The sequence below is a fragment of the Oricola indica genome, from assembly GCF_019966595.1.
Taxonomy (GTDB): domain Bacteria; phylum Pseudomonadota; class Alphaproteobacteria; order Rhizobiales; family Rhizobiaceae; genus Oricola; species Oricola indica.
This window is the reverse complement of record NZ_JAINFJ010000016.1, coordinates 1-55,273: the sequence shown is the minus strand read 5'-3', so window position 1 is coordinate 55,273 and position 55,273 is coordinate 1. Positions and strand designations below refer to the sequence as shown.

The following is a 55,273-nucleotide window of genomic DNA, read 5'->3' as shown; positions in this document are numbered from 1 at the left end:
CCCTAATCCCCCCACAATGGCTGCCTGGGCCGTATTGATCGCAAGCACCCATGCGAGCGCCCATTGTTCGCTCTTCTCGGATGAAGTGGCACTGCCCTTGGACTGATTACTCATAAATTACACCTCGGCTTTCTTGGCGAGAAGTGGAAGCCGCGACCTGCCTTCGCGCACTGCTTGGGCTCATTTGTCGCGGGTGCCGCGCCAGGTCAGCAGGCGCAGCGCATTGGCTGTAACGAGGACCGTAGCGCCCGTATCGGCGAGAATCGCCATCCAGAGCGTGGTAATGCCGAATAGAGTCGTCACGAGGAAGACGGCCTTCAGACCAAGCGCTATGGCGATATTTTGCCAAATATTGCCGAGTGTCGCCTGTGACAACCCGATGAGATCGGCAACACCCGTCACCCGGTTTCTGAGCAGCGCGGCATCTGCGGTCTCCAGAGCAACGTCGGTGCCTGCACCCATGGCAACGCCAACGGAAGCGGCTGCGAGCGCCGGCGCGTCATTGATACCGTCTCCCACCATGGCGATCGGGCCATTAGCTTTGAGGCGACCGATCTCGGCGAGCTTGGCGTCGGGCAACAATTCGGCGCTTGCCTCAAGGCCAAGATGGGCCGCAATGGCGTCGGCCGTGCGCTTGTTGTCGCCGGTCAGCATCAGTGGCCGCACACCTCGATCTGTCAGCCGCTTCACACCTTCGATAGCGTCGTCGCGCGGTTCGTCGCGCAACGCGATCAATCCCTCGATGGTCTTGCCCTTTATAAGCACGACGACCGTCTTGCCCTGGCTCTCCAGTGTGGTGATCGTCTCGGCAATGTTCTCTTCGAGGGCAGCCTGTTCGGCGGCATGACGGGGAGACCCGACCGAAGCGAAGCCGTCCTTCAACCGCGCTGTGACCGCTTTGCCGGGTGTGGCAACGCCGCCCCCGAAGGTGACGGGCAGTTCGAGCCCCCGCACTTTTGCCGCCTCCACGATTGCAACCCCGAGAGGATGGCTGGTGCTGCGCTCGACGGCCGCTGCAATGGCAAGGACGGCGTTCTCGTCCCCATTGATCGGCACAATGTCCGTCACCTGGGGATGGCCACGCGTCAGCGTTCCTGTCTTGTCGAAGGCAACAGTTACGACCTTACCGAGTATTTCCAGTGCCGCGCCCCCCTTAATCAGCAATCCCTGACGCGCGCCGGCGGCAAGACCCGAGGCAATAGCCGCCGGCGTGGAAATCACGAGCGCGCAGGGGCAAGCAATCAGCAACGTCGCAAGACCCCGATATACCCATGTCATCCAGTCACCGCCGAAGGCGAGCGGCGGCACCACGACGATCAGAGCCGCGACGACCATAGCGCCAGGCGTATACCAGCGGCTGAAACGGTCGATCATACGCGCCGTCGGGGCCTTTGATTCCTGAGCTTCCTCGACCATGTGGATGATGCGGGCAATGGTATTGTCGGCCGCGACATGACTGATCGACACTCGCAACTCGCCATTTGCATTGATGCTGCCGGCATAGACGTTTGCGCCGGCTTCTTTAAGCACGGGCATGGATTCGCCTGTCACGGGCGCCTCATCGACCTCAGATGCACCATCAATCACCGTGCCGTCAGACGGCACACGGTCCCCAGGCCGAACAACGACGACATCACCAATAGCCAACTCTTCGGCAGCGACCTGCTCAATGACACCATCACGCTCGCGGAACGCGACCCGGGGCACGAGATCGATCAGCGCTTCAATGCCTGCCCGCGCACGGCCTGCCGCCACGGTTTCAAGCAGCTCGCCCACTGCGAACAGGAAGATCACGACAGCAGCTTCTTCGGCCTCGCCGATGGCGACCGCGCCGAGTGCCGCGACCGTCATCAACGTCTCGATGGTGAAGGGTGAGCCGGACATCGCACCGGCGACCGCCCGCCGCGCGAACGGGATAACGCTGATCAGGGCCGCACCTGAATAGAGCCATTGCTCCCAATCCGGCAGGATACGCGCAATGGCGAAGGCAAGCATGAACAGTGCGCCGGTCAGCAGTACAAGCCGACCCTTGCTGCCTTTCCACCACGCCTCTGTGATGCGCTTCCGAGGCGGCCCCCCCTTCGTCTCAGCCTGCTCGATCACTGGCGTGTACCCGAGCGCTCGGATCTTTTGCTCAATAGTGCCGAGGGCCGTCCGGTCTTCATCGAGTTGCAATGCTAGCGTCTCGTTGGCGTAGCTGACATTGATGTCGCTAACGCCCGGCAGGCGTTGCATCGCCGTCTCGATTTTCAATGCGCACGAGGCGCAGTCCATGCCTTCTATACGCAGTCTGTAAGGGCTCGCTGCCGCCATGGTGTCACCTCGATGGTTTAATGTGACACCGCAGATAGACCCTGTAGCAACTATAGGGTCAAGAGTGGACTTCGTTTATTTGATTTCGCGCTGCGATCCACGTGCAAATTCGCGGTACAACTTCATTAAGGAGCCTTGACCCTGTAGTGGGTACAGGGTGCAGAAATAGTTGAATGCAAAGGTAAATGGAGCGAAGCGAAACGATGGCGAAAGGGAGTGCTATGACCACCGGGGCGGGCACGACTGCAAATACCTGGGCGTTCGTCTTCTCGGCATGGCTCATTGCGCTTGCCGCCTCGCTCAGCGCTCTCTTCATTGGTGAGGTCATGGGACAGACGCCGTGCAATCTGTGCTGGCATCAGCGCGCTTTCATGTTTCCGCTGGCGGTCATTCTGGCTGTCGCTAGCTTTCGAGGTGATGCCAGCGTTTCCCGGTACGGACTTCCACTGGCTGCCCTAGGTGCCGCCATCGCTGCATTCCACTCCCTCCTTTATGCGAGGATCCTTCCAGCAGCCATCGAGCCTTGTACACAAGACGGCCCGTCATGTTCTGGCGTCGAGATGACGGTCCTTGGCATTTTGCCGCTCCCTTACCTATCGCTCGCCGCCTTTGGGAGCATCGCTCTTCTTCTCGTTCTCGCGCACCGGAGACGTTCAACATGACCAGACGGTCCATCGTACTTCTCACTGGCCTTGTCGCACTGATTGTCTTTGCAGGCGGTGCCTTTATCTACGACCGGTACGGCGGCCTCTCGGCACAGCCCGTTGCACCGGCGCAAGGTGATGCGTTGGTCAGGGCGCATTCACCCGTAATCGGCCCAGCGGATGCGCCGGTGACGATCGTGGAATTCTTTGATCCGTCCTGCGAGGCGTGCCGAGCTTTCTATCCAGCCGTTAAGCAGATCATGGCGAATTTCCCTGCCGAGACGCGCCTGGTCATCCGATACGCGCCCTTCCATGACGGATCTGACGAAGCCGTCAGGATTCTGGAAACAGCCCGTCTTCAGGACAGATACGAACCGATACTGGAAGCCCTGCTGGCGCGACAGCCGGAATGGGCCGTGCATGGTGCACCCGATCTCGAGAAAGCCTGGGAAATCGTGGCGGCGGCTGGGTTGGATGTTGAGCAGGCACGGCGTGAGATGTCCTCGGCCGAGATTGACGCCGTTCTTGAGCAGGATATGGCCGATGTTCAGAGCAATAATGTGCGCCAGACACCGACCTTTTTCGTGAATGGCAGGCCGCTGGAATCCTTCGGACCGCAGCAACTCCACGACCTGGTGCGTGAAGAGGTGGAGAGCGCCAGAGCGGCGCACTAGGCGAGCCATCGAGATCGACAAACGTCCAAATAGAACCTACATGACCCTGTATACGCTATAGGGTCATAAAATGAACTCTTCAATTCTGACGATCGGTCATCTTGCAAGGCAAACCGGTACCAAGGTCGAAACGATCCGCTTTTACGAGAAGAACGGTCTACTGCCCGAGCCCTCGCGTACCGAAGGCAATTATCGGGCGTACGAGCCAGACCATCTGAACCGGCTGAGCTTTATCCGCCGGGCACGTGACCTGGGCTTCTCGCTCGACCAGATCAGAGCGCTTCTCACGCTATCCGACAATCGCGGACAATCCTGCGCAGCAGTTGATGCCATCGCTAGCGAACATCGTGCAGAGGTCGAAAAGAAGATCACTGATCTCATGGCGCTCAAGGCCGAACTCGACAGAATGATCGACCAGTGCGAGTGCGGCATCGTCGACGATTGCCGGATCATTGAAACCCTGTCGCCGAAATGATCGGAGGTCCATGCAGCTTTGCCGACGATCCATGTCTTGATCGACTGCAATTGGTAGGTCGTTCGACATCTTCCGCTTGGAAGGGTTGGCTGCTGAAAGCGGCCTTTCCGCTTTCCACCCCATGGAGGTCATCGGATCCAAGTCATGCCAAGGCCTCATGGGCTTCCCGCTGACGATATTCGGCAACGATTCTTGAGACGGTTGGCTCGCTCACGTCATAGAGCCGCGCCATCTCGGCGCCGGACTTGCGCCCCGCAACAACGGATTCGGCGATCTCACGCCGTTTCTTATCGTCAAGTTTGCGCCGCCGACCACCGAGCCGCCCTTCCAACCGCGCCTGCGCTAGCCCTGCGCTAGTCCGCTCGCGGATCATGGCGCGCTCGAACTCGGCGAATGAGCCGACCATCTGCATCATCATGCGGCCTGCCGGTGTCGTCGTGTCGATCGCTTCGGTCAGCGACCGGAAGCCGGCCCCCGCCGCTTCGATCTTTTCCATCAAGTGCAGCAGGTCTTTCAGGCTTCGCGAAAGCCGGTCGAGCTTCCAGACAACAACGACATCGCCATCCCGTAGCTGGCCGATCATCTCCTGGAGCCTCGGCCGGTCCCATCGCCCGCCGCTGGCGGATTCTTCGAAGACGCGTTTACAACCCGCTGCCGTCAGCGCGCGCAACTGTGCTGCGTTCGACTGGTCGTCCCCCTTCGACACGCGAGCATAGCCGATCAAATAAGGTGCGGTGCTCAATTCGATCCTTTCACAAACGGCCGTCTACGGAAGCAGGATGACCATGACCGCAAATCAAGGCTCAATGCCTTTCACAATCCTCTTGCAAAACTGTATCAAAAGGCAAGTGATTTTTGAAAGGGATAACCGATGCCAGCACGCATTTACATGACCGGCCCTCAGCGCGACGCTTTGTTGGCGCTGCCCGAAGACGAGACGACGGTCGTCCGCCATCACAGTCTGGACGTAAACGACCTAGCTGCCATCAACAGCGCCCGCACGCCTGAGACCCGGCTTGGCTATGCTTTGCAGCTTTGCTGTCTGCGTTATCCGGGGAGGCATCTCCGACGCGGCGAATTGCTGCCCGCTGTCATGCTCGACCATATCGCTGAGCAGATCGGGATCGATGCAGAAGTGATCGGCGGTTTCGCACGACGGACGCCCACACGCTACGATCAGCTTCTCGCGATCAAGGCGCGTTTCGGGTTCACCGACCTCACCAAGCCGATGCGCGCAACGCTTCGAGCGTGGCTGGAAGCCGAAGCTGTCGGCCTGACCAACGGACGCGTCTTGTTGGGCAACTTCCTCGACGAACTGCGCTTCCGTAAGATAGTCATTTCCGGAATCACCGTGGTCGAGCGCATGGCCGCCGAAGCGATGCACGCGGCCGAAAACCGGATCATCGCCGACATCGACAATCGTCTCGATCCGGCCACCCATAGCCGACTTGACGCGCTTATCGCCGAGAAAACGCACGATAGGCAAAGCCGATTTTCCTGGCTACGGGAACCCACCCCGCGCGTCGCCTCTGCCTCGCTCGTCGGTATTCTTGACAAGATCGCACTGGTTCGCGGCATCAGGACGCCCGCCATCGATAGACGATACGAACCCCGAATGGAGCAATTTGCGCGCGAAGGGGTCCGCTACACCGCGCAGGCATTCCAGCAGATGGGGTCGGCGCGGCGGCATGTTATTCTTGTGGCGACGCTGCGCGAGTTTGAGGCCACGCTGACTGACACAGCTATCGGTATGTTCGACTCGCTCATCGGGCGAGCGCATCTGCGTGCCCGCAAACGCCTTGAACAGACGGTTGCCGCTTCTGCCGACCAGGGCCGCGACCGATTAATCCGTGTCGCCGACGTGCTTGAGGCGGTCAGCAAAGCCGCACGCGCCGGCGGCGATATTGCAGCAGCGGTCGCAGCGGTCGCCTCGCTCGATACGATCGATGCCGACGCTGCTCTTCTCCGGCGAACCACGAGGCCGGGACGAGATAATGCCATCAGTGAAATCGGGCCAGAATATCGGACGTTCAAGCGGGCGGGGCCGCGCTTCCTGAAAGCGTTCACGTTCGAGGGTCGCAAGGGTACCGCGCCGCTCCGTGCAGCGATGGCGATCCTGGCCGAACTCGATGGCGACTGGCGCACGGCGCTCCCTGATGGCTTGCCGCTCGGGCATATCGAGCGGCGATGGCAGCGCTATGTCGTCACGGACGACAAGATCGACCGAACCCATTGGGAGCTGGCGACCTATTCCGCGTTGGCTGGAGCACTGGCGGCGGGCGACATCTGGGTGCCAACCTCCCGACTGCACCGCTCTCTGGAAACGCTGCTTTCACCGAGTACGGATCCGGTCCCGGCACAGGTCTCCGATATTCCTGATCCTCATGTGTGGCTCGATGCCCGCGCGGCCGAACTGGATACTGCGCTGCTCAAGGTATCAGGGGGGCTGACCAGCGGCGATCCCGCGCTGTTTTCCGGTGACCGACTGCGGTTTCCGAAAGAGCCGAAAACCGATCTTGCCGAACGCGACGATGGCAGACAGTTCGTCCGGACCTGCTACAATCTCGTGCCGACGACGCGCATCACCGATGTTTTGTCTCAGGTCGAACGTTGGACCGGTTTCACCAGCCATTTCGGTCATGTCTCGACCGGGTTGCCGCCCAGCGATGAACGATCCTTTCTCGCAGCTATGATTGCGGAAGCGACGAACCTCGGCCTGTCACGGATGGCTGAGGTCTGCGGCGTGGCATCGCGGCGCACGCTCCTGCGCATGCAGACGTGGCACATGCGTGAAGAGACGTTTCGCGCCGCGCTCGGCTGTCTGACCGACGCCATACAGGCCGAACCAATGGCGGCCTGGTTCGGTGAGGGCTGGCGCGCCTCTGCCGATGGGCAGGCTTATTATCTTGGTGGCGCCGGGGAGGCTGGCGGTCAGGTCAACGCGCATTACGGCCGCGACCCGATCGTCAAAATCTACACCACCATCACCGACCGCTACGCACCGCTCCATCAAACCGTGATCGCGGGCACTGCCGGCGAAGCGATCCATGCCCTCGACGGCATTCTCGGCCACGAAAGCAACGCCAACCTTTCCGCGCTGCACGTCGATGGCGGCGGCGTCTCCGATATCGTGTTTGCGGTCATGGACCTGCTCGGGCTTGATTTTGAGCCACGTATTCCGCGCCTCTCCGATCGCCGCCTCTATTCCTTCGAGCCGCCCAAGCGTTACGGACGCCTCGCGCCGCTGTTCGGGAACAGGCTCAACCGCGATCTGATCGTCAATCACTGGCCCGACATTCATCGCGTCATTAGGGCGATGCGCGACCGAACCATCACCCCATCGCTGATCCTGAAAAAGCTCTCAGCCTACCGGCAACAAAACAGCCTTGCCGCTGCCCTTCGCGAGGTCGGCCGTATCGAGCGCACACTCTTCACATTGCGATGGTTCAAGGATCCGGCGCTTCGCCAGCTTGTCACGGGTGAACTCAATAAGGGGCGAAGCGCGAAACAGTCTGGCGCGCGCGGTTGCGTTCCACCGGCTCGGCCGCTTCCGGGATCGCGGTATCGAAAATCAGCAAATGCGAGCGGCAGCACTCAATCTCGTCACCGCCGCAATCATCCTGTTCAACTGCCGCTATCTCGACCGCGCCGTGAGTGAACTTGGAAGTCGCGGAGTGAAAATTGATCCCGCTCTACTCTCGCAGCTTTCACCTTTGGGCTGGGACCGGATCAACCTCACCGGCGATTATGTCTGGTCAGACGGCATTGAACTCGATGCCGACGGACTCATGCCCCTTCGAATCCCCGATAGCTACCGTGAATCTATGTCCCGATAATGCACAGAGGCCATATAACGCTGATGCCGTCCGCGACGGCGCGGAGACGATCCGCCGCCACGCCGGCGAGGCGCTGACCGGCCTGTTCCCGGAAGGAAGCGGCGGCGAACCCTCCGAGGCCAAGGCGGAAGTCTGGTCAAACTGGGACGAGTTCTCCGCGCTGGCGGCGCAACTCGAAACCCTATCGGAAGGCCTAGGCCTGGCCGCGGATAACGGTTTAATGTCCGGAAGCGGAGGACAAGCGCAGGGCGGCATGATGGGTGGCGGAACCGGCATGATGGGTTCGGCCAACACCATGATGGGTGGCACAGCGCCGATGATGGGCCGGGGCGGCAGTTTCGACGCCGCCGCGCTCGCCGCAATGCCTGCGGACGGAGTGTTCAATATGATCGCGCAGTCCTGTTCGGCCTGCCACACCAAGTTCCGGCTCGAAAAGAACTGAGCCATGCGACGGATAGCCAAACTTGGAGCGCTCGCCGCCGTCCTTGCGGCGGCGGGCGCGGCCTCGCTTCACGCCTGGCCGATCGGCCGACCGGTCGCGCTAGAATCGATCGCGGGCGACGCGGCGCGCGGCGCGTATCTTGCGCGGATGTCGGGATGCATCGCCTGCCACACCAACGCGGAAAACGGAGGCGCGCCGCTGGCCGGCGGCGTGAAACTGCCGACGGATTTCGGCACGTTCCACTCGCCCAACCTCACCACCGACACCGTAAACGGGATAGGCGGCTGGTCGATCCAGGAATTCTCCAAGGCCGTCCGGCAGGGCGTCTCGCCGGACGGCGAACCCTACTACCCGGCTTTCCCCTACCCGTTCTATTCGCGGTTCTCCGACCAGGACATCGCCGATTTGTGGGCGGCGTTCCAAACGGTGCCTGCGGTCTCGGAATCCGCGCCTGGACAGGATCTCCGATTTCCGTTCAACTTCCGCCCGGCTCTGAAAGCCTGGCGGGCGATGTTCCTCGATACCGGGCCGCTCGAACCGCGCGAAGACAAGAGCGAGGCATGGAACCGGGGCCGCTTCATCGTACGCGGACCGGCGCATTGCGGAGCCTGTCACACGCCGCGCAATCTGCTGGGCGCTAGGCAGGCCGAGTTCGCCTTGCACGGGGCTGAGGGCTTGCCCGACGGCGGAAAGTCGCCGCCGATCACCAAGGCAAAGCTCGAAGAACGGGGTTGGACTGTCAGCAGTCTTGCCTACGCATTGCGCAGCGGCATCACCCCGGGCGGTGATGTCTTCGGCGGCTCGATGGGCGAGGTGGTGCGCGACGGAACGGCCTTCCTCTCCGATGACGACCTGCGTGCCATCGCGATCTATCTTCTCGACAAGGACGGGCCCAATGATCCCTAACCGACGCGAATTACTGCAGCAGGCGTTCGGCACAGCCGCGTATTTCGGTCTCGCTCGTCGCCGACAATCCCGGCAAGTGGCTCTATCATTGCCACATGCTGGAACATGCGGCCGCGGGCATGAACACCTGGTTTGAGGTCGGCCAGGGGGAAGAACCGCCGGCCCTCTGAACGGCGGTTCCTGCCGCGGGCTTCACTGCCGCGTGAAGCCCGCGGTCTGGTTTTCCAGGAAGGTTTTTGCTACCGAAATTCCATGCGTAAGATGCTCGCCGCACTCGCCGTTTTCGCCTATTCTCTGGCTCTTCTGCCAGGAGGATCTGTAGTGAAAATCCACGACATCGAAGACCTGTCAGCGATCAAGAAACAGGCGGGCGTGAGCGCCGAACTCGAGGCGTGCCACACCGCAGTGCTGGATGCCGGGCGGAAATACGTCGTCGAAGGGCACGTGCCACTAGAGGCCTTGGCCAAACTGGTCAGCACAGCCCCGGACATTCGCGGCATCGCAACGCCCGGAATGCCGGCTGGTTCACTCGGCATGGGAGACGATCCGAATGCGCGCTACGATGTTCTTGCCTTTTTCGGTACTGCAGCGGAAAGCCCGGCTGTTTTCTATGAAGCGGGAAAACCATGAGCAGCACGGCATAGACCATTCTGGTGCCCCAGCGTTTCAACGCCGGTGTAGGCAAGCCTCACAAGGCTTGCCTACACCGGCGCCCGTTCTCCCATTTTCCTTGGAAAGGTGTGCACACAAGGAGATTACTGACTCAGGGGCGCGCTGCGATTCGGCAACTGCCTTGCCGTGAACCAGAGCACGAGCGGCGGTATCACCAACCATTGGAGGAGCGGGCTCAGGCCGGTTCCAAAGGGCGGAACGAGCGGCATCAGGTCCGAATAGGTCCAGCGCATGCTGATCTGCGTGTAGTGGAATTCGAAACCAACCGTTAGAGTGATGCCAACGACCATGTAAACCAGCATATGCAGGGGCCTCGGCGCGACGAGCCAGTATCGCGACCGCGCCAGAGCGCTGGTGGCCCAGAAGGCCGTTAGCGCGAAGCCAACATCGCCGAAGGTCGCGGAGGTGCAGAGCTTAACGCCCTCCCAATGCGGCAAATCCGCCATGCCTGCATAGGTGGGCGCCTGCAAATATTCCCAGACGAAATGTAGGAGGAAGGAAAAGACCGCCACTCCGAATTCAGGCTGGTTCGCAATGCTGCGCATTTACAGTCTCCCTTGTCGATCGAGGAGCAGCACATAAACGTTCCAGTGCCGGAAAGGTCAATGAAAGCGAGTCCCTTGTTTGGCTAGACGCGGTTTCCGTCGCTCTGGTCTCGATTGAGCTCTTCACGGCTGACCCCAGCTCGCTTGTCAAACCTTGGCACGCTGAAGGGTGCCTAACTGATCGCGCAGCACTCTGCGCGCCTGTGAACCGCTAGTTTCTGAATGAAAACGGTTTATTCACGATTGGATACGAGGATTGACGCGGCGTCAGCCCTCGTAGCTCAATTTGGTAGAGCACCCGAATTGTAATCGGGAAGATGGAGGTTCGAATCCGACCGAGGGCCCCAAAAGCTTTGACCAACCGCAATTATCGAAACCGCGGGATCATCCGCCGGAGCACTCCGTCGCCGCGTATCAGATGATAGACGGCCGCGGCGATGTGGACAGACGCAAGTATCAGAATGACATCCCAGAGATACGCATGGAAAACCCTCGCGGGGCCCCAGAGATATGTCGTTACAAAGCCTGTAGCGGCTTGGAAAAACACTGCAAAATAGAGCCCACCGTGAACGATCGATGCCAGGCGTTCCGTCAACCGCGGCCGAATTTGCGGCCGCCGACGGTAGCTCGCATATGCCAACATGCGCCGAAGCGCCATGACTATGCCAATAACAATGCCGGCATAGATGTGAAGCGCGTGCTGCAAGAGATCGGCATCTGACGGCGGAAGAAGAGGATTGTGGGTTCGAGGGATTGCGCGCGACGTGTACCATTGCTCAAAAATCAGGATTACCACCAGCCAGTGCAGCAGGATCTGCAAGAGCGAATAAGGGCGCTTGGGCCTTTTCTCATTACAAGGGTCGGACAAGAGCTTACTCGGCATTCTAACCTGGCTCACTCGATCGGCCCTCGATCACGCGCGAGAGAAGCTGTCCAAGAACCGCGCCAAGAAACAGCCAGAACAGAGCCGAGGTGACGACGGTCGCGATGGCAAACTCTGCCGCGAGTTCTGCCGGAACGGCTGATTCACCTGCTGGGTTCTGCGGCGCACCGTATACGTGAGGTGCCACAATAAGCATTACGCCCGCTCCCATCCAGGAAACCGAATCCTTGAACGCGAAAATCAGTAGGCCTCCTCCAGTGAGCAAGACCGTGGCGATCCACCAGGCCTGTCTTGCGGTCAGATCGCCAGACGCCATACCGGGCAATTCAGGCGGAAGACCGAAGTTTGGGGCGAGAACGAAAACCGCGAACCCGCCCGCCCCCCAAAGCGCGCCATGCCGGAGCGACACCGGTTGGTCTAATATCAGAATGATAGCCGTCAAAATCAGTGCGAATGCAACACCGGTCACGAGATTCGAGAGCAACGTAAAAAACGTCCGCTGCAACCCTTCTTCGGGCGCCCAGACTTCGTCCTCGGTCTCAGCGTGTGACACCCCCTCTTCATAAGCTTCGGCTTGGAGGATCAACGGGATAACCCGCACTGATTGCGCCGCAGTCGCGAACACACCAGCGAGCAATCCCGCGACAAGCGCGGCCAGAATTACCCGGGTCAACATCTACGTCGTGGCGCCTTAGTGGCAGGGCGCGACGATTGCGTGGCGCGTGTCGTGGGCGCCGTTGTGCAGTGCGTCCGAATGAGCAAACGCAGCGAGATAAAGCAACGCCATGCCAAATATTGCAGCGAACAGCGCAGTCGTCAGACGTGCTGATGCCGAAACCGGCAGCGAAACAGATTGTGTTGCGAGCATGACAACCTCCGTGTTGCTCATTCAGTAACTTGAACGTCTCTCCGTCCGTTCACATGGCAGGTCTCCTGGCTCATGGCGGTTTTCCGGCGCTATCGCCTTCCCGGATGTCTCCAGTGGCGCTCCCGTTTTCGGGAGTTATGGCGCCGCGCCATTCTACAGTCGCGGGGTCGGCTGTGATTTGGATGCCCGGTCTGGGTCCACCCGTCACATTCCCTTTTCATCCCGCTTCGCGCTCGGCATCGCGGGAACCGTGTGAACAATTACCCTGACGTCACGCCGAAACCGAGTCAATAACGACAAGCTTGGCCGCGACCGATTTCCGACAAGACCAGGACAACGACTCCGTCAGGATCTCAAATCCAGTTGCCGCAGTCTGAGCGAATTGACGACAACAGAGATCGAAGAAGCGCTCATCGCGAAGGCGGCGAACATCGGACTAATCAGGATGCCGAAGAACGGGAAGAGAACGCCTGCAGCTACCGGAACGCCCAACGTATTGTAGATCAGGGCGAAAAACAGGTTCTGCCGTATGTTGCGCATGGTCCCGTGGGCCAGACGGCGGGCCCTGACGATCCCGTCGAGATTTCCTTTGACCAAGGTAAATCCAGCGCTTTCGATCGCGACATCGGCGCCGGTTCCCATCGCAATTCCCACGTCGGCCTGAGCCAGAGCCGGAGCGTCGTTCACGCCGTCGCCGGCCATCGCGACCTTGCGACCCTGCTGCTGCAATTCCTGGATGATGCGCGCCTTGTCTTCGGGAAGCACGTCGGCGCGGATCTCGTCAATGCCCAGGCGCGCAGCAACGGCTTTCGCCGTTCGTTCGTTATCTCCGGTCGCCATGATGATGCGGAATCCAAGTTCATGCAGAGCCTTCAGCGCGTCGGGGGTTGTTTCTTTTACCGGATCGGCGACGCATACGAGTCCGGCGACGCCATTGTCGACGACGACGAACATGACCGTCTCGCCTTCATCGCGGCGGCCATTGGCTTTTTCGGTCAAGTCCCCCGCCTCCAGGCCAAGCTCGCGGATCATCGCGAGATTGCCGAGCGCCACGGCTCTGCCATCCACTGTACCCTTGACGCCTTTGCCGGTAACGGCCTCGAAGTCGCCGGCCGCGGCCATCTCCACGCCTCGCTCTTCGGCTCCCCTTACGATGGCTTCGGCGAGCGGGTGTTCCGAACCCCGTTCAAGGGACGCCGCCAGACGCAGCACTTCGGTCTCGTCATGGCCGTTCTCCGCCAGGACCGCCACCAATCGCGGCTTGCCTTCGGTCAACGTGCCTGTCTTGTCGACGATTAGCGTATCAACTTTCTCGAACCTCTCGAGCGCCTCCGCATTCTTTATGAGCACGCCTGCTTGAGCTCCGCGTCCCGTTGCCGTCATGATCGACATTGGGGTGGCGAGACCGAGGGCGCAGGGACAGGCTATGATCAGTACCGCGACCGCGGCGATGAGCGCATATGAAAGGGCGGGTTCCGGGCCCCAAAACGCCCAGCCCAGGAAAGCAAGTACAGCGATAGCGATCACCGCCGGCACGAAATAGCCGGATACCTTGTCGGCATATTTCTGGATTGGCGCCCGGGACCGTTGTGCGTTGGCGACCATTTCGACGATCTGGCTCAGCATCGTGTCGGCGCCGACGCGTGTAGCTTCCATAATAAGGCTGCCAGTGCCGTTGATGGTTGCGCCCGTCACTGGATCGCCTGAAACTTTCTCGACCGGAACGGGTTCGCCGGTGATCATGCTTTCGTCGATCGATGAACGACCATCGACCACCACGCCATCCACGGGAACCTTGTCGCCGGGACGCACGCGAATGCGGTCGCCAACCCCAACATGTTCGAGCGGAATTTCCTCTTCCGTGCCGTCGTCGCGTATCACGCGGGCCGTCTTTGCCGCCATATCGAGGAGTGCCCGGATCGCCTTGCCGGTACCCTCACGAGCGCGCAGTTCCATCACCTGCCCGAGGAGCACCAAGGTGACGATGACGGCTGCGGCTTCGAAATAAACGCCCACATGACCTTCTGGATCTCGGAAGCCATCGGGGAAAATACCTGGAAACAGCACGGCGACGACACTGAATGTCCATGCCGCCATGACGCCCATCGCGATCAGACTAAACATGTTCAGATTCATCGTGCGGAAGGAGTTCCAGCCGCGGACAAGGAACGGCCAACCCGACCAGAGAACGACCGGCGTGCCGAGCACAAGTTCGATCCACAAGGTTGCTCGTTCTCCGAAGATCTCCCGAACGCCGGAAAGACCGACGAAGGGACCCATGGTCAGGATCAGGAGAGGAATACTCAGGACCGCGCCAATCCATAAGCGCCGAGTGAAATCGACAAGTTCGGGATTCGGCCCCTCTTCAACCATAGTTGCCGATTCCAGTTCCAGCCCCATGCCGCATATCGGGCAAGATCCGGAATGCGTCCGGCGCACTTGAGGGTGCATTGGGCAGGTATAGACGGGTCCGCTATATCCAGCCGGAACTTCGTCATACTGGCCTTGGCCGGCCGAAGAGGTGCCTTCGGCGTCCGCCGTGTGATAATGGTGCTCGTGCTGGGAGGTCATCGCAATCGCTCCTTGTCGTGTCACATGTTGTGCGGTTTGAACGTTATACCGTTGGCGACCTGCAACTCGCGAACATATTGGACGATCTTCGCCACCTCGTCCGGCGTGACCTGCTCCTGCTTCGGCATATTGCCGTATGGCCAGTGATGCTGGACCACACCATTCATGGCTGCCAGATAGAACGCATCATCCGAGTGATGTCCCGGATTGTAAATGTCGTGGATCAGCGGAGGCCCTTTGTCCGTTCCGGATGCACGATCGCCATGGCAACTGGCACAGTTGTTGTTGAAGAGTATCTGACCAACGCTTGCTTCACTCGACAGTTCCGGCATCGATACGGCCACAATCGCTGTTTCGGGTTCACCCCGGAAAAATTTCGAGAGTAGGACGGCCGCTCCGAGCGCAAAGAATCCGAGAACAAATATCTTCGGGAGGTTCAATTTCATTTTCAATTCTTGTCTCCGTGCTTTCTGATTTGGAAATTCGAAAGTTCGCCTATGGCGGATGCCAACGGACCGGCGATCGAAATCGCGTTCGATCGATGCGCGATTGAATTGGTACTCACCAATGACGCCACGCCGGCATCGAGCAGTTCCTCGTAGGCATTTCCGGCAAAAACCGGATGGATAATCACGCATATAGCGGGTGGAAGACCGAGTTCCCGGAGATGTCCGGCTGTCTCGATCATCGTTCTGCCCGACGACACGATGTCGTCCACGATCACCGGCGTCCCTTTTTCGGCTTGCGAGAAATCTGGAATGCTTATCGAAACATCGCGATCACCGCGTCGCGTCTTTTCGAGTATCTGGTAAGGCGCGTCGATCCGTGCCGCTATGCTTGCGACCCACTGTTTGCTCTCCGAATCCGGTCCGATGAGGACCGGCCGAGTTACATTCTGCTTGATCCAGTCGGCGATCAGCGGGGCGGTCGCTACAGTCCTGGTAGAAATCTCGAAGAGCCGGGACAGATCGGGATTGCGGTGCAGATGCGGGTCGGCGGTAACCAGCCAATCGACGCCTTCCTCGAGGAAACGCGCGAAGAGAGGCGCACTGACTGCCTCGCCCGGATGGAACCTCCTGTCCTGGCGCATATAGGCGAGATAGGGTGCAACGAGGCCGAGTGAACGCACTCCGAATTCTCGCGCGGTCATGACAACGAACCGCAATGGCAGCGCGATCCGGTCCGGATGCCTTAAAGATGCGACGAGGATGACGTCTCGCCCCTTCACGGCCTCGTCGATCGATACCAGGGACTCGCCATCGGGAAAGCGGTGCCAGACGAGTCGTCCGGTTTCAGCTCCGATGCAATTCGCAATTTCGCGGGCCAGATCGCGATCATCGGGAAAGGACAGAAGGAGGGGCTTCATTCCTCGTCCCTCACCTCGACGATACCGTCATGGGCGGCCGCAAACTCCAAGGCATAGTCGAGCGCACCTGGCGTATTCGCGCAGATTTCAAACAGCCTGTCGCCGATGTCGACCCGATCTCCTACCTTTAGACGGCAAAACACTCCCGCTTCGGCGTTCGATGGGGCACCTGCGAGTTTGGCGACTTTTGTCAACCGGCGATTGTCGATGCTCGCGACCTTCCCGGTCGTGCTTGCCGGGAACGGAAATCTATACGCGGCGGCACCGGGTTCCCGAAAACCTCCCTGCGCGTCGCAGATGGCGATGAACTTTGCCAGGGCCTCGCCGCTGTCAAGCAACTGATGCGCGCGCATTTTTCCGGTACCGTTTCCGTCGGGTGCCATATCCAGGAGCGCCCCCGCCAACAGAACGGCGCGCTCGCGAAGGTCGCTTGGCGCGAACGGCTCGCCGCGCAGCACGGCCAACACATCGCGCGCCTCGAGGGCCGGGCCAATACCGAATCCGACCGGCTGTATGCCATCTGTCCTGGCCACGCGAAGTTGCAGCCCAAGCACTTCCGCCGTCGCGGCCAACCGGCCGGAAAGCGCGCTCGCGCTACTGTCCGTGCGAATCTTCGCCGTCGGTCCGACCGGAATGTCGATCAGTACGTGACTCGATCCGGCAGCCGCCTTCTTCGACAAGACGCTGGCGACAAGCTGTCCCGCGCTGTCGAAATCGAGCGGGCGTTCGACCCGAACAAGGACGTCGTCGGCGGGACTCAGTCGGACATGTCCGCCCCAGACGACGCAGCCGCCTTCCTTCTCGACGACCTTGCGCATGGCGGCGAGGTTGAGGCTCACCGGCGCCATGGTTTCCATCGTGTCGGCAGTACCCGCCGGAGACGTGATGGCGCGCGACGAGGTCTTGGGGATTCGTTTTCCCGCCGCAGCTATTATCGCCACAACGATTGGCGTCGTGCGGTTGCCCGGCAATCCGCCGACACAATGTTTGTCGAGGACATAGCCGGCGCCCCAATCGATGCGCTCGCCAACCGCCAGCATCGCTTTCGTCAAGGCGATGGTCTCGTCGAGGTCGAGGCGATCCCCCGCGCACGCCGTGACGAACGCCGCCAATTCGAGATCGGAGAGATTGCCGGCCAATGCATCGCGGATGATTGAGAGGAAGTCGTCCTGTATCAGTTTTATACCGAACACCTTCGCGCGCAGCGCCGAAGCGGATTGCGGAGGGTCGGGATGCGTGAACGCCGCGGTTGCGTTTTCGGAAGGTGCCAAGGCCTTCCAGGCCGCTTCCGACAGAAGCGCGGTGCCGTGCGGGATCCAATCCTCGTCATGAACAACGTTGAGGGTCGCAACGACGGACCGAGCGCCGCAGGCTATCCTGACACGTGTCAAAGCGGAGAATCCCTCCGAGGAACAGACGTGACAATCCGAACGCATAAATACAATCGGTTGCTGATAAGTATCAACGCGCGCCCTAAGAATGCGAAGAACGTTGTGGCTCTGGTTCATTTCGGATGGTCCAGACTGATCCGTTCAAGATGTTCCGGTGCGCGTACGTGCCAGCCCAACTCATGCTCGATGCGCCAGCGCAACGCATCTGCCGCATCCGGTTCTCCATGCGTAAGATAGGTCATCGCCGGAGGACGGGCTGCGCCAGTCAGCCAGGTCATGATTTCGTCGACATCGGCGTGACCGGAAAAACTCTCCATTTGCACCACCTCCGCATTGATCTCGACTTCGCGACCGAACATGCGCAGGGTCCTGGCTCCGCCGACGAGCGCCGCGCCACGCGTGCCGCCAGCCTGATAACCGGAGAGCAGAATGGCATTCTTCGGGTCGGTGCCGAAGCTGGCGAGGTGATGCAACACCCTACCTCCACTCAGCATTCCGCTTGCAGAGATTATGATCATCGGCCCCCTGCGCGTGTTTAGCTCCTTGGATTCCGCTACGGAGCGTACGCGTTCGGCAAGCCTAAACATTGCAACGCAGTCGTCCCAGGTGACGTGATGCTCTTCGTGATGATTGTGATAGATTTCGGTCGCATCGACGGCCATGGGACTGTTCAAATAGACCGGCAAATAAGGAATTTCGCCGCGTTTCCGCAGCCGCGCGATGTGATACATCACACCCTGCGCACGGCCGATCGCGAAAGCCGGAATTAGGATTACGCCGCCGCGGGAGCAGACACGGTTGATGACCGGCGCCAATTCCGCTTTCGGATCAATGTTGGCGTGCTTTCGGTTGCCGTAGGTCGACTCGCAGATGAGGACGTCGACTTCGCGCAACGACCGAGGTGCGCGCATTAGCGGATCGGAGTTGCGCCCGAGATCGCCGCTGAAATGAATAGAACGGCCATCGATCTCAATCCGGATCTGCGCTGCGCCGAGCAAATGGCCTGCAGGCACGAATTCCGCCGTTATCCCGTTTCCGAGGTCGAAGCGGCGATCAAATTCCTTCGCCTCCAGGCTATCAACAGCGCTTTCCGCGTCCTTCAACGTGTAGAGCGGCCTCGGATCGGCATGCTTCGAATAGCGTTTGCGCTTGGCATACTTTGCATCTTCTTCTTGAAGGTGACCGCTGTCTGGCAGCAGGAGCCCGCAAAGTTCCACCGTCGATTCCGTACAATAAACCGGCCCCTCGAACCCGTCGCGCACTAGCGCCGGCAGATATCCCGAGTGATCGAGATGCGCATGTGTCAGGAGTACCGCATCGATCGAACCGGGGCGGACGGGGAACGGCAGCCAATTGCGCCGGCGCAGTTGTTTGAACCCTTGGAACAAACCGCAATCGATCAGGATTCGCCGTCCGTTCGCTTCGAGAAGGTATCGCGATCCGGTTACTGTTCCGGTTGCACCGAGAAATCGCAAAGCATTTGCGGGAGATTTTGTCACTTTGTCTCCTCCTCTCTCAGATCAGCCGATAACGACGCTCTCGCCGTCCATAAGCTCGTAGGGCGGAACGACGAGGTTCTTGGGTGCAGGGCCCCGCCTTACACGCCCGGACGTGTCGTATTGTGAACCGTGGCACGGGCAGTACCAGCCACCCCAATTGCCCCTTGGATCGGAATCCTTCTGCCCGAGTGGGATGCAGCCGAGATGCGTGCACACCCCAACCACGATCAGCCACTCGGGATTCTGCACACGATCTGCATCGCTTTGAGGATCGATAAGATCAGCATCGTCGTCAGCGACTGCCGCATCGATTTGAGCTTTCGTCCGTCTGTCGACAAACACAGGACGGCCACGCCACATGACCGTCACTCGCTGGCCGACCTCAATGTCGCCCAACGGGATTTCGACCGTTGCGAGGCTTCGTACACTTGCCGAGGGATTCATGCTGTCGATAAACGGCCAGGCGAACGCCCCTACTCCCACGACTACCATCGCCCCTGTTGCAACGTAAATGAAATCGCGTTTGGTAACCGACTTGTCGGCATCTGAGACTATTGCGGACATATTATTGCTCCTTGCGCTTTGGACGGAGTTCACGCCGGATTGTCCGGCGTTCCCTCTCGCTCCTGTTTCAAGGTCCGCATGGCGGACTACGCACCGCCACCGCCGCGATGGCGTCTACTCGTCATCGGATTCGTGCATCAGATCCTCGATACGCTCGGGAATGTCCTCTTCGGAGAATTCGGCCTGAACGTCGGCATCGTGGACAAACGCAATGATGTCGGCCAGTTCGCTACCGTCGAGCTCGATCGGCGCACCGAGTTCGTCACGCTGCATTGCGACCATCGCCTCTGCACCCCGCCACATGCGCGCGGCAAATTCGAACGGATTCATCGGTAGGGGCATCGCCGACGCATCAAGGGCCGGAGCGTCCTCGCCGCCGACGCCGTTTATCGAATGGCACACAACGCATCCCTTGCTCGCGAACAGCTGCTTGCCTCGTATCGGATTCATTTGAGGATTCATCAAACCCGGGCTCACCATACCGTCGTCCATCATGCCGCTTTCCTGGCCCAACGAAGCGGTCACCAGGCCGAACATGATCGCTCCACCGAGAAGGGCTGAAGTCATGGCGTTTGAAGTTGCATATCTGTACATGACAGTCTCCTTTCGTTTTTCCGGCTGCTCTTAGGGGAGCACCACCATTTCGTGACCTTCACCTGAAACAGCGATCTCGCCCGTTACTGCGAGGTTTTCCTGGTCGACGATCCAGACCTTGGGCTCTTCGCGACTTGAGACGTAGAGGCTGTTCGTCCCGGCTATTGTCGTCAGGTGATAGGGGGCGGGAGCTAAGGCTGCGAATTTTGCTTTGCCGCTGCTCAGGTCAATAGCGGCAATCTTGTCGTCGCGCTTGCCGCTAACGAATAGCGTCCCATCATCGTCCGACAGATCAAGCCCATGGATTTCGCCACCGACATCCAGAGACCGGGAAATGTTCCCGTCCGAGATGATGACCTCGTGGACCTTGCCGGCATAGGCATCGGCGACATAGAGCCGCTTGCCATCGTGCGACATGACAACATGCTCCGGCGCCTCGCCGGAAAGGATATTGCGCTTGACGAACGTCTTGTCGACGTCAACCTCACTAGTGGTTCCGCTGTCGGCGTTCGTAACGAATACCGATCTACCATCGCGCGCAAACACGGCATAGTTTGGGCTCGTTCCAGTCGGCACGAACGCTTTGAATGCCAAGGTGTCGAGATCGATGATACTGATCCCGTCTGTGGTCGGATGTGTCACTGCGGCGTAGCGGCCGTCCGGAGACATAGCCACGTGATGGACGGCGCCGGGAACCTCAATCCGGCGCACTACCGCGCCGGTCTTTGCTTCGACTATCGTCAGAATGCTTACTCCGGCATCTTTGGGCATGACACTCGCCGCCCTAGGGGCGTGATGCGCTTGGTGTTCGTCTTGCGATACGCCTTCCGGTTTCGCCGGCGCCTCTGCTTCTTCTTTCGCCACCTCGGAATAGCTGCCCGCAACGATGTAACGTGCGCCTGGTGCTCCGGCCAGACCGTGGACAGCCTCAAAACCTGGCCAGCGCGCCTCGACCGAACCGGTGTCGGCATCCACAACAAGGATTTCTCCAGCGCTCCCCTCTGGAATGTAGACGGTGGTCGCGAATGTCGGCACGGTTCCGAGCAAAGTCAGAGTTGCTGTCGCTAACGCGAATTTCATTTCTGTTTTCATTTTGGTCTCCATTAATATGGCCGTGTTCAACGGAACCTGCGTGCCGCAAAGTAGTTGAAGAGAGGGCCGAAAATCAGCGCGACATACCAGCCGTAGGCAAATGCCTCGACCAGACCGAGCAGGAAGCTCGGGACACTCAACCAGGTGAATCCGGGAAGAAGTTTCAGCCATGTCTGGTACATCGCCATTCCCGGAAAGATGAGGTCAAAGCCGACGCACAGGACGAACGTGATCGCCAGAAACAAGCCAAGGCTCATGCCGAAAGCGATGACCGGAATACGCGGTGTGTTCGACGCCTGCGGAGCGACCCTGATCGCATAGCCCGGACTGGAGTTGCGTGAGTCAGCCATGAACGGCCCCCCCTGTCTCCAAGGTCGCAGATTCCTGATTTAGATATGTATCAGGTGCCGCCTCAAAGCGTTCGCGGCATTCTCGCGAGCAGAAGTAGAACACGTGCCCGTCATGCACTGCGGACTTCGCCGCATTCGTATGGACTGTGATCCCGCACACGGGATCAATGGCACTTTCAGGCGCAATCCAGCGCAGATCAGTATTGCTACCTCCCTCCGACTGCTTTGTTCGAGAGTTGTGGCCATGTCCCATTACATGAGCGCCACAGCCAAACCGCATCATGAGCAGGATCAGTCCGGCCCAGACGAGAAAATATATTATTGCTTCCATTATCCGCTCCTTATGCATCGCCCGCACGGGCTGTTGCATTTTCGGCTTTGTCCGAACCGACAGGGGCGACGAATGCGAACTGCGTCCTGCATTTCAGCGGGCGCTATCGCAGATCCGACGGGGCAAGGCAGACTTTTGAGCTATTGCGGAAAGAGCCGCAGTGGCGCTCAGTATTCGCTCACGCGGGTTGGCGCCATCGTCAGCCGGACAGGGTTACCCTATGTTTCAGGCAGACTTTGGAGGGGGAGATGGAAACGACAGGAACAGCCGATCGGGAAGAAGTTTTGTAATAAAGTGCTGACGCTGACGACCTGCGTCAATGCCAGAAAATCCGGCCAGGAGAACAGCCGGTAACAGGCAATGACTGGCCGTACTGCATACCTTGGAATTAGCAGGTACAACGCGATTGCCATCGGAACCATCATATGAATGGCTCACGCTGATGACCGCGTGCAAACCAGTGTCAATGTTCTCGCTAAATTGGTGGAATAACGGCGCGAGGACGTAGAACATTGCTATCATCGCCCACAATACCGACCGCGAACGCGGCAGCGCTCTCAATCGGGCTTCTCTTTGGGCTTTGACGGTCATTTCATAACCTACTTTTTTTCAGCTTACTCGCAAAAACGAAGCGATCCTTGATCTCTATCAACGCGACCCTGACCTACCGTTTTCCGACCGGTGAAGGCTTTTAAATGTCGGCCTCCATTGGAGGTGGATTTAGTGGCTGCAATTACCTGCTGGCTTTTTCAATTGGTCGCTTGCAGGTCGATCTCCATGGCCAAGATCATTAAGTATCGGGCAGTCCGGACGATGGTCACCCGCACAAGCATTGACGAGTTCAGCGAGAGTGGCCCGCATGGAACGGAGCTGCGCGATCTTTTCGTCGATCCGCGCCAAATGGTCTTCGGCGATATGCTTCACGGCAGCGCTCTCCCGTCCATCATCCTCATAGAGAGCCAGCAGGTTCCGACAATCCTCGATCGTGAAGCCCAATGCACGGGCGCGGCCGAGAAACGCCAGCTTGTGCAGATCCTTGTCTTGGAAACTGCGATAGCCGTTTTCGCCCCTTAGCGGCCGGATGAGGCCGATGTCCTCATAGTAGCGTATCGTCTTCGCGGGCAGGCCTGAAATTCGTGAGACATCACCAATATTCATCGTCAGTTTCCTTCTCATTCGGCCGGCGCCGGCACGAGTCGCGCCGGAGTTGGGTGGGCCGAAGCCCTTTCATCCATTGCCGGAGCGATCCGCCGCAACCGCAACGCGTTCGTCAGCACAAAGACAGAAGATAGTCCCATAGCGCCTGCTGCCAAAATGGGTGACAGAAGCACACCGAACGTCGGATATAGTACGCCGGCCGCGACCGGGATCAGGGCAGTGTTGTATCCGAACGCCCAGAAAAGATTCTCGCGGATATTGCGCATCGTCCGGCGGGAAACCTCGAATGCGTTGACCACGCCGCGAAGGTCGCCTGACATCAGTACGACGTCGGCGGATTCGATGGCGACGTCAGTCCCGGTTCCGATTGCGATCCCGACATCGGCATGGGCGAGCGCTGGCGCGTCGTTTATGCCATCGCCGACAAAAGCGATCCTTTGGCCCTTGCTGCGTAGTTCGTCGAGCGCAGCGACCTTACCGTCGGGAAGAACTCTGGCGATCACATGATCGATTCCGGTTTCCCTTGCGATGGCTTCGGCGGTCTCCGGCTTGTCGCCCGTGATCATAGCCACTTTCAATCCGAGCTTGTGCAACTCCTGTATGGCCGCAGCGCTTGCGGATTTCACTGGATCCGCCACGCCGAATACCGCCGCCACCTTTCCATCAATCGCGGCGTAGAGGGCAGTGTGACCGCGCCTGGCCAGTTGCGCTTCCTCGGCGGCCAGAGCACCCAGGTCCAGGCCCTTGCGCTGCATCAGCCGGTCGGCGCCAACCAGAACCTCGGTCGTTCCGACGCGGGCGCGAACCCCGTAACCCGTCATGGAGTTGAATTCCGACACCTCATGACGCGCTGCTCCTTCACGACGCGCGCCGCGAACGATCGCTTCGGCAATGGGGTGTTCCGACTGCTCTTCGACCATGGCGACGCGGGCCAGCACATCGGCGCGGTCGAATCCTTCGGCCACGATCACGTCGACGAGTTCCGGACGACCTTCGGTGAGAGTGCCGGTCTTGTCGAATGCGACCACGTCGACCGAACTGAGGATCTGCAATGCGTCGCCCTTGCGGAACAGAACACCCATCTCGGCCGCGCGTCCGGTGCCGACCATGATCGACGTTGGCGTGGCAAGACCCATCGCACAGGGGCATGCGATGATGAGGACAGACACGCCTGCCACCAGCGCAAGGGTCAGCGCCGGCTCGGGGCCGAAGATCAGCCAAATCAAGACCGTCAATGCAGCGATCGCCATGACCGCAGGAACGAACCAGAGCGTGATCCGGTCGACGAGGCCTTGGATCGGCAACTTCGCACCCTGCGCTTCTTCTACCATACGAATGATCTGGGAAAGGGTCGTATCGGCGCCCACACGCGTTGCCCGGAAGCGGAAGCTTCCAGCCCCGTTGACCGTGCCGCCGGTTACCGGACCTCCAGTTGCCTTGGTGACTGGTACCGGCTCCCCGGTGATCATGCTCTCATCGACGTGGCTCTCGCCTTCCACGAGTTCGCCGTCTACGGCAATCCGCTCGCCCGGGCGCACAAGGAGAACATCGCCAAGTCGTATTTCCTCGATGGGTACTTCGACCGGCTCACCATCGCGCAGAACGCGCGCGGTTCTCACCTGAAGGCCAAGAAGCTTCTGGATGGCTGCGCCGGTACGGCCCTTTGCCCGCGCCTCCAGGAACCGTCCCAACAGGATCAGCACCACGATCACCGCTGCGGCTTCGAAATAAACCGCGCGAACGGCATCCGGAAGAAGCCAGGGCAGGAATGTCGCAATGACGGAGTAAATGTAGGCCGCGCCAGTTCCGACCGCGACGAGGCTGTTCATGTCCGGGGCCCCCTTGATGAGAGATGGGATACCTTTGAGGTAGAACACCCTCCCCGGTCCGAGCAGCACGGCTGTGGTCAGCAGGAACTGGATAATCCAGCTGGTCTGATGACCGATCGTGCCTCCGATGAATGCGTGCATTCCAGGAATCACATGGCTGCCCATCTCCATCACGAACACAGGCAAGGCAAGAACAGCCGCCAACATGGTGCGGCGCTTGATCTCTCTGGCTTCTTCCTCCTTGCGGGCCACACGGTCGCTTGAACTGGAAGCTTCGGCGATTTCCGCCGGATAACCGATTTCGGCCGCCGCCGCGATGAATTCGGCGGGGCCGGTCGCCCCTTCAAGATATGTGACAGTAGCGGTTTCGGATGCCAGATTCACGTTGACATCGAGAACACCCGGCACGGCGGCGATCGCGTGATCCACCCGTCCGACACAGGATGCACATGACATCGATTCGATGTTCAGCGTGACGCTTGCCCGCCGTGCCGGATAACCGAGTTCGTCCAGCTTGTTGGCGGCCTCAGCAAGCCGATCCGGGTCTTCTATCGTCAACCTGGCCGTTTCGTTTGCCAGATTGACTGAAACATCGCGGACACCTTCGATTCCAGAAAGCGCGCGCTCGACCCGTCCCACACAGGACGCGCACGACATGCCTTCGATGGAAAGCGAAACAGACTGATTGCCGTTCATCGACGTCTCCAATTCAGAATTGTTTCACGGAAAATAATTGTTCCAGTCACTGGAAGGTCAAGGGTAGGGATGCGATTTTTTTATAACCAGCCAAGTTCGCTTGACCCTCCAGTTGGTGGAACCTCTATCTTCCAGCCATCCAAGACCTGTGGAGACCAAAAAATGAAATTCAGCGTTCCCGAAATGAGCTGCGGTCATTGCGTCGCGGCGATCGAAAAGACCGTGAAAAGCGCCGATCCTGATGTGGAAATTGCCTGCGATCTGGCGAGCAAGACCGTGGAGATCAACAGCGACTTGCCGGCCTCGGATATCAAGGTCGCTATCAAGGACGCGGGCTACGATTCCGAGCTTCTCGAGGTAGCTTAAGACGCTCATTTGGCCTGAACCACACGCAAACGTCCGTCCCGCCGGTCCCGGTCACAGTCAACGTGAGGATATGAAATGAAATACACCTACGACCGTCTTCTTCCCAACGTGCCAATCGACGAGGCAGATGCCCGTACGCGTGACGCGCTCAAGGAACAAGGATTCGGCGTACTTACCGAAATCGATGTCAAGGAAACGATGAAGAAGAAGATTGGTGCCGAGATGGACGGTTATCGCATTCTCGGTGCATGCAACCCGAACATGGCCCACAAGGCCATCGGTCTGGAGCCTCGGATCGGTGCGATGCTTCCATGTAACGTAATCCTGCGCGCCGTCGAAGGCGGGACAGAACTAAGCGCCATCGATCCCGTTGCCTCGATGGCAGCGGTCGACAACGCTGGCCTTCACGCTGTCGCAGCAGATGTGCGTGACATGCTGAAGAAAGCGATCGATCTGGCCTGATCTCAACGCAATCAGGACAAAAGCAAGGATTCCGGCGTGACGACGGACTATCAGAAAAACAGCATATCGCTGACTGGCGCAGTTTCGATGGGGACCGGAGTGATGATCGGTGCCGGTATCTTCGCGTTGACCGGCCAGGTCGCCGAACTTGCGGGCACCTGGTTTCCTTTGTTGTTCCTCGTCGGCGCGGTTGTCAGCCAAACAACCGCGTCCGGATTGTCCATGAAGCAACGGTAAATGATCCAGGCCGCATCGCCGACCAGTTCGATGGCATAGTCACGTTCCACGCCACGTTCGATGGCGGACCGAATGGCGGCGATGATCAGCGCTCCATTCAGAAGCCGGAGCCGCGCACCCGCGCTGCTTGCGTACGGGATTTCGGTCGTGTGCCCCTCGAACCGGGCCCATGTGTCTGTTGTGTCTGTGAGGAGTGCGCGGATTTCGGCCCGGGTGAAACGGCCCTTTGCCATCTCGCCGCGCGCACGACCGGGCGGAACGCTGGGCGGGACAGGCGCTGGCCGCGGGTCACTTCAGCCAGTGCGGCCGGAAGGTCCGCCCCCGCTCGGTGAATGTCATACAACCAAGGACGGCGCCGCCCAAGGCGGACATAGCGATGCCATTGAGCATGAACAGAAAGCCCGCGCCTTGGGCACCGAAATAGCCGAAGGTCAGATCAAGCCTCAGGCACAGCGTGTTGCAAAACAGCCCCAGCATCACCGTTGCCGGCAGCACTGTCAGCCCAACCGCACACCAGCCATCCACACGGCCCAGAAGACCAAACACCACGACCGCGCCGAATGCACCGCCCATTCCAACGCCGCAATAGACCGGGGTCCACATAGCCTTGTTGAACCAGCTGCCCTCGGGGAAAAGGTAGAAGCCTCAGACGAGGAGGACCACAGCCTCGCCAAGGATCGAGAAGAGGAGCGCCAGTTTCAGTGGCCGAGCAGCACCAGTCGCGTCCGCGGTGAAGCCCTGCTCCATGGCGAAACTCATTCCTAGTCTCCCTTGTGTTCGGCCATGTCGCGCAAGAGGAGGACGATCCGCGACGCGGTGCGGCGACGCGGGCTTCGGACATCTCGCTCCAGGTTGCTGCAAACCAACGGTCGCCGCCCTCGAGCAGCCTGAAGGTGGTGTCGAGAAGCAGATCCTGCGGCAAATCGGTTCGCACCGCACCTAGCGCCTGGCCCCGCAGTATCAGCGCTTCGAGCCACCGACGCATCTGGCCTGCCAGTATCTCGAGCGCAGGGTGTGCCGTGCCGGCGGCGCGGGCGCTGATCGCGCTCCAGTTCAGGGCCGCCAGGACGTGGTCTGTCAACTGGCACTGCAGAAACGCCCTATACACGGCCTCCCACATCGCCCAATATTCCAAGCTCGTAGCCGGCAGTGCGCCGGGCGCCATGGCGGCAACCAGGTCGTCAAGCGCCCGTTGCGTCACGGCGGCATAGAGATCGTACTTGCCTTCGAAGTAATGGTGGAAGGACGATTTGCTCATCCGGGCTGCCGCGATTTATCGAGGCGCCGGACAGGCCATGTGTCGCGATCTCCGCCGCCGCGGCATCAAGGATTGCCGCCTGTTTCTCCGACGTGACGTTCTGGAATCGCTCCATCGGGGCCATGATCGAAAAACTGTACCTAGAGTCCAAAGATTGCCGATGCTAATTTGATTAGACGCATCGGGACGCCACCCATATTGCGGTCAACAGTATCAATACACGGATCGTAAGTTGTTAATTTCGATAGCTATTTCCGCCGCGCTCTTCGTCACCACAGCCTATCTGCATCTGGCATCCCTGCGCTTCTGCTCAGGTCGCATGGCGTCTGTTCCGATGCGGTCGCATACACGCGTGCTGTCCATCGTGAGCCTGCTGTTCGTCACGCATCTGTTTCAGATCGGGCTATTCGCGGGCGGCTTCTGGATTGCGGGGGCGTGGTTCGGGATCGGTGACTTCGAGGGGTCTGACATGGCACACCCGCTCGACTACCTATATTTCTCGACCGTCATGTACACATCGCTCGGGATCGGAGATATCGTCCCGACCGGTCATCTGCGGTTTCTTGCCGGTGTCGAGGCCCTCAACGGGCTCTTGCTGATTGCCTGGTCAGCATCCTTCCTTTTTTCAACGATGAACCGTCTGTGGGACTGGCAGCCTTGCGTCGAGCCAGAGGACGAGGAGTGAGGCATCCGTTGCTAGCGCCCGACCGATCGGCGGAGATTGAACGAGAGGATGCCGAGTAAGGCGGCGATAGCTGAACTGCTCACAACGGCGAGTTTTGCCGTTGCGGCAATCGGGGCTGCATCGAATGCCGCGCCGACGATGAACAGGCTCATAGTGAAGCCGACACCAGCCAGCAGTGCGACCCCGAATAAGTCTCGCAGCGAAGTGTCAGGAGGAAGTGTTCCGATGCGCAAGCGAAGCGCCAGAAGCGTTCCGCCGAGAATTCCCAAAGGCTTTCCGACAATCAAAGCAATTGCAATGCCGATTGCCACAGACCATGCCTGTGGGTCAGCGGGAACAAAATCCAGCACGATGCCACCATTGAAGAAGGTAAAGACCGGCACGACAAAGAACAGAGCAAACGGCGAAATGCGCTGCTCGGCGCGCGCGGCTGCTTTTGACGGAAACGATGAAAGCGGCAGGGAAAACCCGACAATTGCACCTGCAACGGCTCCTTCGAGGCCGGTCATGATCAGTCCTGCCCAGAGAACGCAGCCGAAGAAAAGGTAAGGCACGAGCGAGGCCTTTCGGGTTCGATTGAGCAGAAGCAGGCCTGCCGAACCGCCAGCCACAATCCAAAGCGGCAAGAGCTGATCCAACTCTCCGTAGAACAGAGCGATAACAGCCACCGACCCAAGGTCATCGAATATAGCTGCAGCCGTAGCAAATGCGACGATCGCAGGGCCAACCTGACCCGAACATAGCGAAAGGACACCAAGGACCAAAACGATGTCCGTCGCAATCGGAATCGCCCACCCACGAAGGGCGATAGTCTCTCCGGCATTAAGACCAAGATAGATGGCTGCCGGCACGATCATGCCGCCGACTGCCGCACTTGCCGGAAGCACGGCCGCGCCGGGTTCGGACAGCGTACCTCGGGTCAACTCATGATTTGTGTGGATGCCAATCAGAAAGAAGAAGACCGTCAGAAGGCCCTGATTGATCCACTCGATCAGGGGGGCTTCGATTGCCCACGCGACCGGTCCCACTCGCAGAGGCAGATGGTGAATAAGCGCGTAGGTATCCGCCAGCGGCGAATTCGCGGCCACCAAACCTAGAGCAAGGCCGACGAGCATTGCAAGGCCCGCTCGCCGCCCATCGCGAACCGATTGTGTGACATGATCCGTCAACTGTGGGCGGACCCATTTTGAAGTGCCAGCCAGCGCGAAAGGTAGGCGCGTTCGAACAGAAACACGCTGAGGATCGCCAGGGCCGCATAGGCGACGATGGCCGAATCGCTCTGCAGCTTCATCGCGGTAAACGCGACGAGAACAATCGCGTCCACCCCGAACGCCACCAGAAGCACGACGCCAGAGGCGCAGATTTCCGCCCGCCGGAAACGCCAGACACCCCAATGCACAACCATATCCATGATAAGGTAGAAGAACGCGCCGAGCGACGCGATGCGGCTCAGATCGAAGAATACGGCAAGGAAGGAAGCGATGACCACCGTATAGACCAGCGTATGCCGCTGGATCGGACCGGACATACCGAAATGGCGATGCGGGATCATCTTCATTTCCGTCAACATGGCAAGCATCCTCGAGACGGCAAAAACGCTGGCCAGCACGGCCGAGGCCGTCGCCACGACGGCCAACAAGACCGTCAGCAGGAAGCCCGCCTGACCCAGCGCCGGTTCCGCCGCCTCGGCCAGCGAATAGTCCTTGGCGGCGATGATCTCGTCGATGGTCAGGCTGGACCCAACGCCGAAGGCCACAAGAAGATAGACGACTACGCACAGCGCAATCGAAATCATGATCGCGCGCCCCACGTTGCGGTTCGGGTCGGTGATCTCGGCACCGCTGTTGGTAATCGTTGTGAACCCCTTGAACGCGAGAATGGCAAGCGCGACCGAGGCAACGAACCCCATTACGCCAAAATCGACCGCGTCCCGCGACGCCGCGGCGAAGCCGAAGCCGCTCGACCACAGGGCGGCTACCCCGAAAAGCGCGATGCCGCCAATCTTGATTGCGGCCATGCCCATCGAGAACAGCCCGATCGACCGGTTGCCCGCGATGTTCACGAGGAAGGCAAAAAGGATCACTCCAACAGCCAAGATGGGCACAAGCGGCCCGCCCTCGATGTCGAAGGCGCGCAAGAGGTACGTGGCGAAAGTCCGGGCGACCAGGCTCTCGGCGATCACCATGCTGAGCGCCATCAGAAGCGCCGCCCCCGCCGCAACCGCCCCCGGTCCGTAGCACTTCTGCAGGATCATCCCGATACCCCCTGCCGAGGGCCAGGCGTTGGACATCTTGATGTAGCTGTAGGAACTGAACCCGGTCACGATCGCGCCGATGATAAAGGCAATGGGAAAGAGCGGCCCGGCAAGCTCGGCGATCTGCCCGGTCAAGGCAAAGATTCCCGCGCCGATCATGACGCCGGTCCCCATGGCAACCGCGCCGCCCAGCGTGATGGAATTCTTCTTGTAGTTGTCGCCGTCCTCGTGATTCATTGCGGGCCTCGTCATTCTTTTTTCTCAGTTCGGGCTTTGCCGAGTGATAGTGTTGATGCTCAATGTTTCAGGAAAGTGGCGAGCCAGGCCGCGCACTGCTTGCGCTAGATCCAAGTGGTCAACGATGGAATTGCCCCCTTCCTGCCCAGCATCGCTGGAACATATTGACTCAACTGTCAGCAATATCATTGAGGCCGTCAAATCGGCCTGATCGCCGCCTTCGAAAAGGTGCGACGCAATCTCCTTGCCATCGCGATCAAACGCAACGGCCGCAATACGTGTTCTGGTGGGCCCGATTTGAGGCAGCCACCGGGACAGCCTTGTCAATCTTATGGAATGCCTTGCCATCCACCGTCCGAACCCGAGCCGTTGTGTTGCCGCAATAAGGCGCGTGACGAGGCGCGGATCGACGGCCAGGTAGTGTCGAACCGACTCCTCGCGCCCGTCGGGAAAAATACCGGCGTCGGGAAACCCTATGTCGAGCGCCATTCGCGGTGTCTCTGTAGGCGCGAACTTGAACCTCCACGGGTTCGTGCCAGGAAATGTGGCCCGGCCGGTAGCCGGGTCGTCATAGGGTTTACCAAGGGCTCGAAAGAACCACTCAGCCGCCGCCTGCCCGAAGTGGCGGCCCATCCCCAGCTCAAGCCCGATTCGGAGCGTTCGCACCCGCCCGTCCCTTGCCAGATCTGCCCCCATCAACGTGCTGAGACCAGGAGCAGTCCCCACGCCTGTGATGAGACGCCCGGTTTTCCCGACCGCGACCCGGTTCTGGTCATCAACATAGTCTGGCGACGCGGACGTATCGAGAACTATGCCGCCCCTGGCGAGGATTGTCGCAACCAGTTCTGGAGGCGTTGCCTCCGTGAGATTGACGAAAATGGCGCCCTCGGGAAGAGAATTGGCCGCTTCGGGACTGGCCACGTCAAGGGTGATCGCGGCGACGTTTGGATGCGTCGTATCAACAGCCGGGCCCCGCCTCGAAACAGACCAAATCTTCCATTCTGCGTGGGCTGCGAGGAGCCGAATGAGCCGCTGACTGACATCCCCGGATCCACCGAGGATCACAAGATTTCCGGTTCCGATCGCCTGCGTGGTTTCGGCGCTCTTAATTCGCAAATCCGTAGTCCAATCCCGATGCCAAACTCATTCACCGATCAAGATGCAGGCTGACGCCCGGACGCTAGCGAAAATGGAGATTGCTTCGGTTCCCCGAGAGGAAACAAGCTCGGTTGCGCCTCGCAGGAACGGGACAGGACTATCGCGTTCACTGCGTGGCAACCTTGCGCAATCGAGGCACAAATGCCGGAACATCTTCCGCATATCTCTCCCAGGCCTCGCCAAATCGAGCCTGGCTATCCGCCTCCTCGCTTTTTGCAAGGCGTGCGTACATCCAAACGAGAACCGGGAACATCGCAAGCGTTAGGAGAGTCGGCCACTGCACGAGGAATCCGGCCATTATGAGAACGAAGCCCAGATATTGTGGATGCCGTATCCGGGCGTAGGGACCCGTGACGGCCAGTCTCCCGGCCCGCTGTGCGCTCCAGAGATGGTGCCAGGCCACCGATATCAACCAGAAACCTCCACCGATCAGCGCGAAGCTCAGGAAATGGAACGGTCCGAAATGTGGGTTCGACCTCCAGCCAAACATCATCTCCGGTAGATGCCCGCTGTCATGCGCGAACCAGTCGATCTCCGGCCAGTTGGATTGAAGCCAACCTGAGAGGAAGAAGATCGTCAGCGGAAAACCATACATCTCGACAAAGAGTGCGACGATGAAGGCACTGAAGGCACCGAAGCTGCGCCAGTCGCGCGATGTCTGCGGCTTGAAAAAGCTAAAAGCGAATAGAATGAAGACCGCCGAATTGATGACCACAAGCAGCCACAGGCCGTAAGAGGAACCGGTGTCGGTCATAACCTGTCATCTCCCGACCCACGACCACCATGCCCGCCGTGGCCACCATGACCGCCATGCATGAAGAAATGCATCCCGACGAAGAGCAGCAGGGGCAGAAACAGGACCCACTCGCTTGCGAAGATATGAACTCTGTGCTCGTAGCCGAGAAGCAGACCGCCCAGAGCGAGCGCGACGATCAGATAGATGCCTGCGCGGGATTTCCAGAAGGGCGCGACAGGCCTTGGCTCTTCCTCCAGTTTGCCGTGGTGATCGCGCGTCTCCATTTCAAATTTCCTCCAAACAGTCAGTGCAATGTGCGCGGGTCGCTCTCGAAGCGGGCCCGAGCGGATTGGGTTTTGGCAGCGAGCGCATGGGGCGGGCGCGCCTCGGTTTCGCAGCCTGCCCCATCAGCGAGCCGCTGAGAATTGCCTTTGCGCCTCAGCCATGCCCGCAACACCCGCCTCCGCTTTTTGCTGGTGTTTCGGGCTTCGCAGATGGCTGGGCCGCCGCGCCGGATTGGCGATCAGTGTCTTTCGCCGCGTGTGTGGAACCGCTGCAGCAGCATCCGGACTTCACTTCTTTGGCGCTTTTCATCGATTGGGTCAATTTGTCGTCCTCCATGGGTGCCTCGGATTTCAAGGTTCACCCTGTAGACGCCAGAAGGTAGCAATCATTACAGCTCGAGTTGCGGTTTTCAGCGCCTATCCGTCACTCGGAATGATCGTCGTCTTCCTCGTCGTCGTAGCCGCCGTAAGTTCTTCGATTTCGTGAGGAATATCGTTCATGCTGAAGTGCGCCTGTTCTTCGCCGTCATGCACAAAGCCTATGATCGCCGCGAGTTCCTAGCCTGTCAGATGGATCTAACCGCCCAATTCTTTTTCCTGCAACTCGATCATGTACGGTGCACCGCGGCTCGTGCGCGCCGCGAACTCGAAGGGGCTCATCCTCTCGTCCATGTATTCCGCCGCGAAGGGCTGTGCGTCTTCACTGCCGATCCCGTTGACGGAATGGCAAACGACGCAGCCCTTGGATGCGAACAGTTCGCGACCGCGTTCAGCGTCGAAGTTCGACAAAAGCAATCCGGGTGCTGTCGGCGCTTCGCCCGAGGTCTGTGCTAGTGCTGGACCGAAGCCTGATCCAACCACATGTAGAACGGGTCTTAACGTTTTTCGGAACATATTCGATTCTCCCTTTCCCAGTTGACCGCATAAGCGTCATTGAAGCGCTGCTGAACCCGTGAACATCATGCGACGGATTGCCCTTCTCTCGCAATCTGGCTGCGCATTTGATGGCGCCAAGACGGACAACAAGACAAATTCAACAATCAACGTACCGCCCTTACATCTGTCAGCAACTTGGACCTGCGGCGTTTCAGGTGACCGTCAACAGAAACCTCAAATCCCATAGGCCCATGCCGGCAGGCGCCCCATATGGACTTCAACCGAGCGAACACCATCAACATTCTCGGCGGCGACCCGGATCGCGTTTTCGACAAAATCGCTGTCGGCAATGCCCCAGACAGAGACGTTGCCGTTCTCCACCAGAAGGTTGATCAGGTTGACCGATCCGCCGGGAACTTCGGCGATCGCGGCCTCGACCGCTCTGCGTAGCGGTTCGTCAGCGGGCGCGGGCGACGGCAGCTTTCCCTCCCTCGACTGGGCCAGCGCGCGGACGAGGTCGGCGCGGGATACAATCCCGACGATCTTGCCGTCCCGAAGGACCGGAACGCGTTTGATTCGGCGGATTTCCAGTGTCTTCGCGATCTCGCTGACCGGTGTGTCTTCATCGACCGTGACAAGATCGCGGGTCATCACGTCGGCGACCTTATGGCTGCGGGCTTTGACGTAGTCCCGCGCGTCGCCTTCGCCGGAAAACAACTCGAGCCACCACGAGCGGCGCTGTGTTTCGCCGTCGCGCATCCGCCGAATGAGGTCTCCCTCGCTGATGAGTCCGACCAGTCTGGCGCCGCTGTCGAGGACAGGAAGAGCGCTGATGTGGTTGTCCAGCATCAACTTGACCGCCTCGTCGACAGATCCGTTGTCGCGGATAGAGATGACTCCGGTTTTCATCACGTCCTTGGCCTTCATGGTTCTGAGTCCCTTCTGTTTGTTGGTGGTCTCATGCCCCGATCGTCAACATCAGATCGTCATCGAGCGTGTAGCGGGGGAAGTCGAGGTTGCGCGGGGCAGGCCACTTCCTGGTCCGTCCGGACGTGTCTTAGTGCGAGCCGCGACAAGGGCAGAACCATCCGCCGAACTCCCCAGAGCATCTCCCGATCCCTTGCCAACGGGGACGCAGCCAAGATGCGTGCAGATCCCGGTGACGATCAGCCATTCACCGGCCTCGTCTGCCGTCCGGTTTTGGTCAAGTACAGGCTCCGGCTGTGTGTGGTTCGGGTTTTCTCTGGCGCTGTCCGTCTGGTCAACCAACGCGTCAAGCGGTGTGGCGCGCACGGCATCGATGGCCTCTTGTGACCGGCGCCAGACAAAGACGGGCCTGCCCTGCCAACTGACGGTAATCCGTTGACCTCGTTCCATACCGGACAAGTCGACGTGTACAGTCGACAGGCTAAGAACGTCGGCAGACGGGTTCATCGAATTAATGAGGGGCCAGACGGCGGCACCCGTGGCCGCTGCAGCCGCTCCAGCTGATGCGTAGTAAAGAAAATCTTGTCTGCTTTGAGAGTTGTCTTGACCCGGCTCGGGCGTGCTTCTGTCGATGTCTGTCATTTCTCTTGCTCCCGTGGTTTGGTCTCTCCCTGCATCTGACCTCTGCCGACCGGCCCCTCGATATGCACTCCGGCATCGACATGCAGGGTCTCGCCAGTGATGGCAGCCGTGTAATCGCTCGCGAGAAGCAGGGCGGCCAGTCCGACGTCGTCGGTTTCGATATTGCGTCGAAGCGGCGCGATCCTCGCGCTGGCGGCCAGAAGTTCGGTGGACCCGACCAATCCGGACGCGGCGCGCGTCGCCACCGGACCGGCGGAGATCGCATTCACGCGAATGCCCTTCGGCCCGAGTTCGTGCGCGAGATATCTGACGGTGGATTCGAGTGCGGCCTTGACCGGGCCCATCACGTTGTAATGTTCGACCACCTTCTCGGCGCCGAGATAGCTGAGGGTAATCAGGCTGCCGCCGTGTGTCATCAACGGTTCGGCCAGGCGGGCGATGGCGATGAGCGAATGGACCGAGACGGTCATGGCCTCGGCGAAGCCCCCGGCGGAACAATCGGTCAGCCGGCCACGCAGGTCCTCGGCTCGGGCCTTTCCCACGGCGTGGAGAACGAAGTCGAGACGCCCCCAGGTATCGCGTATCGCGCCGAATACGGCTTCGAGTTCGCCTGCGCGTCCGACGTCGCAAGGCAGGAAAATCGGCGCATCGACTCGGTCTGCCAGCGGAGCGACATGCGGTCTGGCGCGTTCGCCGACAAAGGTGATGGCCAGGTCCGCCCCAGACTGTCGAAAATGCAGGGCACCGGGCCACGCGAGACTGCGTTCGTTAGCGATACCGATCACCAGCCCTCTGCGGCCCGTAAGATCGAGCAATTCGCGCGGATCGCAGCAGTCTTCGAACCGGGGTTTGGTTGACATGCCAGATGCCCTGGCGCGGGTTTCGGCCGAACGATCCTGATTTTTTCGTTTCTCGGCGCTCATTTCTTGGCCTTTGTCAGAGGGAGTGGGTGGCAATCGGCCTCGGCCATCGGCGCCGCCCGCAGCGTGCGGTGCAATTCCTTGCCCATCCCGGTGGCGCCTGGTGCGCCGCTGCTCCGCCAGAGAAGCGACGCCAGGGCAAGCGACGCGATCCGCGTCTCCTCGGTATCCGCACGTGACGTCAGGACCACCGGCGCGGCGAGTCCGAGCGCCACGGCGGCGGCTTTGGCTCCGCCGAGATATTCGAGCGCCTTGGCCAGCATGTTGCCGCTGACCAGATCGGGCACCAGCAGGATATCGGCACGACCCGCCACGTCCGAGACGATGCCCTTTTCGGCCACGGCACGCGGCGAGACCGCGTTGTCGAATGCAAGCGGTCCGTCGACAAGGGCACCTGTGATCTGTCCGCGCCGCGCCATCAGGGTCAGGCTGGCGGCGTCCAGGGTGGAGCCTATGGACGCCGTCACCGTCTCGACCGCCGACAGGACCGCGGCGCAGGGTGCGTCCACGCCGATTGCGTGGAAGGCATCCACTGCGTTCTGGCAGATCTGCGCCTTGGCAGCGAGGTCTGGGGCAATATTGATGGCCGCGTCGGTAATACCGATCAGCCGTTCGTGTCCCGGCACTTCCAGAAGGAACAGATGGCTCACGCGCTTATCCGGGACACGCAATCCGGTATTCGCATCGAGAAGAACGCGCATGAAGACGTCGGTATGCAGATTGCCCTTCATCACGACGTCGGCTTTGCCGTCCCGCACCAGCCTGACCGCCACTCCCGCCGCATCGGCGTCCCCTCCGCTGCCATGCAGGCAAGCCGCGTCGAGCCCCAGCCCCGCAGCCCCGGCCAGAGGCTCGATGTCCGCCCGGGGGCCCACCAGGTGCGGTTCGGCCAGCCCCTCTTGCATTGCCCGCCGCATGGTGGCCAGAACGACCTCCTGCGCGGCATCGGCGACAGCGACGCGGACGGGACCTTTCGCGCGCGCACGGGCAACGAGTGAGGCAAGTGTCTTGGGTGACTGCAGACTTGTCATCGTGACGCCACTTTCGGTTTGCAAGCGCATTCATGGCGAAGCCGTGCGACGTGATCGGCGATCACCTGTTCCTCATCGGTCTGGCGGACCTCGACGTTGACTCGCGAACCGGCTGCGGCGATGGTCCTACTCCCCGCCAGATTGGCCTCGTGGTCGATACGGACCCCGAGATAGCCAAGCCCGGCACAGATCAATTCGCGCACCGGTGCGGCATTGGCACCGATGCCGCCCGTGAAGACCAGCCGATCGAGACCTTCGAGCGGCGCGGTCAGCGCGACCAGGTGGCGCCGAACATGATAGCAGAAGTACCTGATTACCTCGGCAGAGGCAGCGTCATGGCGCTCGATAAGAACATTCATATCGCGGCTTATCCCCGACAGGCCGAGGAGGCCCGACCGGGTTCGCAACAGGTTCCCGAGAACCTCCGGCGACATTCCCGCTTCCCGCTGAAGGTGCAGGATCAGACCGGGATCGACATCGCCGGACCGCGTCCCCATGGGCACGCCGGAGACCGGAGAAAACCCCATCGTGGTTTCGATCGACCTGCCACCCCGGATGGCGGCCAGTGAAGCCCCGTTGCCGAGATGCGCGACAACCAGACGCTCGGCCTCGACATCGACGCCGTTCCGGGCCAGCGCACCAACGATGTATTCATAGCTGAGCCCATGATAGCCGTAGCGCCGAAGCTCGGGTGTTTCCAACTCGCGCGGCAGGCCGGTCATCCTCGCCACCCGCGGCATGCCGTTGTGAAACGCGGTGTCGAAACAGGCGATCTGCGGCAGGTCCGGGCGCAGGGCCGCGATGGCCTCGATCCCCGCGATGTTGGCGGGAAGATGCAGCGGCGCGAGTGTCACCAGATTCCGGAGCCGCGCGAGAAGGTCCGGTGTGACCTCCTCCGGGCAATCGCAATCCGGCCCGCCATGGGCGACGCGATGACCAACGGCGACCGGGAAGGCCGCAAGGCGGTCAGATCTGACCTCGGAGACTACGGCATCGAGTGCGGCGCGATGGTCCGGAAATGCGTCGCCTCGTTCCACGACTTTCGCGTCGCCAGTCGCAGTCAACTTGAACTGGGCGGTATCCGTACCAATACCGGTAACCGCACCGCCAGCAATTCGCGCGCCGCCCTGCCCGGCTTCGAAGAGGGCGAACTTGAGGCTGGAGGACCCCGCGTTCAGGACCAGGACGGACGGGCGTCGCATCTCATGCCCGCCCGTTATCCATCGGCTGTTCGCGAGCTGTCGCCGCTTCTTCGTTTGCGGCGCTGCGGGCATCCCGGGTGTCATGCACATGAGCGGTACGGTCGTTGGAGGTGTTCTTTCTCTGGCCTCCCCAACCATGGCCGCCATGACCGCCATGGCCATGACCGAAGAGATGCATGGCCATGATCCCGCCAACGAGCAACAAGATCAGCCAGTTGTCGAAGATCCATTGCATCACTCATTCCTTCTCTTGGTCTACGATCAAGGCGCCGGGGGCGTATAGTGCCTTGAACAAGGTTGCGATGGCTTGATCGCGGGCTACACGCATCGCCCCGAGACTGGCCCCGATCCGCTCCATGGTCTCGCGTTCGGCCTTCAGTTGGGGGTCGTCATCGGGCAGGGGCTTGCGGTGTGAGCGGATTGCATCGGACACGGCCTGCACGGCACCCATCCACGGGTTGTAGCGCGCCGAGAACATGAGGCGGGTCCAACGCATCGGATGCATCGCGCGCAGGGCCTCCGCCGATTGCGGTGTGGTCAGCGCCCTTAGCCAAGGGCCCAGGAACAGATCGTAAGCCGCCTCACCCGTGCGGGAGACCTGTGCGACGTTCCTGAGCGCATCCTCGGAGTGCGCCTCGCCGATGTCAGAGACGTGGCGCGCCTCGAAGCTGACCGAATAGGCCGGTTTCTTGCAGTCGGGATCGCCGGTGGGATTGTCGATCTTCATTTCGTAGAGGCCGGGCCCAAGGGTCTCGATCTCGTCAAGGCTTTCGAGGATCGCGCGGTGTTCTAGTCGCGCCACCGAGGCCGAGACGAAGATGCCGAGATGCCCGACATGGGGGTTGATGAGATAGACGATCCGCTGCCCCGCAGCCTTAAGCGCGGCGGTGTCCGCATAGACTTTCGGGATCCAGCCCAATGCCTGCGCCGGCGGGGTGATGTTGTCGCCCTCGGAGGCAAAGATCACGATCGGGTTCTGGATTCGCCGCAAATCGGCGGTGCAGCCCTCGCAGATCCGCATTTCACCGGTCTCCAGCTTGTTGCCGATGAAGAGGTTTTCGGTGATCGCGAGGATCTCCTCGCGGCTCAGCGTGTAGTAGCCATTCCACCACCGCTCGAATTCCAGGAACCGGACGCGCTCATTGTCGATATGCGAGAACAGGTGGGCGTACTTGTCCCAGATCGCCTTTTCAGGCTGCAGGTTCTCGAAGTTTTGCGCAAGCCACGCGCCGTCGAAACGTCCGTCGCCAAGGTCCGCGGTCATGTGCGCGGCCCAGGTGCCTCCGGCAAGTCCGCCCATCATTCGCATCGGGTTGGTTCCCGCTTCACCGGCCCAATACGAGAGCGGCGAGCCGTTGAGGACAATCGGACCAGCAAGACCCTGGCAGTCAGCAGCCAGAAGTGTGATCGCCCAGCCCGCCTGGCAGTTGCCATAGAGAACGGGTGGATGGTCCGGGTGACACCTCGCGATTTCCTCGACGAAACGGCGCAACGCATGGTGCACATCGGCCAGGGTCTGTCCGGATTCGGGTTCGGGAAAGAACACGACGAAATAGACCGGGTGGCCCTCGTGCATGGCGATACCCACCTCGCTATCGCGCTTGAAGCCACCGATGCCGGGGCCGTGGCCGGCGCGGGGGTCGACCACGATCACCGGCGGCTTGGCCTTGTCGACGCAATCATCCCAGCAGTCGTCGCCGACTTCGGTGATTCTTAGCAACGCGTAGTTGGCGGGACGTTCGAAGCGGCGTGCGTCGAGAAGGGTTTCGTACTTGAACTCCAGAAGCGGCGGCATCCCCCGCCGCTCATGCTCGATCATGTTGTCGGCACGCTCGCGTAGCGTGTCCATGAACAGGACCCAGCGCTCAAACAGGTCTTGAGGATACGTCGAGGCGGCAGCGGTCGGTCTTTCGACCTGCGCGGCCTTCGGTTCTTCAGTTTTCGGGCCGCTTTGGTTGGCCGGTGAAGCGGCCGCTCCAGTCGCTACCGACTTGAGCTGCCGTTTGGGGGATCCGGTCGTGGCCATCATGAACTCCGTTCAGCAAATAAGTTGAATAACGGGCCGAAGATCAGCGCGACGAACCAGCCGTAAAGCAGGGTTTCGGCGACGCCGAGGACGTAGTTTCCGAGGCTGATATTATCGACCCATGGCAGTAGCGGATTCCAGAGGCCGGTCATGCTCTGGCCGGGAAAGGCCAAGTCGAAGACCACGCAGATCGTGTAAGTGATTGCGAAGAAAATGCCGAGGCTCCAGCCCAGAGCCTGAATTGGGATATGCGCGGCGCGGGGCGTGTTGCTGATGCTGGTCATGTCAGGACCTCATTTTGTCAAAGCGCGCGTACAAAAGCGCTTCATAATCAAGACGCCCGAGACCCGGATACATTACACGTTTTTTGATTTCCTGGCTGCCGCGGATTACTTCGCGCATGACTCCGGAGACTGTTCGGCTTCGGAACGATCGGTATTGGTCATGGCGATACCGACAAGCGCAACAAGGATGCCCAAACTCGTCAAAAGTCCGATGGACTCTCCGAAAAAGATGCCGCCCATGGCAAGTCCGAAGCCAGGCACCAGGAAAGCGAAGGCGTTGGCGCGGCTAAGGTCGGTCGTTCGAAGAATCTCGCTCCACAGCCAATAGGCAAGCGATGTACCGAAGAGACTGATCGCGAGCAGAATAAGAACGAACTGCGGTGAGAACGTGACCGACATCGGTTCTTCGTAAAGAAACGCACCCACCGTGAGAGGGACCCCACCGATCAGCATCTGACTTCCCATCGCCAACAGGGTATCTGCACGCTCCGCCAGCGCGCGGATAAGGACGTTGCTGATCGTGATGCCCAGGGCCGCCAGCAGGATGTAAGCGGCGCCGAGCCCAAACGCGCTCCCCGCAGGTGCCTGAAACTGTGGCGCGGCAATCAGCACGATGCCGATAAACCCCAAGGCGAGGCCCGCCTTGCCGCGCCCACTCAAACTCTCGCCCAAGACTGCGGTTGCAAGCGCCGCGGCCATTAGCGGCTGCGCGTTGGCCAGCACCGTGGCGAGTCCGGGCAAGATGAATTCCGAGGCCATGAACATGCCAAGAAATCCGAGCGACGTGGCCCCGAAACCGATGCCGACGATCGCGAGCCATACCCGCATGCCTCGCGGCCAGGGTCGGCCAAATATCATCCCGAGGGCCACGAGCGCCGATCCGGCGAGAAACGCCCGCAAGGAAGCGAAGGTCAGATGTGGGGCGTAGGCAAAACCCGCCACGATGAGAGGGAAGCAGACGGCCCACAGGAACATGACCAAGACGATCAGCGATGCTTTGCGGATGGTCATTCGGCCGCGACCCTGCCCTCTCTGCGCGCGTTCGACTTCACGGTATCCGCATTCCTGCCGCGGCTCAAATCGGGCAGCTGCCTTTTGGTGGATTCCATATAGTCCCGTGTCATGGGGACAGCGTCCAATCGGTGTGCAAGCTGGATCTGGAACACGACCAGAAAGTTATGGCGGAACCCTGCTTCGCAGGACGCGAGGTAGAATTCCCACATCCGACAGAAGCGTTCATCATATTGCGCGGCCGCCTCGGACCAGTGCGCCATGAAGCGGTCCCTCCAGGATTTCAGCGTTTCGGCATAGTGAAGGCGGAGCACTTCGATATCCGCGATTACGAGACCCGCCCGTTCAACCTCCGGGACGATTTCCGAAAGCGACGGAACATAGCCGCCTGGAAAGATGTACTTTGTTATCCAAGGGTCAGGCGCTCGCGGCGGGCGAGCACTCCCGATCGTATGCACTAGCGCGACACCGTCCGTATCGAGCAGGTTCGCGAGTGTGCCAAAATACTCGCCGTAATGCCCGACGCCGACATGCTCGAACATGCCGACCGATACGATCCGGTCGAAGCGGCCAGTCTGGTGGCGATAGTCGCGCAGATCAAAGCGGACCCGGTCATTTAGCCCATCGGTCCGCGCCCGATCGGTGGCGTATTTCTGCTGAGCCACCGACAGCGTGACCCCGGTCACCTGCGCGTCGGACACATGGGCAAGATACATCCCCAAACCACCCCAGCCGGAACCGATGTCGAGCACCTTCTGTCCCGGCAGCACGCGCAGTTTGGCCGCGATGTGGCGCATCTTCTGAACCTGCGCGATCTCGAGACTCTCTTCGGAGGTCTCGAAATAGGCGCAGGAATACTGCCGCTCGGCGTCGAGAAAGAGGTCGTACAGATCGTCGCCCAGATCGTAGTGATGGGCGACATTCCGGCGCGACCGCGGGATAGGATTGTACATTGTGAACCGCCTGAGCGTCATCCTCAGCCGGTCGCGGAAACGCCATAGCCATGGCAAACGGACGTTCTGGTAATTCTCCAGACAAAGGGCGATCAGGCCGTAGAGATCGCCCTTTTCGACCGACAGTCCGCCTTCCATCCATGCTTCACCGAGAGCGAGGTCTGGATGGACGGCGATCCGGCGGAGTGTCGGCCAGTCGCGGATCACAATCGCAATCGCGGGAGTTCCCGTGCCGTAGCGCCTGGTTTCGCCATCTGGCAATCGAACTTCGAGCGTACCCGTAGGGATGAGTTTGCGCAGCGCACCATCAAGAAGCCAGAGCGCAAGCGGAGCCCGACGACCTAGCCCCGAAGCGCGAAGGAGCGGTTTGAGTTTCATACAGTTTCTCCCGCTTTTTCATTTGCCCCCGCTGAACCGTGATCGCCATGGAGGTACCAGACGCAATCGCAATCGACGTGGCTGCAACTCAGGTCCTCCAGAGCCTTGCGATAGCGGCGACGGGCAAGCGGCAGCGCCAGGCGCCTGAAGGTGATCAGATCATATGCACGGCGGAGCACGCCCCCCGCATCGCCAGTAGCTAACTTGCGGCTGGCGATGCGCATGCCGGCCTCGCCGCCCAGGCCGAACAACCAGCGGTTGACGATTCCTGCTTCCAAAAGCGGACCAAGTTCCGATTTCCAGCGGGCGACATAGTCGTTGCCTGTCAGCAGGCATTCCGCCGCCAGAACGCCCGAGCGGATCGCATGGCGTATTCCAAAGCCGGCAAGCGCGTCCTGAAAGCCCGCATGTTCGCCGATCACCGGATGAACGCCCTGCATGGCGCTACGAGGCCATCGGTAGGCGCCATACCCGCCGAAGCCGCGGGCATTGCGCATCTCAAGACCGGCATGGGCGCGAAAGAACTCCTCTGCCGCCCTCACATGACGGGCCTGGTCGCGAAAACCTGTGAACATGCAACTCGCCACAGTGCCCCGACCGCCCTGAACCAGCAGGTAGGCGTATCCGCCGGGCGCAACATCGTCACCAAGCGCCGGCCAAGCCCCGTCGGGCATGTCTGTCTCAAAAACGTGCCCTGCCGCGATCACGCCGGCCTCGAGCGGCCCGGCGGCCAAGACGCCCACGTCGGCGAACGTCTTCTCCCTGTCGCCGAAACGGACCTCGACACCCGCGGCGCTGGCCTGTGCCAGAAGCGCAGCGTCGAGCTTGCCTTGGCCAGAACCGCGCCGCAGTAAAGAGAAAAGCGGTCGTCTACCCTTCACGGCATACCGATGTCCGGACGGACCGAATACCGTGCCGCGGTCGAATGAATGATGGTCAAAATCGGCGGTGATCCCGGCGGCGGCCAGTTCCTCGAGAACGTCCAGTTCCCTGGTCCAGTTCTCAAGCCCCTGAAAATCGTCGTGGAACCTGTGGCCTACAGGATCCTTCCACTCACGTACAACCACCTGGCGACCGGCGCGCGCCAAAACGATCGCGCAGGCAAGGCCGGCTGGCCCGGCCCCGACGATAACTATCTTGGTTGAGTTCGTCATCGCGCCTTCCGACGATCGTCAAGCGGTAGTCCGAGTGCTGTTCTCAGTGCCGGCGCGGGCGCCTCGGGGTTTCTGCCGGAATGACTACGACGGCCTCGTTGACTGTGGGGCGATCACGCGGCAGGTCGATAGCCGTGCGTGCGAGCAGTTCAGAAACGAGAGCACCAGCGAGAATGAGAGTTGCGAGCATTTCCGTGTTCCTTTCCTGATGAACGCTGTTTGCGCGGTTCACAAGGAAAGACGCTCGCTCCGTGCTTTCGTTACATGCGTGCGGGGGCTCGCCGATGTCGGCTTTGTCTTTGCATCACGACCAGCCCCATCCGGGGCATTGAGAGTTGACCCCTTGGCGCGCCGTCCCCGCGTGTCTGAATGGCGTCTGGCAACCGTGCGCCTGACACCGACCCGACGAGGGCACCGGCCATTTGGCGCCAGAACAGAAAGAGCATCGTTCTGGGCTCATGTGTGGTGAGCCCCAAGGCATCCGCCGCAAACTGGAGAGTCCGACCTTCGACGTCTACCTTGAGAAACAACTCTCCCGACAGTGCCCCGACATCGGCCTGCACCGCTCCTTGACACTTGCAAAGCACATCCGAAACCAGGTCTAGGATCGCCTGCGCTTCTGCCGGTTCCCTGGTCATGCAATCCTCCCGAGCGTCTTGGGTCTGAAGACGCCCTTCGGAGCACAGCGTTACGGAACCGCGTTACGAGGCGGTGTCTTCGACCTGGCAATCGGTCGCTTCGACAGGATGCTCACACCCGGGCGGTGAACACGAGCAATCGTCAAAACCATGACGGCAGCACGGTCCGCAATGGGCCAGAAGCGCGTCACCCAGAGCGGCACGGGCGCGGTGAAGACGTACATTCAGCGTTCCGGGTCTCAGCCCCAGTTCCGCCGCCACCGCCGCGCGATCATCGTTGTCGATGTCTATGCGGCGGATCAATTCTGCATCGGTCGGCCGCAATTCGGTGACCAACCCTTTGACGCACTCACAGATCACGTCCATGTCTTCGACAGGGTCATCCGCGACCACAGCAGACTGAGCCTCCAGCGCGACAGCATCTATCAGACGGCTGAATCTGCCCGACTTGCGGTAATGGTCGTTGAGCGCGGAGCGCAACACCGCATAGAGCCAGGCATCCATGCGATCCACCTCGCGCAACTGATCTTTCCGCGCCAGAACGCGCATGCAGAATTCCTGCAGAACATCCTCCGCGTCAGCACGATTCCCAAGCCGCTTCATCAAGAAGCCGAGAAACGCGCTCCGGCTCGTTACAAGAGTCTGTGAGAGAGCCAAGCTTTCAGCGCGGCCACGGTCAAGAGCTGGGCCAGCGGATTTACACATCGATAGTGTCCTTCGTCTCGCGGATGGTTAGCCGCTCAAGAAAACAGGACAGGACATTCGCGTGCGCACTTGTTTCGCGCAATGATATAGATCAAGTGCAGGGTGCCAAGACCGGCCAGCAGACAGAAGAATGAGATATAGGCGTAGCGCAGAAATAGGATGTCGACCACGACCACCCCGACGACGGTTAGCGCGAACCAGCGCATGTGGTAGTAAGTCGACATCGCTGGCGGCGCTATAATCAAAAACAGATAGATCACATAAGTCATCCAGCGCGGCATCAGATAGTCGAGAATCATGGTGCCTTCATAAGCCAGCGAATCCTGCTTCACCGTTACCTCAACCCAATCCGGATTGGCCAGGTGCGGTACGTAGAGGGCCAGCCCGAACGCAAGGCCGGCCACTGACATCGCAGCCATCCAGGGCCGACGCCGACTGTCGGGAGGCTCCAGCACCCAGGATGCGAGCGGGATCCAGAAGGGCCACATGAACCAAGTGAAGAAGATGAACCCCAGCGCGCCCAGAAGCGTGGTGGCCGGGTCGCCGGAGTTCACGCCCCACCAGACGTTTCCTTCCATGAACTGCTGCAGACCAGCGAAGACAGGCATTAGCGCCACCGGCAGATATCGGCGATTGATCGCCCAGGCCCGCGTGACGGCATAAGTTCCACCCACGACCAAAAAGGCGCTGGCTGCAAAGCTGACTTCCTGGGACAGGCACATGGATGTGATCTCGACGTTTACGTTTCTATGGTTGCCGGTACGATAGCTATCTTTCGGGAAGCCGTCACCGCAGTTCCGGTTCGGACCGTCTTGTGATCGGCTCGTTGGGCATTTCGTCCGGTCGTCAGGGTCCTGAGCGAACGGTTTTCCCGACCTTCCCTGCAAGGATCACGAGTGCTTGATCCAACCGACCGATCCAGGCGCGCTTTCCGTGCGAAACCCGAGGGTCCGCTTTTATCGACGGGTCGTCAATTCGGGCCATCGCCCAATTCCGAGTGCCGCGTCGGTCTTCGCGATGGACGCCGCTCCGTCCCTTACCGTGCCGACGAGAGCACGTATGGCGTCGATCGTTTCAGGGATCACAATGGCCTGATTGTCGACCATGTAGGCGTAGAAAAGCTCTTTTCCCTGAACCTTGAGCATATCGGCCCAAAGGGCAACTTCGTAGAGATTGTCGTGTGGGCGGCCTAGGTCCGCCATGAGTTCCTTCACCGAGTTGAGTGCACTTAGCCCGGCACCGATGTCGATCAATGCGATCCGCGACGACGACGCGAAGGCCCGCAGAATCTCGTTCTTCTCGGCCGCGCGACTGAGTTGCACGGTCCAGTAGTGAAGGTGCGCCAGTGTTTCAGGCACCTTCACGGCCATCGTTACGACATCCAGTTCCGGGTCAACGCTCTGCGCATCCGGACCCTGGTGGCTGGGGATCTCTGCCTCGGGGACAAGCGTGTTCATGATGCCGCCAATATGACTTTCCCAAGGGTCTGTCGCGCGGCGAAGAAGTGTGCCGCGCGCCCGCTTCAGAAGTCCCGTCCGCTTGAGTGCACCCAGCGTGCGTACGATCGATGTCGTGTTGCACGAGACCACGCGCGTACTTTCCCGTCCGACCGCGGTAGCATAGCTAACGTCCGCAACGAAGGAATGGCCCGTGACCTCGTGCTTTTCGCCACCGTGGACGATGAACTTGATCCCTAGCTCGCGGTAACGCGGCACGTTCTGGGCCGCGACCCGTTTGGGCGTACAGTCGACGACGATATCCGATGCAGCAAGCAGGTCGTCGAGCACACCGGAGACATCGTGGCCGGCGTCGCGCATGCCCTTCGCCACTTCGTTGTTCGCGGCGAAGAGCCTGATACCTTTCGCCCCAATCACGCCGGCACGCCAATCGGTGGCAATGTCTGCGACGCCGGTAAGTTCCATGTCGTCCTGACGCATTGCAGCGTCCACGACGCGCTTCCCAATTACGCCATAGCCATTCACGGCAATCCTGATCTTTCTCGCTTCAGACATTGTTGTTTCCTTTCTCTGGTAACACCCTGCGTCTTTGAGGCGTTCAGGCTTCGGCGGTCGGCTGTCCGGCGGCAGCAGTGACCGGCTGCCCGGTCTGTTTGACGCCGTCCAAACGGGTGCGTTTCAGGAGCAGTGCGTTCACCGCCACGAGCGCCGAACTGCCCGACATCGCAATCGCTGCCACGGCGGGACTGACCACGAGCGGATAGAACACCCCGGCCGCCGCGGGAAACGCCACGACGTTGTAGGCCACCGCCCAGAACAGGTTCTGGCGCATCTTACGCAAGGTGGCGCGCGACAACTCGATCGCGCCGAGAACGTCGTGCGGGTCGCTTTTCATAAGCACCACATCGGCGCTTTCCATAGCCACGTCGGTGCCTGCACCGATGGCAAAACCGACATCGGCCTGCGTCAGCGCCGGAGCGTCGTTGACGCCGTCGCCGACCATGCCCACCCGCTTGCCCCGGGCCTGCAGTTCCTTGACCTTGTCGGCCTTCTGGCCCGGCAGCACATCCGCCAGGATAATATCGATGCCCAGTTCCGCGGCGATGCGTTTGGCTGTACCCTCGTTGTCGCCGGTCAGCATCGCCACCTCGACGCCCCGTTCGCGCAACTTCGCAACCGTTGCCTTGGCACTGGGCCGCGGTGCGTCGGCGATGGCCACGAGGCCCAAAAGTCGCCCGCCACGGGCCACATGCACCACCGTGCGCCCCGCACCCTTCAGTTTGTCCGCCGCCTCCGAAAGTCCGGCGAGATCGATCTTCTGCTCATCCATCAGCCTGCGATTGCCAAGATAGACCCGTTTGCCTTCGATTTCGGCCTGCGCTCCCTTTCCCTCGATGTTGAGAAAGCCGCTGGTCGCGGGCAAGTCCAGCCCCCCTGCGCGTTCGATGATTGCCAGCGCCAGCGGGTGGTCGGACCCGCGCTCCACCGCCGCGGCCATCTGCAGGACAGTATCGGCATCCGTTCCTTCGGCTGACACCACGTCCACGACACGCGGCTGCCCCATGGTCAGCGTCCCGGTCTTGTCGAACACGATTACTTCGAGCTTGGTTGCCTCTTCAAGCGCAGCTGCGTTCTTGAACAGGATGCCGTTTCGCGCCCCGATCCCGGTGCCGACCATCACCGCCATCGGTGTGGCGAGGCCAAGCGCGTCGGGACAGGCGATCACGAAGACCGTGATCGTCAGTGTGACGGCGAAGAGCAGCGGCGAGCCGATCCACCAGAACCAGACCGAAAAGGTCGCAAGCCCGATGATAACCGCGATCAGCACCAGCCATTGGGACGCCTTGTCGGCCAAAAGCTGCGACGGCGCCTTGGAGTTCTGTGCCTCCTGCACCAGCTTGACGATCTGCGCGAGTGCGGAATCCGAGCCGACCTTCGTCGCCTTGAAGCGGAAGCTGCCGGTCTTGTTGATCGTGGCGCCCACGACTTGGTCGCCGGGTTTCTTGTTGACCGGCATGGATTCGCCCGTGAGCATGGATTCGTCGACGACCGACTCGCCCTCGATCACCTCGCCATCGACGGGGATCTTGTTGCCCGGGCGGATGATGACTGTCTCACCGGCCAAAACCTCGGCGGTCGGCACCTCGGTCTCCCGTCCGTCCCGCAGGACCACGGCCATGGGCGGCGCCAGATCGAGCAGCGCACGGATCGCCTCGGAGGCACCCGCACGGGCTCGCATTTCCAGCCAATGGCCAAGCAGAATGAAGACGAGCAGAACCGCCACGGCCTCGTAGAATTGCACACCGGGGAAGAAGAAGGTCGATCCGACACTGAAGAAATATCCCGTGCCGACCGACAGGACCACAAGCACGGCCATGTTGAGAGTGCCGTTTTTCAACGCGCGCCAGGCGGCGACGAAAAACGGCCAGCTTGGCCAGACGATCGCGGCGCTGCCAAGGAAGAACAACCAAAGGTCCAGCCGTAGGCCGAAGGGAGGCGCCGGCGGCGTGAACATCCCACCCATCGGCGAATAGGTGAAGATCGGGATGGTGAAGAGCAACGCGACCCAGAAACGGTTACGCATATCCTTGACCATGGCCGCCATGTCGTGTCCGGCGCCATGCCCCATCTCGTGCGCAATTTCCTCGTGAGACGCAGGCGCCTTTGCGCCATGAGCGGCATGGGGCTTGTGACCGGCAAGATCCTTATGGTCCATCTTGCAGATGTGGTCCGGAAGCTGCTCTCCGGCGCAATGAAAACCGCAGTTTTCGATCGTTCTGCGCAGGGTCTCCTCGTCCATCATGGTTTCGTCATATCGCACGGTCACACTCGCCGAGGCCGGGTTCGCTTCGGCTCGGTGAACGCCGTGAAGCACTGCCAGATGGCGTTCGACAGCGAGATGATCGAGTTCCTCGAACAGCCCGCGGACCTCGAGGGTCATAGTCTTCATTGTTAGCTCCTGTCTAATAATCCTTGCTGTCTAAAAAGACCGTCAATCGATAGACGCTACTCGGATTCGGCTGTTACACAGACAGGTGAAAACGGTGGCGAAACTTTGCTATGGGCATGGCCCATCAATCGGCAACACTGGCTATGGCGCGCGTCAGTCTTTCGGGAAGGTACGATGCCGCTAGGGCTCACGCAACATTTCGCTAAACTGCGGGCAAATTCTCAGGGGCAGAGCCAAACAATGACAAGTTGGACAGAACCACGCCAACAACATTGCAAGTCCTTTGCCCTTGTTCTTAGCGGCGGCGGAGCTAGGGGGCTGGCACATGTGGGTGTTCTCAGGGCGCTGGTCTCCAGAGGCTACGTCCCCAGCGCTATTGTAGGCGTATCGATGGGGGCGGTTGTCGCGGCCACCTATGCGCTCAACGACAACTGGTATGACGAATTGGTTGAGATGGACACCAGCGGGTTTCCGGCAACGCCCGACTTTCGTCTGCCAGGTTTGATTGCAAGGCTGAGGGGCCTCCGGATTGCGCTCCTTGCCGCGAGGGACATGTATTTCGGCTGGGGCTTTGGCGCACGCACCGAGACTTGGGGTCGTGGTGTCCTGTCAAGCCTGACGAAGGGAAAAATCTGGAGGATGGCCGCGTTCCGGTATTCGTTTGTGCAACGGACATGCTGTCAGGCAAACGCGTGATATTCAGCAAAGGTCATGCGACGGATTATGTCTACTCCAGTGCGGCGCTGGCTGGAGTGCTACCCCCCCTTTTCAAAGGTCCTCATGTGCTAATGGACGGAGCGTATGCCGATATTGCCCCCGTGGACGTCGCAAGGAACACTGGGGTCGAAGTTGTGATCGCCGTCGACCCCAGCCAGCCCGAAAACACTACTGGTCCGAAGAACGGCCTGCAGGCGATGCTGCGTTCTATTGAAGTCTGCCAGTACGAACACGCAAGTCTGCGTTTCGCGCAGGCGGATCTAGTTATCCGGCCCGCATTCTCGCAGACGATCGGCACTCTGGAATTCCGGTTGAAGCGTCATTGCATTGCTCAAGGTGCCGTGGCCACCCGACGCGTCTACGATGAAATCGGGTCGCTCCTCTGAGTGCGGGCCACCAGTGCCGGTCGGTTGCAGCTGCACTTGCCGGGCTCCTTTCGATCGTTTTCGCTGTTGCTCAAGGCCACCTGACTATCCAGTCGCCAAGGCAATCCATTGCGGTAGTAGCATCTCGATTTGTATCAGTCACACTGTTGCCAATGCTAACATGCCCCGGTAATCTGCCGGCCATCGGAGATCCCGAAACGATTGGGCCCCGCATTGCGCTTTGCTTCATTTTTGTGCATTTTTGATCGGTTCCATAACAGATGCCATTGTCATGGTGAGCGGCGTAAAATCCGCCTTCCGGGCGTCCAATCTCGCGGTCCATGCGACACTCTGGGCGGCGATCTGCCTCTGTTCTGAGTGGCTCATCGAACGTACGATGCCGGATAACCAGCCCCGATGATAGTCAATTCGGCTGGATTTGATCCGATTTCGGATCGGGCAATCGATCCTTTCGAGTTGGCAGAGCTTTTTTGAGCACAGCCGGCGCTCCGGCATAGAGTCCTGGCTCATAGTTCCCTTTCGTATGACCGAATTGGCACCAATGACCGTACGAGGCGCAAGTTCAGCGACGGCGAAGATACGAACACCAGAAACGATCATGTCGCGGTGCATGGGACAGTATTTCATCGCATGCGGACCCGCCACAAAATCGAAATCGAAACGTTCTCGCCAAGCTCGATCTGCTCCCAAAAGGTCACACACACACCAGTTTCGAACACCATATTGTCCCCGCGAGTTTTACTAGACGTTTTGCCCACAGATATCGAAGAGCGATGCCGAACTTCCAAGGTACAAGTTCGAGCACCGGCCATGTTGCCGCGAATATGTATCGAGGCAGCACCCCCCGCAGGCGACCTGTCAGGATGATGACAGGTCTGGCCTTCTTGAAAACATCTCTGCCAGCCATCCTTCCTCCATAGCTGTTTGCCGGACGCTTCGCGGGCGCCCGGCGAACCTGCGAACCTGCGAACCTGCGAACGCGCTATGCGATTTACTTCAACTCGACGACCATCAACTTGCCATTGATACGGTCCGCGACGAATTCAATCGATTGCCCCTCTTTCAAATTCGCGAGCATCGCTTCATCGGCCGGATAGAAGACCATCGTCATCGCCGGCATCTCGAGGTTTTTCAGCTCCTCGTGGATAATGGTGACTTTTCCGGATTTCATGTCGATCTTCTTGACCGTACCTTTCGTGTACTCGGTGGCAAACGCGACATTTGCCGCAAGAGCCAGCGCGGCGGCTGCGAGCGTGATGATGAGTTTTTTCATGTGGGTGCTTCCTTCGTGTATTGGTTGAGGGAGAGGGTAAAGGTCAGTTCGCGGCGACCGTGACGGTGCCCTTCATGCCGGACTCGTAGTGGCCGGGGATCAGACAGCCGAACTCGAAGTCGCCGGCGTTGGAAAATGTCCAGATCACTTCGCCATCGGTCTTCTCGATTAAGCGCACGGCGTTCGGATCGTCATGTTCCATCTCCGGGAACTTCTCCATCAGCGCCTTGTGCTCCATCATTTTCTCGTGCGTATCGAGGACGAACTCGTGCTCCAGTTCGCCGGTGTTCCTAACCACAAAGCGGATGGTCTCACCCGCTTTGACGGAAATCGAGGCAGGCTCGAACACCATGTCGCCATCGTCGGTTTCGCTCATGACGATATCGATGGCGCGGTCGACTTTCGCGGCGTCGCCCGGCATGCCGACTGACATCTCATCATGACCGTGGCCGCCGGCATGCGAGCCAGCGGCAATTGCGTAGGGTGTGCTCAGCGCCAGCATCAACGCCAAAAGTGCAAGTCTCATTTCATGTCTCCTAGTTGAGCTGATTTCCAATCAGCCCTTCTTCATCGAATGGGCACCATGCCCATTCATCTGTCCGCCCGGTGCGGGCGTGATCTGTGTTGCGGAACTGTTCTGCGAGGCGAAGTCGGGCAGTTCGCCCGTCCACTCATAGGCCTCGGTGCCTGGCGGGCTTTCGTACCAGCCGGGATCTGCGTAATCGCCGGCCGAAATCCCTTCGCGGACTTTGACGACCGAGAACATGCCGCCCATCTCAAGCGGACCGTAAGGCCCCCAACCGGCCATCATCGGCACTGTGTTGTCGGGCAGTTCCATGGACATCTCGCCCATGTCGGCCATCCCGGCCGTGCCCATCGGCATGTATTCCGGCTGCAGGCGACGGATTTGCGTAGTCACCCGCGACTTGTCGACGCCGATAAAGGTTGGCACGTCATGACCCATGGCATTCATTGTGTGGTGCGATTTGTGGCAATGAATCGCCCAGTCGCCGGGGTGCACGGCGTCGAACTCATAGGCGCGCATGGCGCCGACCGGAATATCGATCGTCACTTCCGGCCAGCGGGCTTCTGGCCGCACCCAGCCGCCATCGGTGCAGGTGACCTCGAAATCGTAGCCATGCATATGGATCGGGTGGTTGGTCATCGTCAGGTTGCCCACCCGCACACGGACCCGGTCATTGAGCGAAACGACCAGCGGGTCGATATCCGGAAAGATGCGACTGTTCCACGTCCACAGATTGAAGTCCGTCATCGTCATGATCTTCGGCACGTAGGAGCCGGGATCGATGTCGAAGGCGTTGAGCATGATCAGGAAATCGCGGTCTACCGGCATGAAGGCCGGGTCCTTCGGGTGCACGATGAAGAAACCCATCATGCCCATGGCCATCTGCACCATTTCGTCGGCATGCGGGTGGTACATGAAGGTGCCAGATTTCACGAGATCGAACTCGTAGATATAGGTCTTGCCGGGCGGGATCGCCTGGTGCGACAGGCCGCCAACGCCGTCCATTCCCGATGGGAGTATGATCCCGTGCCAGTGCACGGATGTGTGCTCGGGCAGCTTGTTCGTGACATAGATGCGAACACGATCACCCTCGACGGCCTCGATGGTCGGGCCGATCGATTGACCGTTATAACCCCAAAGATAGGCCGTCATGTCTGAAGCAAGTTCACGTTCGACTGGTTCGGCGACGAGGTGGAATTCCTTGACGCCGTTGTTCATCCGGTAGGGCAGAGTCCAGCCGTTTAGCGTGACCACCGGATTGTAATCCGGTCCGGTGGTAGGTGCGACCGGCGGCTGGGTCAGCGGGCTTTCCATCACCGCGGCTTCCGGCAAGCCCAGATTGGCGGTCGAGGCAAAAGCTCTTGCCGAAACGAGCGCCGCTCCGGCGGCGCCCACGCCTAGCATCTGTCGTCTGTTCATCATTGCTGAAATCCTCTCCATCAATGTCCCGCACCACCGGCGTCGGCCATGGCGGGCGCGGCATCACCACCGCTTCCGCCGCCGAAACCCGGGCCGTAAATTGCCGCGTTCAGATCAGCGTCGGCCAGCCAGAAGTCGCGCTTGGCGTTGACCGACATGATCAGCGTGTTGATCTTCGCCCGCGTATCCGCGAGCAGCTCGAATGTGTTGGTGATCATGCCGTTGTAGGTGAGCAGGCTTTCCTGCTCGATGGTCTGGCGCAACGGCAGAACGTTACGCTTGTAATGACAGCCAATCTCGTGACGCGCACGGTAGTTCGTGTAAGCCGACCGCGCTTCGGAACGGATGTTGACCGCCTTTTCGGCAAGCAAGTTCGCGCCCCGCAAATAGGTGAGTTCGGCTTTTCGGAGGCGGGCTTTGCC

General features: G+C 60.2%; 62 protein-coding genes, 1 tRNA gene, 1 pseudogene and 1 riboswitch (1 of these 65 cut by a window edge). Of the genes and pseudogenes, 17 read left to right on the top strand and 47 right to left on the bottom strand.

Features of this window, described 5'->3' with window-relative positions:
• Both LC343_RS23050 and LC343_RS23045 read right to left on the bottom strand, forming a co-directional pair.
• A protein-coding gene (locus LC343_RS23050) for a cation efflux transmembrane domain-containing protein (RefSeq protein WP_018065776.1) crosses the window boundary here: on the bottom strand, window positions 1-114 show its 5' portion. Its footprint begins 504 nt before the window's first position; the window shows 114 of its 618 coding nt (coding positions 1-114); the start codon lies at window positions 112-114; its stop codon lies beyond the left edge, outside the window.
• A gap of 66 nt (window positions 115-180) precedes the next feature.
• Window positions 181-2,313, bottom strand: a complete 2,133-nt coding sequence (locus LC343_RS23045) for a heavy metal translocating P-type ATPase (RefSeq protein WP_040673348.1) — start codon at window positions 2,311-2,313, stop codon at window positions 181-183.
• 185 nt (window positions 2,314-2,498) lie between these two features.
• Here LC343_RS23045 and LC343_RS23040 point away from each other — a divergent pair, with 185 nt between their 5' ends.
• The 3 genes from LC343_RS23040 to LC343_RS23030 all read left to right on the top strand — a co-directional run bounded on the left by LC343_RS23040 (window position 2,499) and on the right by LC343_RS23030 (window position 4,106).
• Entirely contained in the window at window positions 2,499-2,975 is a 477-nt protein-coding gene (locus LC343_RS23040; protein ID WP_009452625.1) for a disulfide bond formation protein B, read from the top strand.
• Window positions 2,972-3,631, top strand: coding sequence for a DsbA family protein (locus LC343_RS23035; protein WP_028793180.1), 660 nt, complete (start codon window positions 2,972-2,974; stop codon window positions 3,629-3,631). The genes LC343_RS23040 and LC343_RS23035 overlap by 4 nt, the downstream gene beginning before the upstream one ends.
• A gap of 70 nt (window positions 3,632-3,701) precedes the next feature.
• The gene (locus LC343_RS23030; RefSeq protein ID WP_009452623.1) at window positions 3,702-4,106 is read left to right on the top strand and encodes a MerR family transcriptional regulator; all 405 of its coding nucleotides are present in this window, start codon (window positions 3,702-3,704) and stop codon (window positions 4,104-4,106) included.
• Window positions 4,107-4,248: 142 nt separating this feature from the next.
• Here the strand turns inward: LC343_RS23030 and LC343_RS23025 are convergent, their stop codons facing one another.
• On the bottom strand, window positions 4,249-4,848 hold the full coding sequence (locus tag LC343_RS23025; RefSeq protein WP_009452622.1) for a recombinase family protein: 600 nt from the start codon (window positions 4,846-4,848) through the stop codon (window positions 4,249-4,251).
• A gap of 129 nt (window positions 4,849-4,977) precedes the next feature.
• Between LC343_RS23025 and LC343_RS23020 the strand changes: the two genes are divergently transcribed.
• The 6 genes from LC343_RS23020 to LC343_RS23000 all read left to right on the top strand — a co-directional run bounded on the left by LC343_RS23020 (window position 4,978) and on the right by LC343_RS23000 (window position 9,920).
• Entirely contained in the window at window positions 4,978-7,764 is a 2,787-nt protein-coding gene (locus LC343_RS23020) for a Tn3 family transposase (RefSeq protein ID WP_428982651.1), read from the top strand.
• The gene (locus LC343_RS25040) at window positions 7,670-7,942 is read left to right on the top strand and encodes a Tn3 family transposase (RefSeq protein ID WP_428982652.1); all 273 of its coding nucleotides are present in this window, start codon (window positions 7,670-7,672) and stop codon (window positions 7,940-7,942) included. The genes LC343_RS23020 and LC343_RS25040 overlap by 95 nt, the downstream gene beginning before the upstream one ends.
• Window positions 7,923-8,384 (top strand): cytochrome c, encoded by a 462-nt coding sequence (locus tag LC343_RS23015; protein ID WP_223479522.1) that lies wholly within the window; start codon window positions 7,923-7,925, stop codon window positions 8,382-8,384. Before LC343_RS25040 ends, LC343_RS23015 begins: the two co-directional genes overlap by 20 nt.
• 3 nt (window positions 8,385-8,387) lie before the next feature.
• Window positions 8,388-9,290, top strand: a complete 903-nt coding sequence (locus tag LC343_RS23010) for a c-type cytochrome (protein ID WP_223479521.1) — start codon at window positions 8,388-8,390, stop codon at window positions 9,288-9,290.
• A 41-nt stretch (window positions 9,291-9,331) separates the two neighbouring features.
• The gene (locus LC343_RS23005) at window positions 9,332-9,460 is read left to right on the top strand and encodes a multicopper oxidase domain-containing protein (RefSeq protein WP_338018609.1); all 129 of its coding nucleotides are present in this window, start codon (window positions 9,332-9,334) and stop codon (window positions 9,458-9,460) included.
• An 82-nt stretch (window positions 9,461-9,542) separates the two neighbouring features.
• Entirely contained in the window at window positions 9,543-9,920 is a 378-nt protein-coding gene (locus LC343_RS23000) for a DUF411 domain-containing protein (RefSeq protein WP_338018607.1), read from the top strand.
• Between the two features lie 125 nt (window positions 9,921-10,045).
• On the opposite strand, the gene LC343_RS22995 is transcribed toward LC343_RS23000, so the two are convergent.
• Window positions 10,046-10,507, bottom strand: coding sequence for a hypothetical protein (locus tag LC343_RS22995; RefSeq protein ID WP_223479520.1), 462 nt, complete (start codon window positions 10,505-10,507; stop codon window positions 10,046-10,048).
• Window positions 10,508-10,777: 270 nt separating this feature from the next.
• On the opposite strand from LC343_RS22995, the gene LC343_RS22990 reads away from it, so the two are divergent.
• Window positions 10,778-10,854, top strand: a tRNA-Thr gene (locus tag LC343_RS22990).
• A gap of 20 nt (window positions 10,855-10,874) precedes the next feature.
• On the opposite strand, the gene LC343_RS22985 is transcribed toward LC343_RS22990, so the two are convergent.
• The 16 genes from LC343_RS22985 to LC343_RS22910 form a co-directional block, all read right to left on the bottom strand.
• A complete protein-coding gene (locus LC343_RS22985; RefSeq protein WP_223479519.1) occupies window positions 10,875-11,390 on the bottom strand; it encodes a cytochrome b in 516 nt (171 codons plus the stop codon).
• Window position 11,391: 1 nt separating this feature from the next.
• On the bottom strand, window positions 11,392-12,066 hold the full coding sequence (locus LC343_RS22980) for a CbtA family protein (RefSeq protein WP_223479518.1): 675 nt from the start codon (window positions 12,064-12,066) through the stop codon (window positions 11,392-11,394).
• Window positions 12,067-12,081: 15 nt separating this feature from the next.
• On the bottom strand, window positions 12,082-12,258 hold the full coding sequence (locus tag LC343_RS22975; RefSeq protein WP_223479517.1) for a CbtB domain-containing protein: 177 nt from the start codon (window positions 12,256-12,258) through the stop codon (window positions 12,082-12,084).
• A gap of 38 nt (window positions 12,259-12,296) precedes the next feature.
• A riboswitch (cobalamin riboswitch) is annotated at window positions 12,297-12,526 on the bottom strand.
• 77 nt (window positions 12,527-12,603) lie between these two features.
• On the bottom strand, window positions 12,604-14,829 hold the full coding sequence (locus LC343_RS22970; RefSeq protein WP_223479516.1) for a copper-transporting P-type ATPase: 2,226 nt from the start codon (window positions 14,827-14,829) through the stop codon (window positions 12,604-12,606).
• Between the two features lie 20 nt (window positions 14,830-14,849).
• Complete coding sequence (locus LC343_RS22965; RefSeq protein WP_223479528.1) at window positions 14,850-15,275, bottom strand: c-type cytochrome; 426 nt, start codon at window positions 15,273-15,275, stop codon at window positions 14,850-14,852.
• Between the two features lie 2 nt (window positions 15,276-15,277).
• Window positions 15,278-16,195: a ribose-phosphate pyrophosphokinase gene (locus LC343_RS22960; RefSeq protein WP_223479515.1), complete on the bottom strand. Its 918-nt coding sequence runs from the start codon at window positions 16,193-16,195 to the stop codon at window positions 15,278-15,280.
• Window positions 16,192-17,703, bottom strand: coding sequence for a thymidine phosphorylase family protein (locus LC343_RS22955; protein ID WP_223479514.1), 1,512 nt, complete (start codon window positions 17,701-17,703; stop codon window positions 16,192-16,194). The genes LC343_RS22960 and LC343_RS22955 overlap by 4 nt, the downstream gene beginning before the upstream one ends.
• Complete coding sequence (locus LC343_RS22950) at window positions 17,700-19,085, bottom strand: MBL fold metallo-hydrolase RNA specificity domain-containing protein (RefSeq protein ID WP_425416323.1); 1,386 nt, start codon at window positions 19,083-19,085, stop codon at window positions 17,700-17,702. Before LC343_RS22950 ends, LC343_RS22955 begins: the two co-directional genes overlap by 4 nt.
• 21 nt (window positions 19,086-19,106) lie before the next feature.
• Entirely contained in the window at window positions 19,107-19,649 is a 543-nt protein-coding gene (petA, locus tag LC343_RS22945; protein WP_223479513.1) for a ubiquinol-cytochrome c reductase iron-sulfur subunit, read from the bottom strand.
• A 114-nt stretch (window positions 19,650-19,763) separates the two neighbouring features.
• Complete coding sequence (locus LC343_RS22940) at window positions 19,764-20,186, bottom strand: c-type cytochrome (protein ID WP_223479512.1); 423 nt, start codon at window positions 20,184-20,186, stop codon at window positions 19,764-19,766.
• Window positions 20,187-20,273: 87 nt separating this feature from the next.
• Window positions 20,274-21,335, bottom strand: coding sequence for a YncE family protein (locus LC343_RS22935; RefSeq protein WP_223479511.1), 1,062 nt, complete (start codon window positions 21,333-21,335; stop codon window positions 20,274-20,276).
• Between the two features lie 26 nt (window positions 21,336-21,361).
• Window positions 21,362-21,685, bottom strand: a complete 324-nt coding sequence (locus LC343_RS22930; RefSeq protein ID WP_223479510.1) for a DUF5676 family membrane protein — start codon at window positions 21,683-21,685, stop codon at window positions 21,362-21,364.
• Window positions 21,678-21,938 (bottom strand): YHS domain-containing protein, encoded by a 261-nt coding sequence (locus LC343_RS22925; RefSeq protein ID WP_223479526.1) that lies wholly within the window; start codon window positions 21,936-21,938, stop codon window positions 21,678-21,680. Before LC343_RS22925 ends, LC343_RS22930 begins: the two co-directional genes overlap by 8 nt.
• Window positions 21,939-22,241: 303 nt before the next feature.
• Window positions 22,242-22,607 carry a hypothetical protein gene (locus LC343_RS22920; RefSeq protein ID WP_223479509.1) on the bottom strand — a complete coding sequence of 122 codons (366 nt, stop codon included), beginning with the start codon at window positions 22,605-22,607 and terminating at the stop codon, window positions 22,242-22,244.
• 129 nt (window positions 22,608-22,736) lie between these two features.
• Window positions 22,737-23,174, bottom strand: coding sequence for a Cu(I)-responsive transcriptional regulator (gene cueR, locus LC343_RS22915; RefSeq protein WP_009452567.1), 438 nt, complete (start codon window positions 23,172-23,174; stop codon window positions 22,737-22,739).
• A gap of 14 nt (window positions 23,175-23,188) precedes the next feature.
• A complete protein-coding gene (locus LC343_RS22910; protein ID WP_223479508.1) occupies window positions 23,189-25,699 on the bottom strand; it encodes a heavy metal translocating P-type ATPase in 2,511 nt (836 codons plus the stop codon).
• A gap of 162 nt (window positions 25,700-25,861) precedes the next feature.
• Between LC343_RS22910 and LC343_RS22905 the strand changes: the two genes are divergently transcribed.
• The 3 genes from LC343_RS22905 to LC343_RS22895 all read left to right on the top strand — a co-directional run bounded on the left by LC343_RS22905 (window position 25,862) and on the right by LC343_RS22895 (window position 26,764).
• A complete protein-coding gene (locus tag LC343_RS22905; RefSeq protein WP_223479507.1) occupies window positions 25,862-26,065 on the top strand; it encodes a heavy-metal-associated domain-containing protein in 204 nt (67 codons plus the stop codon).
• 75 nt (window positions 26,066-26,140) lie between these two features.
• Window positions 26,141-26,527: a DUF302 domain-containing protein gene (locus tag LC343_RS22900; RefSeq protein ID WP_223479506.1), complete on the top strand. Its 387-nt coding sequence runs from the start codon at window positions 26,141-26,143 to the stop codon at window positions 26,525-26,527.
• A gap of 36 nt (window positions 26,528-26,563) precedes the next feature.
• Window positions 26,564-26,764, top strand: a complete 201-nt coding sequence (locus tag LC343_RS22895; protein WP_223479505.1) for a hypothetical protein — start codon at window positions 26,564-26,566, stop codon at window positions 26,762-26,764.
• 288 nt (window positions 26,765-27,052) lie between these two features.
• Here LC343_RS22895 and LC343_RS22890 read toward each other — a convergent pair whose 3' ends face one another.
• The gene (locus LC343_RS22890) at window positions 27,053-27,337 is read right to left on the bottom strand and encodes a hypothetical protein (protein WP_223479504.1); all 285 of its coding nucleotides are present in this window, start codon (window positions 27,335-27,337) and stop codon (window positions 27,053-27,055) included.
• A 917-nt stretch (window positions 27,338-28,254) separates the two neighbouring features.
• Here LC343_RS22890 and LC343_RS22885 point away from each other — a divergent pair.
• Window positions 28,255-28,707: a potassium channel family protein gene (locus LC343_RS22885; RefSeq protein WP_223479503.1), complete on the top strand. Its 453-nt coding sequence runs from the start codon at window positions 28,255-28,257 to the stop codon at window positions 28,705-28,707.
• 11 nt (window positions 28,708-28,718) lie between these two features.
• Here the strand turns inward: LC343_RS22885 and nhaA are convergent, their stop codons facing one another.
• The 21 genes from nhaA to LC343_RS22780 form a co-directional block, all read right to left on the bottom strand.
• Window positions 28,719-29,876, bottom strand: a complete 1,158-nt coding sequence (gene nhaA, locus LC343_RS22880) for a Na+/H+ antiporter NhaA (protein WP_223479502.1) — start codon at window positions 29,874-29,876, stop codon at window positions 28,719-28,721.
• A complete protein-coding gene (locus LC343_RS22875; protein WP_223479501.1) occupies window positions 29,873-31,198 on the bottom strand; it encodes an APC family permease in 1,326 nt (441 codons plus the stop codon). The genes nhaA and LC343_RS22875 overlap by 4 nt, the downstream gene beginning before the upstream one ends.
• Window positions 31,199-31,222: 24 nt before the next feature.
• Window positions 31,223-32,314, bottom strand: coding sequence for a saccharopine dehydrogenase family protein (locus tag LC343_RS22870; protein ID WP_223479500.1), 1,092 nt, complete (start codon window positions 32,312-32,314; stop codon window positions 31,223-31,225).
• 148 nt (window positions 32,315-32,462) lie between these two features.
• Window positions 32,463-33,110 carry a methyltransferase family protein gene (locus tag LC343_RS22865; RefSeq protein ID WP_223479499.1) on the bottom strand — a complete coding sequence of 216 codons (648 nt, stop codon included), beginning with the start codon at window positions 33,108-33,110 and terminating at the stop codon, window positions 32,463-32,465.
• Window positions 33,107-33,376 carry a DUF2933 domain-containing protein gene (locus tag LC343_RS22860; protein ID WP_223479498.1) on the bottom strand — a complete coding sequence of 90 codons (270 nt, stop codon included), beginning with the start codon at window positions 33,374-33,376 and terminating at the stop codon, window positions 33,107-33,109. Before LC343_RS22860 ends, LC343_RS22865 begins: the two co-directional genes overlap by 4 nt.
• 576 nt (window positions 33,377-33,952) lie before the next feature.
• Window positions 33,953-34,165 carry a c-type cytochrome gene (locus tag LC343_RS22855; RefSeq protein WP_223479497.1) on the bottom strand — a complete coding sequence of 71 codons (213 nt, stop codon included), beginning with the start codon at window positions 34,163-34,165 and terminating at the stop codon, window positions 33,953-33,955.
• A 321-nt stretch (window positions 34,166-34,486) separates the two neighbouring features.
• On the bottom strand, window positions 34,487-35,179 hold the full coding sequence (locus LC343_RS22850) for a CBS domain-containing protein (RefSeq protein WP_223479496.1): 693 nt from the start codon (window positions 35,177-35,179) through the stop codon (window positions 34,487-34,489).
• Between the two features lie 51 nt (window positions 35,180-35,230).
• A complete protein-coding gene (gene petA / locus LC343_RS22845) occupies window positions 35,231-35,821 on the bottom strand; it encodes a ubiquinol-cytochrome c reductase iron-sulfur subunit (RefSeq protein WP_338018606.1) in 591 nt (196 codons plus the stop codon).
• On the bottom strand, window positions 35,818-36,681 hold the full coding sequence (gene fabI / locus LC343_RS22840; RefSeq protein WP_223479495.1) for an enoyl-ACP reductase FabI: 864 nt from the start codon (window positions 36,679-36,681) through the stop codon (window positions 35,818-35,820). Before fabI ends, petA (LC343_RS22845) begins: the two co-directional genes overlap by 4 nt.
• Window positions 36,682-36,740: 59 nt before the next feature.
• On the bottom strand, window positions 36,741-37,772 hold the full coding sequence (locus tag LC343_RS22835; RefSeq protein ID WP_223479494.1) for a bifunctional enoyl-CoA hydratase/phosphate acetyltransferase: 1,032 nt from the start codon (window positions 37,770-37,772) through the stop codon (window positions 36,741-36,743).
• Window positions 37,769-38,974 (bottom strand): acetate/propionate family kinase, encoded by a 1,206-nt coding sequence (locus LC343_RS22830; RefSeq protein WP_223479493.1) that lies wholly within the window; start codon window positions 38,972-38,974, stop codon window positions 37,769-37,771. The genes LC343_RS22835 and LC343_RS22830 overlap by 4 nt, the downstream gene beginning before the upstream one ends.
• 1 nt (window position 38,975) lies before the next feature.
• Window positions 38,976-39,209, bottom strand: a complete 234-nt coding sequence (locus LC343_RS22825) for a hypothetical protein (RefSeq protein WP_223479492.1) — start codon at window positions 39,207-39,209, stop codon at window positions 38,976-38,978.
• 3 nt (window positions 39,210-39,212) lie between these two features.
• Entirely contained in the window at window positions 39,213-41,003 is a 1,791-nt protein-coding gene (locus LC343_RS22820) for a DUF3141 domain-containing protein (RefSeq protein ID WP_223479491.1), read from the bottom strand.
• Window positions 41,000-41,284 carry a DUF5676 family membrane protein gene (locus tag LC343_RS22815; RefSeq protein ID WP_223479490.1) on the bottom strand — a complete coding sequence of 95 codons (285 nt, stop codon included), beginning with the start codon at window positions 41,282-41,284 and terminating at the stop codon, window positions 41,000-41,002. Before LC343_RS22815 ends, LC343_RS22820 begins: the two co-directional genes overlap by 4 nt.
• A gap of 105 nt (window positions 41,285-41,389) precedes the next feature.
• The gene (locus LC343_RS22810) at window positions 41,390-42,295 is read right to left on the bottom strand and encodes a DMT family transporter (protein ID WP_223479489.1); all 906 of its coding nucleotides are present in this window, start codon (window positions 42,293-42,295) and stop codon (window positions 41,390-41,392) included.
• Window positions 42,292-43,626 carry an SAM-dependent methyltransferase gene (locus LC343_RS22805; protein WP_223479488.1) on the bottom strand — a complete coding sequence of 445 codons (1,335 nt, stop codon included), beginning with the start codon at window positions 43,624-43,626 and terminating at the stop codon, window positions 42,292-42,294. The genes LC343_RS22810 and LC343_RS22805 overlap by 4 nt, the downstream gene beginning before the upstream one ends.
• Complete coding sequence (locus LC343_RS22800; RefSeq protein WP_223479487.1) at window positions 43,623-44,780, bottom strand: FAD-dependent monooxygenase; 1,158 nt, start codon at window positions 44,778-44,780, stop codon at window positions 43,623-43,625. Before LC343_RS22800 ends, LC343_RS22805 begins: the two co-directional genes overlap by 4 nt.
• A gap of 701 nt (window positions 44,781-45,481) precedes the next feature.
• On the bottom strand, window positions 45,482-46,123 hold the full coding sequence (locus tag LC343_RS22795; RefSeq protein ID WP_223479486.1) for an RNA polymerase sigma factor: 642 nt from the start codon (window positions 46,121-46,123) through the stop codon (window positions 45,482-45,484).
• Window positions 46,124-46,158: 35 nt separating this feature from the next.
• The gene (locus LC343_RS22790; protein ID WP_223479485.1) at window positions 46,159-46,845 is read right to left on the bottom strand and encodes a DUF6629 family protein; all 687 of its coding nucleotides are present in this window, start codon (window positions 46,843-46,845) and stop codon (window positions 46,159-46,161) included.
• 234 nt (window positions 46,846-47,079) lie between these two features.
• Entirely contained in the window at window positions 47,080-48,135 is a 1,056-nt protein-coding gene (locus LC343_RS22785) for a type II glyceraldehyde-3-phosphate dehydrogenase (protein WP_223479484.1), read from the bottom strand.
• 43 nt (window positions 48,136-48,178) lie between these two features.
• On the bottom strand, window positions 48,179-50,530 hold the full coding sequence (locus tag LC343_RS22780; protein WP_223479483.1) for a heavy metal translocating P-type ATPase: 2,352 nt from the start codon (window positions 50,528-50,530) through the stop codon (window positions 48,179-48,181).
• A gap of 174 nt (window positions 50,531-50,704) precedes the next feature.
• Between LC343_RS22780 and LC343_RS25175 the strand changes: the two genes are divergently transcribed.
• Genes LC343_RS25175 through LC343_RS25395 form a run of 3 tightly spaced genes read left to right on the top strand, consistent with a single transcriptional unit; the run spans window position 50,705 to window position 51,878 of the window.
• Window positions 50,705-51,226 carry a patatin-like phospholipase family protein gene (locus LC343_RS25175; RefSeq protein ID WP_338018605.1) on the top strand — a complete coding sequence of 174 codons (522 nt, stop codon included), beginning with the start codon at window positions 50,705-50,707 and terminating at the stop codon, window positions 51,224-51,226.
• Window positions 51,223-51,633, top strand: a complete 411-nt coding sequence (locus LC343_RS22770) for a patatin-like phospholipase family protein (protein WP_223479482.1) — start codon at window positions 51,223-51,225, stop codon at window positions 51,631-51,633. The genes LC343_RS25175 and LC343_RS22770 overlap by 4 nt, the downstream gene beginning before the upstream one ends.
• A complete protein-coding gene (locus LC343_RS25395; protein ID WP_223479525.1) occupies window positions 51,630-51,878 on the top strand; it encodes a CbtA family protein in 249 nt (82 codons plus the stop codon). Before LC343_RS22770 ends, LC343_RS25395 begins: the two co-directional genes overlap by 4 nt.
• On the opposite strand, the gene LC343_RS22760 is transcribed toward LC343_RS25395, so the two are convergent.
• From LC343_RS22760 to LC343_RS22740, 5 genes and pseudogenes are all read right to left on the bottom strand, one after another.
• Complete coding sequence (locus tag LC343_RS22760) at window positions 51,859-52,245, bottom strand: hypothetical protein (RefSeq protein WP_223479481.1); 387 nt, start codon at window positions 52,243-52,245, stop codon at window positions 51,859-51,861. The two genes, LC343_RS25395 and LC343_RS22760, sit on opposite strands and share 20 nt — an antisense overlap.
• A gap of 379 nt (window positions 52,246-52,624) precedes the next feature.
• Window positions 52,625-52,906, bottom strand: coding sequence for a copper-binding protein (locus LC343_RS22755; RefSeq protein WP_223479480.1), 282 nt, complete (start codon window positions 52,904-52,906; stop codon window positions 52,625-52,627).
• Window positions 52,907-52,949: 43 nt separating this feature from the next.
• Entirely contained in the window at window positions 52,950-53,432 is a 483-nt protein-coding gene (locus LC343_RS22750; RefSeq protein WP_223479479.1) for a cupredoxin domain-containing protein, read from the bottom strand.
• A 30-nt stretch (window positions 53,433-53,462) separates the two neighbouring features.
• Window positions 53,463-54,854, bottom strand: coding sequence for a multicopper oxidase family protein (locus LC343_RS22745; RefSeq protein WP_223479478.1), 1,392 nt, complete (start codon window positions 54,852-54,854; stop codon window positions 53,463-53,465).
• A gap of 17 nt (window positions 54,855-54,871) precedes the next feature.
• Window positions 54,872-55,273 (bottom strand): annotated as a pseudogene (locus LC343_RS22740) (TolC family protein); the annotation flags it as partial.

Excerpts from the sequence above, each read along its gene's own strand:
- LC343_RS23045 (WP_040673348.1), bottom strand. The coding sequence starts at position 2,313 with ATGGCGGCAGCGAGCCCTTACAGACTGCGTATAGAAGGCATGGACTGC.
- LC343_RS23040 (WP_009452625.1), top strand. The coding sequence starts at position 2,499 with ATGGAGCGAAGCGAAACGATGGCGAAAGGGAGTGCTATGACCACCGGG.
- LC343_RS23035 (WP_028793180.1), top strand. The coding sequence starts at position 2,972 with ATGACCAGACGGTCCATCGTACTTCTCACTGGCCTTGTCGCACTGATT.
- LC343_RS23030 (WP_009452623.1), top strand. The coding sequence starts at position 3,702 with ATGAACTCTTCAATTCTGACGATCGGTCATCTTGCAAGGCAAACCGGT.
- LC343_RS23020 (WP_428982651.1), top strand. The coding sequence starts at position 4,978 with ATGCCAGCACGCATTTACATGACCGGCCCTCAGCGCGACGCTTTGTTG.
- LC343_RS23010 (WP_223479521.1), top strand. The coding sequence starts at position 8,388 with ATGCGACGGATAGCCAAACTTGGAGCGCTCGCCGCCGTCCTTGCGGCG.
- LC343_RS23000 (WP_338018607.1), top strand. The coding sequence starts at position 9,543 with ATGCGTAAGATGCTCGCCGCACTCGCCGTTTTCGCCTATTCTCTGGCT.
- LC343_RS22995 (WP_223479520.1), bottom strand. The coding sequence starts at position 10,507 with ATGCGCAGCATTGCGAACCAGCCTGAATTCGGAGTGGCGGTCTTTTCC.
- LC343_RS22985 (WP_223479519.1), bottom strand. The coding sequence starts at position 11,390 with ATGCCGAGTAAGCTCTTGTCCGACCCTTGTAATGAGAAAAGGCCCAAG.
- LC343_RS22980 (WP_223479518.1), bottom strand. The coding sequence starts at position 12,066 with ATGTTGACCCGGGTAATTCTGGCCGCGCTTGTCGCGGGATTGCTCGCT.
- LC343_RS22975 (WP_223479517.1), bottom strand. The coding sequence starts at position 12,258 with ATGCTCGCAACACAATCTGTTTCGCTGCCGGTTTCGGCATCAGCACGT.
- LC343_RS22970 (WP_223479516.1), bottom strand. The coding sequence starts at position 14,829 with ATGACCTCCCAGCACGAGCACCATTATCACACGGCGGACGCCGAAGGC.
- LC343_RS22965 (WP_223479528.1), bottom strand. The coding sequence starts at position 15,275 with ATGAAATTGAACCTCCCGAAGATATTTGTTCTCGGATTCTTTGCGCTC.
- LC343_RS22960 (WP_223479515.1), bottom strand. The coding sequence starts at position 16,195 with ATGAAGCCCCTCCTTCTGTCCTTTCCCGATGATCGCGATCTGGCCCGC.
- LC343_RS22955 (WP_223479514.1), bottom strand. The coding sequence starts at position 17,703 with ATGAACCAGAGCCACAACGTTCTTCGCATTCTTAGGGCGCGCGTTGAT.
- petA (WP_223479513.1), bottom strand. The coding sequence starts at position 19,649 with ATGTCCGCAATAGTCTCAGATGCCGACAAGTCGGTTACCAAACGCGAT.
- LC343_RS22940 (WP_223479512.1), bottom strand. The coding sequence starts at position 20,186 with ATGTTCGGCCTGGTGACCGCTTCGTTGGGCCAGGAAAGCGGCATGATG.
- LC343_RS22935 (WP_223479511.1), bottom strand. The coding sequence starts at position 21,335 with ATGAAAACAGAAATGAAATTCGCGTTAGCGACAGCAACTCTGACTTTG.
- LC343_RS22930 (WP_223479510.1), bottom strand. The coding sequence starts at position 21,685 with ATGGCTGACTCACGCAACTCCAGTCCGGGCTATGCGATCAGGGTCGCT.
- LC343_RS22925 (WP_223479526.1), bottom strand. The coding sequence starts at position 21,938 with ATGGGACATGGCCACAACTCTCGAACAAAGCAGTCGGAGGGAGGTAGC.
- LC343_RS22920 (WP_223479509.1), bottom strand. The coding sequence starts at position 22,607 with ATGACCGTCAAAGCCCAAAGAGAAGCCCGATTGAGAGCGCTGCCGCGT.
- cueR (WP_009452567.1), bottom strand. The coding sequence starts at position 23,174 with ATGAATATTGGTGATGTCTCACGAATTTCAGGCCTGCCCGCGAAGACG.
- LC343_RS22910 (WP_223479508.1), bottom strand. The coding sequence starts at position 25,699 with ATGAACGGCAATCAGTCTGTTTCGCTTTCCATCGAAGGCATGTCGTGC.
- LC343_RS22905 (WP_223479507.1), top strand. The coding sequence starts at position 25,862 with ATGAAATTCAGCGTTCCCGAAATGAGCTGCGGTCATTGCGTCGCGGCG.
- LC343_RS22900 (WP_223479506.1), top strand. The coding sequence starts at position 26,141 with ATGAAATACACCTACGACCGTCTTCTTCCCAACGTGCCAATCGACGAG.
- LC343_RS22890 (WP_223479504.1), bottom strand. The coding sequence starts at position 27,337 with ATGGGCGGTGCATTCGGCGCGGTCGTGGTGTTTGGTCTTCTGGGCCGT.
- LC343_RS22875 (WP_223479501.1), bottom strand. The coding sequence starts at position 31,198 with ATGAATCACGAGGACGGCGACAACTACAAGAAGAATTCCATCACGCTG.
- LC343_RS22865 (WP_223479499.1), bottom strand. The coding sequence starts at position 33,110 with ATGACCGACACCGGTTCCTCTTACGGCCTGTGGCTGCTTGTGGTCATC.
- LC343_RS22860 (WP_223479498.1), bottom strand. The coding sequence starts at position 33,376 with ATGGAGACGCGCGATCACCACGGCAAACTGGAGGAAGAGCCAAGGCCT.
- LC343_RS22850 (WP_223479496.1), bottom strand. The coding sequence starts at position 35,179 with ATGAAGGCCAAGGACGTGATGAAAACCGGAGTCATCTCTATCCGCGAC.
- petA (WP_338018606.1), bottom strand. The coding sequence starts at position 35,821 with ATGACAGACATCGACAGAAGCACGCCCGAGCCGGGTCAAGACAACTCT.
- fabI (WP_223479495.1), bottom strand. The coding sequence starts at position 36,681 with ATGTCAACCAAACCCCGGTTCGAAGACTGCTGCGATCCGCGCGAATTG.
- LC343_RS22835 (WP_223479494.1), bottom strand. The coding sequence starts at position 37,772 with ATGACAAGTCTGCAGTCACCCAAGACACTTGCCTCACTCGTTGCCCGT.
- LC343_RS22830 (WP_223479493.1), bottom strand. The coding sequence starts at position 38,974 with ATGCGACGCCCGTCCGTCCTGGTCCTGAACGCGGGGTCCTCCAGCCTC.
- LC343_RS22825 (WP_223479492.1), bottom strand. The coding sequence starts at position 39,209 with ATGCAATGGATCTTCGACAACTGGCTGATCTTGTTGCTCGTTGGCGGG.
- LC343_RS22820 (WP_223479491.1), bottom strand. The coding sequence starts at position 41,003 with ATGATGGCCACGACCGGATCCCCCAAACGGCAGCTCAAGTCGGTAGCG.
- LC343_RS22815 (WP_223479490.1), bottom strand. The coding sequence starts at position 41,284 with ATGACCAGCATCAGCAACACGCCCCGCGCCGCGCATATCCCAATTCAG.
- LC343_RS22810 (WP_223479489.1), bottom strand. The coding sequence starts at position 42,295 with ATGACCATCCGCAAAGCATCGCTGATCGTCTTGGTCATGTTCCTGTGG.
- LC343_RS22805 (WP_223479488.1), bottom strand. The coding sequence starts at position 43,626 with ATGAAACTCAAACCGCTCCTTCGCGCTTCGGGGCTAGGTCGTCGGGCT.
- LC343_RS22800 (WP_223479487.1), bottom strand. The coding sequence starts at position 44,780 with ATGACGAACTCAACCAAGATAGTTATCGTCGGGGCCGGGCCAGCCGGC.
- LC343_RS22795 (WP_223479486.1), bottom strand. The coding sequence starts at position 46,123 with ATGTGTAAATCCGCTGGCCCAGCTCTTGACCGTGGCCGCGCTGAAAGC.
- LC343_RS22790 (WP_223479485.1), bottom strand. The coding sequence starts at position 46,845 with ATGTGCCTGTCCCAGGAAGTCAGCTTTGCAGCCAGCGCCTTTTTGGTC.
- LC343_RS22785 (WP_223479484.1), bottom strand. The coding sequence starts at position 48,135 with ATGTCTGAAGCGAGAAAGATCAGGATTGCCGTGAATGGCTATGGCGTA.
- LC343_RS22780 (WP_223479483.1), bottom strand. The coding sequence starts at position 50,530 with ATGAAGACTATGACCCTCGAGGTCCGCGGGCTGTTCGAGGAACTCGAT.
- LC343_RS25175 (WP_338018605.1), top strand. The coding sequence starts at position 50,705 with ATGCCGCTAGGGCTCACGCAACATTTCGCTAAACTGCGGGCAAATTCT.
- LC343_RS22760 (WP_223479481.1), bottom strand. The coding sequence starts at position 52,245 with ATGCACCGCGACATGATCGTTTCTGGTGTTCGTATCTTCGCCGTCGCT.
- LC343_RS22755 (WP_223479480.1), bottom strand. The coding sequence starts at position 52,906 with ATGAAAAAACTCATCATCACGCTCGCAGCCGCCGCGCTGGCTCTTGCG.
- LC343_RS22750 (WP_223479479.1), bottom strand. The coding sequence starts at position 53,432 with ATGAGACTTGCACTTTTGGCGTTGATGCTGGCGCTGAGCACACCCTAC.
- LC343_RS22745 (WP_223479478.1), bottom strand. The coding sequence starts at position 54,854 with ATGATGAACAGACGACAGATGCTAGGCGTGGGCGCCGCCGGAGCGGCG.